At 71.3% G+C, this 52,778-nt stretch carries 63 protein-coding genes (1 of these 63 running past the window's edge); 37 read left to right on the forward strand and 26 right to left on the reverse strand.

Annotation, left to right across the window (positions count from 1 at the left end; translation table 11 throughout):
* A partial coding sequence (locus tag ABD120_RS31485; protein ID WP_343953844.1) for a 5'-nucleotidase C-terminal domain-containing protein occupies positions 1-455 on the forward strand: 455 nt, incomplete at its 5' end.
* A 106-nt stretch (positions 456-561) separates the two neighbouring features.
* Here ABD120_RS31485 and ABD120_RS31490 read toward each other — a convergent pair.
* Positions 562-1,251, reverse strand: a complete 690-nt coding sequence (locus tag ABD120_RS31490; RefSeq protein WP_343953845.1) for a response regulator transcription factor — start codon at positions 1,249-1,251, stop codon at positions 562-564.
* Between the two features lie 166 nt (positions 1,252-1,417).
* On the opposite strand from ABD120_RS31490, the gene ABD120_RS31495 reads away from it, so the two are divergent.
* From ABD120_RS31495 to ABD120_RS31535, 10 genes are all read left to right on the forward strand, one after another.
* Positions 1,418-1,669, forward strand: a complete 252-nt coding sequence (locus ABD120_RS31495; protein ID WP_343953846.1) for a MoaD/ThiS family protein — start codon at positions 1,418-1,420, stop codon at positions 1,667-1,669.
* A gap of 61 nt (positions 1,670-1,730) precedes the next feature.
* Positions 1,731-2,396: an LmeA family phospholipid-binding protein gene (locus tag ABD120_RS31500; RefSeq protein WP_343953847.1), complete on the forward strand. Its 666-nt coding sequence runs from the start codon at positions 1,731-1,733 to the stop codon at positions 2,394-2,396.
* 37 nt (positions 2,397-2,433) lie between these two features.
* Positions 2,434-2,946 carry a sigma-70 family RNA polymerase sigma factor gene (locus ABD120_RS31505; RefSeq protein ID WP_343953848.1) on the forward strand — a complete coding sequence of 171 codons (513 nt, stop codon included), beginning with the start codon at positions 2,434-2,436 and terminating at the stop codon, positions 2,944-2,946.
* On the forward strand, positions 2,946-3,788 hold the full coding sequence (locus tag ABD120_RS31510; RefSeq protein ID WP_343954038.1) for an anti-sigma factor family protein: 843 nt from the start codon (positions 2,946-2,948) through the stop codon (positions 3,786-3,788). Before ABD120_RS31505 ends, ABD120_RS31510 begins: the two co-directional genes overlap by 1 nt.
* 105 nt (positions 3,789-3,893) lie before the next feature.
* Positions 3,894-4,241: a TlpA family protein disulfide reductase gene (locus ABD120_RS31515; protein WP_425564076.1), complete on the forward strand. Its 348-nt coding sequence runs from the start codon at positions 3,894-3,896 to the stop codon at positions 4,239-4,241.
* Between the two features lie 32 nt (positions 4,242-4,273).
* The gene (locus ABD120_RS39915) at positions 4,274-4,357 is read left to right on the forward strand and encodes a putative leader peptide (protein ID WP_357918323.1); all 84 of its coding nucleotides are present in this window, start codon (positions 4,274-4,276) and stop codon (positions 4,355-4,357) included.
* A gap of 306 nt (positions 4,358-4,663) precedes the next feature.
* Positions 4,664-5,503 (forward strand): sulfurtransferase, encoded by an 840-nt coding sequence (locus ABD120_RS31520; RefSeq protein ID WP_343953850.1) that lies wholly within the window; start codon positions 4,664-4,666, stop codon positions 5,501-5,503.
* The gene (locus tag ABD120_RS31525; protein WP_425564074.1) at positions 5,503-5,808 is read left to right on the forward strand and encodes a DUF1416 domain-containing protein; all 306 of its coding nucleotides are present in this window, start codon (positions 5,503-5,505) and stop codon (positions 5,806-5,808) included. The genes ABD120_RS31520 and ABD120_RS31525 overlap by 1 nt, the downstream gene beginning before the upstream one ends.
* Before the next feature lie 184 nt (positions 5,809-5,992).
* A complete protein-coding gene (locus ABD120_RS31530) occupies positions 5,993-6,550 on the forward strand; it encodes an RNA polymerase sigma factor (protein ID WP_343953851.1) in 558 nt (185 codons plus the stop codon).
* On the forward strand, positions 6,547-7,281 hold the full coding sequence (locus ABD120_RS31535) for a methylated-DNA--[protein]-cysteine S-methyltransferase (protein WP_343953852.1): 735 nt from the start codon (positions 6,547-6,549) through the stop codon (positions 7,279-7,281). The genes ABD120_RS31530 and ABD120_RS31535 overlap by 4 nt, the downstream gene beginning before the upstream one ends.
* Here the strand turns inward: ABD120_RS31535 and ABD120_RS31540 are convergent.
* Together ABD120_RS31540 and ABD120_RS31545 are read right to left on the reverse strand one after the other, a co-directional pair.
* A complete protein-coding gene (locus ABD120_RS31540) occupies positions 7,278-7,856 on the reverse strand; it encodes a helix-turn-helix domain-containing protein (protein WP_343953853.1) in 579 nt (192 codons plus the stop codon). The two genes, ABD120_RS31535 and ABD120_RS31540, sit on opposite strands and share 4 nt — an antisense overlap.
* 58 nt (positions 7,857-7,914) lie before the next feature.
* Positions 7,915-8,283 carry a tetratricopeptide repeat protein gene (locus ABD120_RS31545; RefSeq protein ID WP_343953854.1) on the reverse strand — a complete coding sequence of 123 codons (369 nt, stop codon included), beginning with the start codon at positions 8,281-8,283 and terminating at the stop codon, positions 7,915-7,917.
* 82 nt (positions 8,284-8,365) lie between these two features.
* Between ABD120_RS31545 and ABD120_RS31550 the strand changes: the two genes are divergently transcribed.
* The gene (locus ABD120_RS31550; protein ID WP_343953855.1) at positions 8,366-9,652 is read left to right on the forward strand and encodes a hypothetical protein; all 1,287 of its coding nucleotides are present in this window, start codon (positions 8,366-8,368) and stop codon (positions 9,650-9,652) included.
* Here ABD120_RS31550 and ABD120_RS31555 read toward each other — a convergent pair.
* On the reverse strand, positions 9,642-10,181 hold the full coding sequence (locus ABD120_RS31555) for a hypothetical protein (protein WP_343953856.1): 540 nt from the start codon (positions 10,179-10,181) through the stop codon (positions 9,642-9,644). The two genes, ABD120_RS31550 and ABD120_RS31555, sit on opposite strands and share 11 nt — an antisense overlap.
* A 75-nt stretch (positions 10,182-10,256) precedes the next feature.
* Between ABD120_RS31555 and ABD120_RS31560 the strand changes: the two genes are divergently transcribed.
* A complete protein-coding gene (locus ABD120_RS31560) occupies positions 10,257-10,439 on the forward strand; it encodes a hypothetical protein (protein WP_343953857.1) in 183 nt (60 codons plus the stop codon).
* 359 nt (positions 10,440-10,798) lie between these two features.
* On the opposite strand, the gene ABD120_RS31565 is transcribed toward ABD120_RS31560, so the two are convergent.
* Entirely contained in the window at positions 10,799-11,368 is a 570-nt protein-coding gene (locus ABD120_RS31565) for a DUF4352 domain-containing protein (protein WP_343953858.1), read from the reverse strand.
* A gap of 65 nt (positions 11,369-11,433) precedes the next feature.
* Positions 11,434-12,096: a hypothetical protein gene (locus ABD120_RS31570; RefSeq protein ID WP_343953859.1), complete on the reverse strand. Its 663-nt coding sequence runs from the start codon at positions 12,094-12,096 to the stop codon at positions 11,434-11,436.
* A 168-nt stretch (positions 12,097-12,264) separates the two neighbouring features.
* Between ABD120_RS31570 and ABD120_RS31575 the strand changes: the two genes are divergently transcribed.
* The 4 genes from ABD120_RS31575 (at position 12,265) to ABD120_RS31590 (ending at position 19,237) form a co-directional block, all read left to right on the forward strand.
* Positions 12,265-14,211 carry a hypothetical protein gene (locus ABD120_RS31575; RefSeq protein WP_343953860.1) on the forward strand — a complete coding sequence of 649 codons (1,947 nt, stop codon included), beginning with the start codon at positions 12,265-12,267 and terminating at the stop codon, positions 14,209-14,211.
* Between the two features lie 182 nt (positions 14,212-14,393).
* Entirely contained in the window at positions 14,394-17,228 is a 2,835-nt protein-coding gene (locus ABD120_RS31580) for an ATP-binding protein (RefSeq protein ID WP_343953861.1), read from the forward strand.
* 70 nt (positions 17,229-17,298) lie between these two features.
* Positions 17,299-18,528 carry a MurT ligase domain-containing protein gene (locus ABD120_RS31585; protein ID WP_343953862.1) on the forward strand — a complete coding sequence of 410 codons (1,230 nt, stop codon included), beginning with the start codon at positions 17,299-17,301 and terminating at the stop codon, positions 18,526-18,528.
* Positions 18,518-19,237 (forward strand): type 1 glutamine amidotransferase, encoded by a 720-nt coding sequence (locus ABD120_RS31590; protein WP_343953863.1) that lies wholly within the window; start codon positions 18,518-18,520, stop codon positions 19,235-19,237. The genes ABD120_RS31585 and ABD120_RS31590 overlap by 11 nt, the downstream gene beginning before the upstream one ends.
* A 30-nt stretch (positions 19,238-19,267) precedes the next feature.
* Here the strand turns inward: ABD120_RS31590 and ABD120_RS31595 are convergent, their stop codons facing one another.
* Positions 19,268-19,630: a DsrE family protein gene (locus ABD120_RS31595; RefSeq protein WP_343953864.1), complete on the reverse strand. Its 363-nt coding sequence runs from the start codon at positions 19,628-19,630 to the stop codon at positions 19,268-19,270.
* 66 nt (positions 19,631-19,696) lie between these two features.
* On the opposite strand from ABD120_RS31595, the gene ABD120_RS31600 reads away from it, so the two are divergent.
* The 5 genes from ABD120_RS31600 (at position 19,697) to ABD120_RS31620 (ending at position 22,518) form a co-directional block, all read left to right on the forward strand.
* Entirely contained in the window at positions 19,697-20,182 is a 486-nt protein-coding gene (locus ABD120_RS31600; RefSeq protein ID WP_343953865.1) for a heme-binding beta-barrel domain-containing protein, read from the forward strand.
* Positions 20,179-20,475 (forward strand): DUF2470 domain-containing protein, encoded by a 297-nt coding sequence (locus ABD120_RS31605; protein WP_343953867.1) that lies wholly within the window; start codon positions 20,179-20,181, stop codon positions 20,473-20,475. Before ABD120_RS31600 ends, ABD120_RS31605 begins: the two co-directional genes overlap by 4 nt.
* A gap of 309 nt (positions 20,476-20,784) precedes the next feature.
* Positions 20,785-21,198 carry a Fur family transcriptional regulator gene (locus tag ABD120_RS31610; RefSeq protein ID WP_343953868.1) on the forward strand — a complete coding sequence of 138 codons (414 nt, stop codon included), beginning with the start codon at positions 20,785-20,787 and terminating at the stop codon, positions 21,196-21,198.
* A 10-nt stretch (positions 21,199-21,208) separates the two neighbouring features.
* A complete protein-coding gene (gene ygfZ / locus ABD120_RS31615) occupies positions 21,209-22,144 on the forward strand; it encodes a CAF17-like 4Fe-4S cluster assembly/insertion protein YgfZ (protein WP_343953869.1) in 936 nt (311 codons plus the stop codon).
* Positions 22,145-22,152: 8 nt separating this feature from the next.
* Positions 22,153-22,518: a cupin domain-containing protein gene (locus ABD120_RS31620; RefSeq protein WP_343953870.1), complete on the forward strand. Its 366-nt coding sequence runs from the start codon at positions 22,153-22,155 to the stop codon at positions 22,516-22,518.
* Between the two features lie 4 nt (positions 22,519-22,522).
* Here the strand turns inward: ABD120_RS31620 and ABD120_RS31625 are convergent, their stop codons facing one another.
* Together ABD120_RS31625 and dtd are read right to left on the reverse strand one after the other, a co-directional pair.
* A complete protein-coding gene (locus ABD120_RS31625) occupies positions 22,523-22,897 on the reverse strand; it encodes a hypothetical protein (RefSeq protein ID WP_343953872.1) in 375 nt (124 codons plus the stop codon).
* Positions 22,898-22,972: 75 nt separating this feature from the next.
* Positions 22,973-23,398: a D-aminoacyl-tRNA deacylase gene (dtd, locus tag ABD120_RS31630; protein WP_343953874.1), complete on the reverse strand. Its 426-nt coding sequence runs from the start codon at positions 23,396-23,398 to the stop codon at positions 22,973-22,975.
* A 59-nt stretch (positions 23,399-23,457) separates the two neighbouring features.
* Between dtd and ABD120_RS31635 the strand changes: the two genes are divergently transcribed.
* Positions 23,458-24,378, forward strand: coding sequence for an asparaginase (locus ABD120_RS31635; protein WP_343953875.1), 921 nt, complete (start codon positions 23,458-23,460; stop codon positions 24,376-24,378).
* Between the two features lie 7 nt (positions 24,379-24,385).
* Here the strand turns inward: ABD120_RS31635 and ABD120_RS31640 are convergent, their stop codons facing one another.
* On the reverse strand, positions 24,386-24,967 hold the full coding sequence (locus tag ABD120_RS31640) for an ankyrin repeat domain-containing protein (RefSeq protein ID WP_343953876.1): 582 nt from the start codon (positions 24,965-24,967) through the stop codon (positions 24,386-24,388).
* A gap of 278 nt (positions 24,968-25,245) precedes the next feature.
* A complete protein-coding gene (locus tag ABD120_RS31645) occupies positions 25,246-25,860 on the reverse strand; it encodes a GlcG/HbpS family heme-binding protein (protein ID WP_343953877.1) in 615 nt (204 codons plus the stop codon).
* 180 nt (positions 25,861-26,040) lie between these two features.
* On the opposite strand from ABD120_RS31645, the gene ABD120_RS31650 reads away from it, so the two are divergent.
* Both ABD120_RS31650 and ABD120_RS31655 read left to right on the forward strand, forming a co-directional pair.
* Positions 26,041-27,177: a sensor histidine kinase gene (locus ABD120_RS31650; protein ID WP_343953878.1), complete on the forward strand. Its 1,137-nt coding sequence runs from the start codon at positions 26,041-26,043 to the stop codon at positions 27,175-27,177.
* A complete protein-coding gene (locus tag ABD120_RS31655) occupies positions 27,174-27,794 on the forward strand; it encodes a response regulator (protein ID WP_343953879.1) in 621 nt (206 codons plus the stop codon). Before ABD120_RS31650 ends, ABD120_RS31655 begins: the two co-directional genes overlap by 4 nt.
* Here the strand turns inward: ABD120_RS31655 and ABD120_RS31660 are convergent.
* The 3 genes from ABD120_RS31660 to ABD120_RS31670 all read right to left on the reverse strand — a co-directional run bounded on the left by ABD120_RS31660 (position 27,789) and on the right by ABD120_RS31670 (position 32,161).
* Positions 27,789-28,886, reverse strand: coding sequence for a serine hydrolase domain-containing protein (locus ABD120_RS31660; protein WP_343953880.1), 1,098 nt, complete (start codon positions 28,884-28,886; stop codon positions 27,789-27,791). The genes ABD120_RS31655 and ABD120_RS31660 overlap by 6 nt on opposite strands.
* A gap of 54 nt (positions 28,887-28,940) precedes the next feature.
* Positions 28,941-30,584, reverse strand: a complete 1,644-nt coding sequence (locus tag ABD120_RS31665; protein ID WP_343953881.1) for a DUF2207 domain-containing protein — start codon at positions 30,582-30,584, stop codon at positions 28,941-28,943.
* Positions 30,585-30,670: 86 nt separating this feature from the next.
* A complete protein-coding gene (locus tag ABD120_RS31670; protein WP_343953882.1) occupies positions 30,671-32,161 on the reverse strand; it encodes a hypothetical protein in 1,491 nt (496 codons plus the stop codon).
* 503 nt (positions 32,162-32,664) lie between these two features.
* Between ABD120_RS31670 and ABD120_RS31675 the strand changes: the two genes are divergently transcribed.
* Positions 32,665-33,300 (forward strand): SGNH/GDSL hydrolase family protein, encoded by a 636-nt coding sequence (locus ABD120_RS31675; RefSeq protein WP_343954040.1) that lies wholly within the window; start codon positions 32,665-32,667, stop codon positions 33,298-33,300.
* On the opposite strand, the gene ABD120_RS31680 is transcribed toward ABD120_RS31675, so the two are convergent.
* The 7 genes from ABD120_RS31680 to ABD120_RS31710 all read right to left on the reverse strand — a co-directional run bounded on the left by ABD120_RS31680 (position 33,285) and on the right by ABD120_RS31710 (position 37,670).
* Complete coding sequence (locus ABD120_RS31680; RefSeq protein ID WP_343953884.1) at positions 33,285-33,662, reverse strand: DUF2516 family protein; 378 nt, start codon at positions 33,660-33,662, stop codon at positions 33,285-33,287. The two genes, ABD120_RS31675 and ABD120_RS31680, sit on opposite strands and share 16 nt — an antisense overlap.
* Positions 33,663-33,780: 118 nt before the next feature.
* A complete protein-coding gene (locus ABD120_RS31685; protein ID WP_343953886.1) occupies positions 33,781-34,164 on the reverse strand; it encodes a hypothetical protein in 384 nt (127 codons plus the stop codon).
* On the reverse strand, positions 34,161-34,646 hold the full coding sequence (locus ABD120_RS31690; protein WP_343953887.1) for a helix-turn-helix domain-containing protein: 486 nt from the start codon (positions 34,644-34,646) through the stop codon (positions 34,161-34,163). Before ABD120_RS31690 ends, ABD120_RS31685 begins: the two co-directional genes overlap by 4 nt.
* 60 nt (positions 34,647-34,706) lie before the next feature.
* Positions 34,707-35,612: a M56 family metallopeptidase gene (locus tag ABD120_RS31695; RefSeq protein WP_343953889.1), complete on the reverse strand. Its 906-nt coding sequence runs from the start codon at positions 35,610-35,612 to the stop codon at positions 34,707-34,709.
* Positions 35,609-35,965, reverse strand: a complete 357-nt coding sequence (locus ABD120_RS31700; protein ID WP_343953890.1) for a BlaI/MecI/CopY family transcriptional regulator — start codon at positions 35,963-35,965, stop codon at positions 35,609-35,611. Before ABD120_RS31700 ends, ABD120_RS31695 begins: the two co-directional genes overlap by 4 nt.
* Positions 35,966-36,148: 183 nt before the next feature.
* Entirely contained in the window at positions 36,149-36,934 is a 786-nt protein-coding gene (locus ABD120_RS31705; RefSeq protein ID WP_343953891.1) for a class I SAM-dependent methyltransferase, read from the reverse strand.
* Positions 36,927-37,670 carry an SDR family NAD(P)-dependent oxidoreductase gene (locus tag ABD120_RS31710; RefSeq protein ID WP_343953892.1) on the reverse strand — a complete coding sequence of 248 codons (744 nt, stop codon included), beginning with the start codon at positions 37,668-37,670 and terminating at the stop codon, positions 36,927-36,929. Before ABD120_RS31710 ends, ABD120_RS31705 begins: the two co-directional genes overlap by 8 nt.
* A 75-nt stretch (positions 37,671-37,745) precedes the next feature.
* On the opposite strand from ABD120_RS31710, the gene mshA reads away from it, so the two are divergent.
* Genes mshA through ABD120_RS31725 form a run of 3 tightly spaced genes read left to right on the forward strand, consistent with a single transcriptional unit; the run spans position 37,746 to position 40,306 of the window.
* Positions 37,746-39,038, forward strand: a complete 1,293-nt coding sequence (gene mshA / locus ABD120_RS31715) for a D-inositol-3-phosphate glycosyltransferase (RefSeq protein WP_343954041.1) — start codon at positions 37,746-37,748, stop codon at positions 39,036-39,038.
* A gap of 10 nt (positions 39,039-39,048) precedes the next feature.
* Positions 39,049-39,543: a type III secretion system chaperone family protein gene (locus ABD120_RS31720; protein ID WP_343953893.1), complete on the forward strand. Its 495-nt coding sequence runs from the start codon at positions 39,049-39,051 to the stop codon at positions 39,541-39,543.
* 25 nt (positions 39,544-39,568) lie between these two features.
* On the forward strand, positions 39,569-40,306 hold the full coding sequence (locus tag ABD120_RS31725) for a phosphoglyceromutase (RefSeq protein ID WP_343953895.1): 738 nt from the start codon (positions 39,569-39,571) through the stop codon (positions 40,304-40,306).
* Positions 40,307-40,310: 4 nt separating this feature from the next.
* On the opposite strand, the gene phoU is transcribed toward ABD120_RS31725, so the two are convergent.
* Positions 40,311-40,955: a phosphate signaling complex protein PhoU gene (phoU, locus tag ABD120_RS31730; protein WP_343953896.1), complete on the reverse strand. Its 645-nt coding sequence runs from the start codon at positions 40,953-40,955 to the stop codon at positions 40,311-40,313.
* A gap of 132 nt (positions 40,956-41,087) precedes the next feature.
* Here phoU and ABD120_RS31735 point away from each other — a divergent pair, with 132 nt between their 5' ends.
* On the forward strand, positions 41,088-42,257 hold the full coding sequence (locus ABD120_RS31735) for a sensor histidine kinase (protein WP_343954042.1): 1,170 nt from the start codon (positions 41,088-41,090) through the stop codon (positions 42,255-42,257).
* The gene (locus tag ABD120_RS31740) at positions 42,254-42,943 is read left to right on the forward strand and encodes a response regulator (RefSeq protein WP_343953897.1); all 690 of its coding nucleotides are present in this window, start codon (positions 42,254-42,256) and stop codon (positions 42,941-42,943) included. The genes ABD120_RS31735 and ABD120_RS31740 overlap by 4 nt, the downstream gene beginning before the upstream one ends.
* Before the next feature lie 358 nt (positions 42,944-43,301).
* Here ABD120_RS31740 and ABD120_RS31745 read toward each other — a convergent pair whose 3' ends face one another.
* The gene (locus tag ABD120_RS31745) at positions 43,302-43,874 is read right to left on the reverse strand and encodes a copper chaperone PCu(A)C domain-containing protein (protein ID WP_343953898.1); all 573 of its coding nucleotides are present in this window, start codon (positions 43,872-43,874) and stop codon (positions 43,302-43,304) included.
* 246 nt (positions 43,875-44,120) lie between these two features.
* On the opposite strand from ABD120_RS31745, the gene ABD120_RS31750 reads away from it, so the two are divergent.
* From ABD120_RS31750 to ABD120_RS31760, 3 genes are all read left to right on the forward strand, one after another.
* A complete protein-coding gene (locus tag ABD120_RS31750) occupies positions 44,121-44,603 on the forward strand; it encodes a CarD family transcriptional regulator (protein ID WP_030451583.1) in 483 nt (160 codons plus the stop codon).
* A 17-nt stretch (positions 44,604-44,620) separates the two neighbouring features.
* A complete protein-coding gene (ispF, locus tag ABD120_RS31755; RefSeq protein ID WP_343953899.1) occupies positions 44,621-45,082 on the forward strand; it encodes a 2-C-methyl-D-erythritol 2,4-cyclodiphosphate synthase in 462 nt (153 codons plus the stop codon).
* Positions 45,083-45,271: 189 nt separating this feature from the next.
* A complete protein-coding gene (locus tag ABD120_RS31760) occupies positions 45,272-45,565 on the forward strand; it encodes a GlsB/YeaQ/YmgE family stress response membrane protein (protein ID WP_343953900.1) in 294 nt (97 codons plus the stop codon).
* 68 nt (positions 45,566-45,633) lie between these two features.
* On the opposite strand, the gene ABD120_RS31765 is transcribed toward ABD120_RS31760, so the two are convergent.
* Both ABD120_RS31765 and ABD120_RS31770 read right to left on the reverse strand, forming a co-directional pair.
* Positions 45,634-46,821, reverse strand: a complete 1,188-nt coding sequence (locus ABD120_RS31765; protein ID WP_343953901.1) for a fumarylacetoacetate hydrolase family protein — start codon at positions 46,819-46,821, stop codon at positions 45,634-45,636.
* Between the two features lie 63 nt (positions 46,822-46,884).
* Positions 46,885-48,228, reverse strand: coding sequence for a hypothetical protein (locus ABD120_RS31770; protein WP_343953902.1), 1,344 nt, complete (start codon positions 48,226-48,228; stop codon positions 46,885-46,887).
* 54 nt (positions 48,229-48,282) lie between these two features.
* Here ABD120_RS31770 and ABD120_RS31775 point away from each other — a divergent pair, with 54 nt between their 5' ends.
* The 3 genes from ABD120_RS31775 to ABD120_RS31785 all read left to right on the forward strand — a co-directional run bounded on the left by ABD120_RS31775 (position 48,283) and on the right by ABD120_RS31785 (position 50,963).
* Positions 48,283-48,669, forward strand: a complete 387-nt coding sequence (locus tag ABD120_RS31775; RefSeq protein ID WP_343953903.1) for a PPOX class F420-dependent oxidoreductase — start codon at positions 48,283-48,285, stop codon at positions 48,667-48,669.
* 43 nt (positions 48,670-48,712) lie between these two features.
* Complete coding sequence (gene cysS / locus ABD120_RS31780) at positions 48,713-50,104, forward strand: cysteine--tRNA ligase (RefSeq protein ID WP_343953904.1); 1,392 nt, start codon at positions 48,713-48,715, stop codon at positions 50,102-50,104.
* Positions 50,105-50,186: 82 nt separating this feature from the next.
* Positions 50,187-50,963: an alpha/beta fold hydrolase gene (locus ABD120_RS31785; protein WP_343953905.1), complete on the forward strand. Its 777-nt coding sequence runs from the start codon at positions 50,187-50,189 to the stop codon at positions 50,961-50,963.
* Here the strand turns inward: ABD120_RS31785 and ABD120_RS31790 are convergent.
* A protein-coding gene (locus ABD120_RS31790; protein WP_343953907.1) for a sigma-70 family RNA polymerase sigma factor crosses the window boundary here: on the reverse strand, positions 50,944-52,778 show its 3' portion. The gene runs 145 nt beyond the window's last position; the window shows 1,835 of its 1,980 coding nt (coding positions 146-1,980); its start codon lies beyond the right edge, outside the window; it ends in the stop codon at positions 50,944-50,946. The two genes, ABD120_RS31785 and ABD120_RS31790, sit on opposite strands and share 20 nt — an antisense overlap.

Below are 52,778 nucleotides of genomic sequence, written 5' to 3' on the forward strand. Positions count from 1 at the left end.
AGTCTTGTTCCTCCTGGCCTGAACGGTGTGCCCCGCTATCGTACGGCGAGGCGTTCACGGTGCAGCCGTTCAACAACCTCACGCAGGTGGTGACGCTGACCGGCGCCCAGCTGAAGACGATCCTGGAGCAGCAGTTCGTGGGCGGGCCCAACGCCCAGCCGTTCCAGAAGATCCTGCAGCCGTCGGCGAACTTCACCTACACCTACAGCAAGAGCGCGCCGTGGGGCGGCAAGGTGCGGGACATGAAGCTCGACGGGGTGGCGGTCACGGACGGCCAGCAGATCCGGGTGTCGGCCAACAACTTCCTGGTGGGCGGAGGTGACGCGTTCGCGGGCTTCAAGGACGGCACCGACGTGTGGAGCGGCCCGCTGGACATCGACGCCTTCGTGGCCTACCTGGGGGCCAACCAGCCCACGTCGCCTCCCGCCGTAAACCGCATCACCGTGGTCGAGTAAAACCCCATAAATTACGGCAAAGCCCCCGAATCCGCCCCCCGCCGACGCGGGTTGCGGCCTCGGGGGCCCACGCCAAGCGGGAGGAGGGGCGGCCCGCCGTGACGACTCAGACGTGGGTGGCGTCGCGGTCGGGGACGAACCGGTATCCGACGTTGCGCACGGTGCCGATCAGCGATTCGTACTCGGTGCCGAGCTTGGCCCGCAGCCGCCGTACGTGCACGTCGACCGTGCGCGTACCCCCGAAGTAGTCGTAGCCCCACACCTCCTGCAGGAGCTGCGCCCGCGTGAACACCCGCCCCGGATGCTGGGCGAGATACTTCAGCAGCTCGAACTCCTTGAAGGTGAGGTCGAGCACCCGCCCGCGCAGCCGGGCGGTGTAGGTGGCCTCGTCGATGGACAGCTCGCCGCTGCGGATCTCGTCCGGCGTCTCCTCGGCGGCGGAGAGGGACAGCCGCCCGACCGCCATCCGCAGCCGTGCCTCGACCTCGGCCGGCCCGGCGGTGTCGAGGAGCACGTCGTCGACGCCCCATTCGGCGCTCATGGCCGCGAGCCCGCCCTCGGTGACGATCACCAGGAGGGGCACGTCGATCCCGGTCGTACGGATCAGCCGGCACAGCCCCTTGGCGTGCGCGAGCTCCTTGCGGGCGTCGACGAGCACGACGTCGGAGGGCGGGGCGTCGAGGAGGGCGGCGGCCTCGGCGGGCGCGACGCGGACGGAGTGAAGCAGCAGGCCGAGAGCGGGGAGCACTTCGGCGGACGGCTCAAGGGCGTTCGTCAGCAGGAGCAGGTTGCTCATCCGGGCCTCCTCGAAACGCGCAGGGACCCGGGGGCTACGTCGCCCAGGTCCCGTACGTGAGAATAACCCACGGCAATCGGGTGTTCGTTGAGCGCCCGCCCGCTGAACTGGCAACAGCCCTGTTACGCCGGATGCACAATGGTGCGGAGCCGATTGTGAGGAGCCTATGGCCACGGTAAAGGTCCGCTACTGGGCGGCGGCGAAGGAAGCCGCGGGCGTCGCGGAAGAACCCGTCGAGGCCGCGAATCTTGGCGAACTCATGACGAAAATCACAGCCGACCGCGAAACGCTGGCCGCGGTGATGAAGAGGGCTTCGTTCCTGGTCGACGGTCGCGCGGTGGGAAGGCGTGCGCACGCCGACGTCGAACTGGGTGAAGGGGCGGTCGTGGAGGTTCTGCCCGCCTTCGCCGGCGGGTGAAACCGGCCTTTTCCGGGGAATTGCTCGATAAGCTCAATTCCCCCGGCGCCGAAGGAGCCCGATGCGCAAGCTGATCGTTTTCCTGATCGTGCTGATCGTTCTCCTCATCGCCGTCGACCGGGTGGCGGTGGCGGGCGTCGAACGCGATCTCGGCAACCGGATCGCGGCCGCCGCCGACGTCGAGGGCACGCCGACGGTCACGATCGAGGGCATCCCGTTCCTGACCCAGGCGCTGTCCGGCAGCTACCCCGAGGTGCGCTTCGACCTCGGGACCGTCAGGTACGGCAAGGTGCAGGTGAGCGAACTGCGCGGAGCCGCCTACGACGTCACGGCGCCGCTGGCCGACGTGATCCAGAACACCGCCGACATCCGGGCCGGACGCCTGGCCGTGACCGGCGTGATCGACAACGCGACGCTGGCCCGCTTCGCGCCGAGCGGGATCAAGGTCTCCGCCCGGAACGGCAAACTGGCCGCAGCCGGTACGGTCGCCGTCGCCGGCCGTCAGGTGCAGTTCCGCGCCGACCTGCGGTTCGAGGCCGCCGACGGCGGAATCAGGGTGACCGCCGACAAGATCGAGGGAGTGCCGCAGGCGTTGGCCGGGTTCGCCGGGTTCACCGTCCCCATCAAGGGCAGGCTGCCCTTCGACGTCAAGGTGACCGACGTCAGGAGCGTGGCCGGGGGGCTGGAGATCTCGGCCGAGGGAAAGAACGTGCCGCTTCGTGGCTGAGCGTGAACCACCGCCTCCCGCCGTACGTGATGAGGGCGTGAGTCCAGCAGGCACCGCCGACGAGGAACTCGTCCGGACCCTCTTCGACGAGCATGCGGGCCCCCTCTACGGCTACGTGCTGCGGCTTACCGGAGATTCCGGTCGGGCGGAGGATGTCGTGCAGGAGACGCTGCTGAGAGCCTGGCGCCGTCCCGACGCCCTGTCCGGCCGCCCCATCCGCGCGTGGCTGTTCACGGTGGCCCGCAACCTCGTCGTCGACCAGCACCGAGCCCGTCGCGCCCGGCCGCCGGAGACGGGCGACGAGGCGCTGGCCGTGCTGCCCGCCGACGACGAGCTGGAGAAGGCCGTCGAGTCGTGGGCGGTGGCCGAGGCGCTGGCCGCGCTGCGGCCGGAGCACCGCGAGGTGCTCATGGAGGTGTACTACCGGGGAAAGTCGGTGAAGGAGGCGTCGGAGGCGCTCGGCATCCCGCCGGGCACGGTCAAGTCGCGCACGTACTACGCGCTGCGCGCGCTGAAACTGGCGCTGGAGGAGCGGGGGTTGGCGCCGTGATGACGTGCGAGGAGGTACGGCTGTCGCTGGGGGCGCACGCGCTCGGTGCGCTCGACCCGGAGGAGGCGCTGGAGGTCGACACGCACCTGGCCACCTGCGAGGCGTGCGGGGGCGAACTGGAGGAACTGGCCGGGGTCGCGGCCTTCCTCGGCAAGGTCGCCGAGCCCGACGTGGTCGTCGTGGAGCGCCCGCCGCGCGGGGTCCTCGACCGGCTGCTGGCCGACCGGGCCAGGCGGCGCAGGCGGGGACGGCTGTGGCTGGCCGTCGCGGCCTCCGTCGCGGTGCTCGGCACAGGCGGGGCGGTGTGGTCGGCGGTCCAGAGCGGCGGGGGGACGAGCGTGCAGACGGCGTCGGCGCCCGCGGCCGACGCGGCCCCGGAAGCGGGCACGGAAGCAGGCCCGGATGCGGCCTCGGCGAAGGCCGAGAACAGCGGCGAGGACAGTGCGGCGGTGGCGCCGAGGGCCGAGGACGTCCCGCAGACGATGAACTCGCCCCTGGACGCCGGGCCGAGCGCCCTCGACCGGACGGCCAAGGGCGGCGCGGGCGAGGCGTTCGTCGGGCAGGCGGGCCGGGTGTCGGTCACGATGACGGCCACGCCGGCGGGCAAGGGCAGCGAGGTGGCGGTGTCGGTGGCCGGGGTGCCGGAGGGGCGGACGCTCACCCTGGTGGTCCTCGGGCCCGGCGGGCGCAAGGAGCAGGCGGCGACCTGGGTGGTCGGGCCCGAGCAGTACACGGCCGCGGGGGAGGCCAAGCACGCGGTGCGGCTGCCGGTGAAGGAGATCAGCGGGTTCGAGGTCCTGGACGCCGAGGGCACGGTCGTCGTGCGGTCGAAGTCACGCTGACGGCTCCTGTGAGAGAAGCGGGGGAGAAGCCGGGTGGAACGAGGCCCGGGGAAGGAGTCCGATGGGAAGCGGGGTGGGAAGAAGACACGCCGCCTGCGGGTTCTGATGGGCGGGGTGATGCGGAGTATGACGGTCTCCGAGACTGAACTGGGCGCGGCGCTGGGCGAACGGGCGACGCTGGTGCAGTTCTCCACCGCGTTCTGCCAGCCGTGCCGGGCGACCAGGCGGGTGCTCGGCGACGTGGCCGCGTTGGTGCCGGGAGTGGCTCATGTGGAGGTCGACGCCGAGTCCCGGCTGGACCTTGTGCGGCGGTTGGAGATTGTGAGCACCCCCACAGTTCTGATCCTTGATAATTCAGGGAATATCGTCAAAAAGGCTTCTGGACAGCCGAGAAAGGCCGACGTCCTCGCCGCCCTCGGACAAGCGCTGTCTCAGGACACGGACGAGATGTGACAGAAGGCGAGACGACGGGTAGTGTTTTCGCCATGAACCCCACGACAGAGCTGCTGACGAAGCGGCGCGCGGTTGATTTCTGCCGCGTCGCCACTGCGCTCTGTCGCGCTGCCTGAGGACGGTCTCACGCGGATTCCGATATCCGTTTTCGTTCCGACCTTTCAGGAGCATCCGACGATGCGTGCCGACTTCGTAGCGCCGCACTTCGGTGCGGCGGTGACACCCCTGGTGACCGGTCTGCCATCGAAGTCCCGCGCCGTCGGGCTTGTCGGGCTTATCGGTTTCCCGGCCGGGACCATACCGCTCGCCCCCTGGGCGACGGCAGCGGCCCTCCTCGCCGCTTTCCTCATCGCAGCCTCGGGCTGCGCGATGTACATGCTCCTACGCCGTCTACCGCCCGCCGCCAAACTGGAGGTTCCCCAATGAGCCGCTCCGCCGTACTGGTGGATGCCGACTGGGTCGAGGCCAACCTCGACGCTCCCGGTGTCGTTCTCGTCGAGGTCGACGAAGACACCAGCGCCTACGACAAGGGCCACATCCGTGGCGCCGTGAAGATCGACTGGAAGACCGACCTACAGGACCCGGTGCGCCGCGACTTCGTGGACAAGGCGGGCTTCGAGGCCCTGCTGTCCGAGCGCGGCATCTCCAACGACGACCAGGTCGTTCTGTACGGCGGGAACAACAACTGGTTCGCCGCCTACGCCTACTGGTACTTCAAGCTGTACGGCCACCAGAACGTCCGCCTGCTCGACGGCGGCCGCAAGAAGTGGGAGCTCGACTCCCGCGAACTGGTCACCGAGACGGCCCCGCGCGAGCAGACCGCGTACGCGGCCAAGGACCAGGACACCGACATCCGCGCCTTCCGTGACGACGTGGTCAACGCCATCGGCAAGCTCAACCTGGTCGACGTGCGTTCACCCGACGAGTTCACGGGCAAGCTGCTCGCTCCCGCGCACCTTCCGCAGGAGCAGGCGCAGCGCGCGGGTCACGTGCCCACCGCCCGCAACATCCCGTGGTCGAAGTCGGCCAACGACGACGGCACCTTCAAGTCCGACGACGACCTGCGCAAGCTCTACGGCGAGGCCGGGGTCGACTTCGGCAAGGACACCATCGCCTACTGCCGCATCGGCGAGCGCTCGGCGCACACGTGGTTCGTGCTGCACGAGATCCTCGACCAGGCCAACGTGAAGAACTACGACGGTTCGTGGACCGAGTACGGCTCGCTCGTGGGCGTGCCGATCGAGCTGGGGGAGGCCCGCTGATGTCCGTGATCTCGCAGGGGTGCGCAGCGCCCGAGCAGACCGCCGCGCTGCCCGCCGGCATCGACCTTTCCACTCAGGCCGTCATCCAGGGTGTGGTGACGGGTGCGGGCACCGCCTACGCCCGCCTGCTCGACCACCAGGGCGAGTTCACGGGCGAGGTCGTGGTGTCCGACGAGGGCGTCTTCCGCTTCTTCGCGGCACCGGGCGACTGGACCGTCCGCATCATCGCCGGTGGCGGTGTGACGCGTGATGTCCAGGTGCAGGCCCGTCTCGGCGAGGTGTCGCAGCTCGCCGTCGCCGTCTGACCCGAAATCCCGATGAAAGGCCCGCGCCGGAAGGCGCGGGCCTTTCGTCATTCCCCCAGAATTCACGGCGAAGCCCGCTTGCCGCGCCCCGCCGACCCGCGCACCGGCCGCAGGGGCGCCGGCACTCGGCCGCGCGGCGACCCGACGCAACGCCGTACCGGCCTGCGGTGTTCTATGGACTGTGATGGAGACGGAATGCCCCGCCCCGGTGCGCAAAGCACTGCTCGCGAGCCTGGACGACGGGTTCGCCGAGCTCTACACGACCTACCGGGGCCTGGTGTTCTCGACCGCGCTGCGTCTGACCGGGCGCTGGGCGGACGCCGAGGACATGACCGCGGAGGCGTTCCTGCGCGCCTACCGGGCCCTGGCCGACTACGACGAGCAGCGGATCGGCGCGCTGGAGCCGAGGCCCTGGCTCGTCACGATCCTGATGAACATCTGGCGTAACTGCGCCCGCCACCGCTCCCGCAAGCCGCCGCCGCACCTGCTCGACGAGCCGCTTGAGGACACCGACCGGTCCGAGAGCGTGGAGGAGGCGGCGATGCGCCGCGAGACCGGCGACGAACTGGCCGTACTGCTCGCTCACCTGTCGGACGAGCAGCGGGCGGCCGTCGTGCTGAGACATGTGGTGGACCTGCCGGTCGGTGAGATCGCGACGGTGCTGAACCTGCCGGAGGGCACGGTCAAGTCCCATATCTCGCGCGGCCTGAAGCGGCTGCGGACACTCGGAGGTGCCCGATGACCCAGGACCCGCTCCTCGCCGGGCTGGCGGCGCTGGCCGCCGACGCGCCGGAGGGGCTGTACGACCGGATCGCCGCCCGCTGGATCCGGATGCCCAGCCGGGTCGGCGAGCTGACCGTGGCCTTCACCGACCACGGCGTCGCCTACGTGCACCACGGCGACGGGTTCGCCGCGACGTTCAGGAAGCGGTTCGGCCGCCCGCTCGTGGAGTCCGGCCGGCCGCCCTCGGGGCTGATGACCGCGTTGCGCACCGGCCGGGTCGGCGGGCTGCGGCTGGACCTGCGCGGGCTCAGCGACTTCCAGCGGGACGTGCTGACGGCCGCCGGGAGCATCCCGCGCGGCGAGGTCAGGCCGTACTCGTGGATCGCCGCCCGGATCGGGCGGCCCCGCGCGGTGCGGGCGGTCGGGACGGCGCTCGGCCACAATCCGGTGCCGCTGCTGATCCCGTGTCACCGGGTGACGCGCGCGGACGGCGACCCGGGGGGGTACGTGTTCGGCGCGCAGGCCAAGGAGCGGCTGCTGCTCGACGAGGGGGTGGACCTGGCGGGGACCCGGGAGCTGGCCGAGGCGAACGTGTTCTACCTGGCGAGCGACACCACCGGCATCGTGTGCTTCCCGACCTGCCACAACGCGCGGCGGATCACGGCGCGGCACCGGCGCGGCTTCCGCACGCTGGCCGACGCCGCGAAGGCGGGCTACCGGCCCTGCCGGGTGTGCCGTCCGGCCGCCTAGCGGGCTCGCGGGTAGCGGATCAGCAGCGACGCCTCGACGGTGTCCGGGCCCTCGGCCCGGTAGAGATGGGGGACGTCGGCGACCCACGTCAGGTGGTCGCCCGGCCCCGCCGTGAACGGTCCTGACACAGGGCCGGCCACCAGCCGGCCCCGGAAGACCGTGATGTGCTCGCTGACCCCGGCCCGGTGGGGCTGGGAGCGCTGGGTCGTGCCCGGCGGGATCAGCATCCGGAACAGCTCGATGACGGCGTCCGCCTCCTCGAACGTCTCCAGCAGCGTCGCCTCGACGGCGGTGCCGTGGACGACGGGGCCGTGGCTGATGGGCAGGCCGTCCTCGGGCTTCGGCGGCTCGTCGAGGATGGCCCCGATGGGCACGCCGAGCTGGGCGGTGATGGCCCACAGGGTTTCCAGCGTGGGGTTGCGGCGGCCGTTCTCGACGCCGGACAGGGTGGCCTTGCCGATGCCCGCGCGCTTGGCGAGCTGCGACAGCGACACCCCTTGGGCCTCGCGCAGGCCGCGAACTCTCCTGCCGACCTCGATGGGATCGCAGTCGGAGAGCGCGGGCCGGGAGTTCATGCCCCCATCTTGCCCGAGAGGGTGCCGCTTCCGGACCGGAAGCGGCACCCTCGGGCGGTCACCCGCCCAGCTTGCGCTCGACCCTGGCCACCGACTCGGTGTAGTCGGGCTCGGCGGCCATGGCGGCGGCCATCCGCAGGTGCGGCAGCGCGTCGGCGGGCCTGCTGGTCCGCTCCAGCGTCCGGCCGAGCAGGAAGCGCGCGTAGTGGTCGGCGGGGTCGCCGTCCACCAGCGCGAGCAGGGCCTCGCGCGCCTTGGCGAGCTGCGCGGAGTGGTAGTAGGCGCGTGCGGCCAGCAGCCGCACGCCCGGGTCGTCGCCGTGCTCGGTGAGCAGCGGCTCCAGCATGTACAGGGCTCCGAGCGCGTCCCGCTGGCCAAGCAGCCGCTCGGCGAAGCGGAAGCGCTCGATCTCGGTGAGATGCGTCATGGGTCGTTGAACACTCAACCACTTTCTCGCATTCCCGAGGTTGCCGCTGCGGCGGATGCGGCAGAACGCTACGATTCTGCAGATGTCCGGAACGCCAGGAGTGATGACGCCTCCCCGGCCTGAGCCCGCTCCGGCTCAGCGGATGCCGTCGCCGTACACACTGCCACTGCACACGCTGCGGCTGGCCGGGCGGTGCGCGCTGCCGCTGGTCACGTGGTTCGCCGCAGGAGAGGCGGTCAGGTACGGGCTCCTGTACGCGGGCACCGAGTTGTCCCACGGCGACTTCCGGCAGGCCCGGCTGGTCCTGTCCATCGTGGCGCTCACGCTCATCGTCATGGCCTCGATGGCCGTCGTCGTCGGCATGCTCTACTCGCTGCGCGCGGTCATGTGGGAGATCCGGGCCCGCGAGGACGACGAGCGCCTGTGGGTGGCGCTCAACCGCATCGCCCCCGTGTACGCCGCCCTTTACCTCACGTGGAGCTTCCACGTGGAGGACGCCCGCGACTTCGTCCAGATGGACTTCCTGCACAACGTGGACATCTTCCTTGAGGAGAGCCTGAGGGGGCAGGACAGCACCATCGGTCGCGCGCTCACCGACCTCGACTGGCGCATCTCCCTCGCACTCATGGCCGGGGCCATCGGGCTGCGCCTGCTGTTCACCAAATGGGTGGAGGCGGGCAGCAGGCAGTTCGCCGGCGTGCTCGCCGGGCTCGCCGAGTTCTCCGTCGTCTTCTTCGGGCTCAACGCGACCGTCGTGCTGGCCCGGCTGCGTGCCGAATGGGTCGATCACCGCTCGGTCGTCGCGGGCTCCAAGGACCTCGTCGAGCAGGCCAAGGAGAACGTGCCCTTCGCCGAGACCGTCATGAAGGCGGTGGGGGAGGTGTGGCCGTACGTCAACGACGCGCTCGTGGTCCCGCTCGCCTGGTTCACGGTCGCCGTCCTGGTGTTCGGCGCGTTCGCCGACGACGCCCGCTCAGCCGTACGGGGGACCAGGTTCGAGCGCGGGGTCGACCGATTGGAGGGCTCGCATGACCTGACCCAGCGCTCGTTCAACCGGGCCACCGGCGGTTTCCAGGAGCGCTGGGTGCCGCTCGCGAACTCCTTCCGCCTGATGATCAAGGGCGGGTTCCCGCTGTTCGGCATGATGTGCCTGAGTTATGTGGCCCTGAACGTGGGCGGCGAGTACGCGCTGCGCGGGGCCAGGACCCTCATCGGCTCGGCGGTCGAGTGGCGGTGGCTCGTGATCGGCTACCCGCTCGGCTTCCTGAAAGACCTGATCGTCACGAGCCTCACCATGTGCCTGCTGGCGGCCACCTTCGACATCGCGGCCACACGCGCCAGGCTCGGCGGCGAGGCGATCAGCGCCTGACCCGGATCACGTCGTCGTTCGGTTCGAGGTCGGCCGTGAAGAGCTTGTCCGTGGGGATGTCCGCGCGGTAGTTGCTCGGGCGCAGCAGCAGGTGCACCTCGTCGGTCTGCGCCTCCGGGATGCGGGCGTAGGCGGTCAGGCGGGACTCGGTGCCGACCGCGAGGCGTTCGGGGCGGGTCTCGCCGTCGTCCAGGACGGTCGCCCAGCGGCGGCCCCCGCGATCCTCCAGCAGGAGTTCGGACGGGTCGCCGGTCTTGGCCGTACCCCGCTCGTCGGCGGCGGTGCGGCGGAGGTCGATGCGCATCCAGACCGAGCCCCGCTCCGAGGTCTGGCCGCCGGGGAGTGACGGGACGCTCTCGAACGACGCGGTCCAGGTCACGTGGCCGACCGTGACCGCCTGGCCGGTGCGGACCTCGTAGATGCGGGCGGGTTTGTCCCACTCTGTGCGCTTGAGGTAGACGAGGTAGTGGTCGTAGGTGATGCCACCGATCGCGACGGCCGCCGCCGCGAGGACGGCCAGCATCCGCACCGACGTCCGCTTTCGCGCCGGGCGCCGCTCAGCGGGTCCGGGCGGGTCGTCCGCCTGCCCACGCCCGCCTTCTCCGTGCGCAACCCGCTCACCGGTGTCCTGCGCGGCTTCCGGGCGGTCGGTGTGCGGCGCCGCGTCGGCCGGCTGGCCGGGAGCAGCCGGCTCGTCGTCGGCGGGTGCGGGTGGGACGTGCGTGGGTGGCCCCTGGGCGAACGGCTGCGGGGGGTGCGGCTGCCGTGGCTGTGGCGGCCGCTGTGACGCCCCTGGCCGACGCCGGGGGAGCGGGTCGCCGGAGACCACGGGCAGCGGCTGTGTGCTGCTCCCCGGCGGGTCGGCGGACGGTGGCGGCCAGACCTGCACGTCGGGGCGAGCGGGACGCGGCGCCGCGGCGCCCGGTGCTCCCACGCCCCCCTGTGCGTCGGGGCGAGCGGGCCGCGGCGTCCCGCCCCGCCGTTCACGCGGCGGCCGTCCGGCAGGCGTCTGCCGTCCCTGCTGCCCGGCGCGCGGTCCTTTGCCCGGGTGGGCGTGCGGCGGGTTCCCGGCCGGAGGGGCGGGGGACGGCGGGGGCTGGGCGGGCTGGTTCTCGGGCGGGGCGAACCAGTCGCGGTCCTCGGTGCTCATCGCGTGCTTCCCGGCTTCCTCAGCGAGTACACGTCCTTGGGCTCGGCGGCCAGCCGCTTGGCGGCGGCCGCGTCGAGGCCCAGATCGATCTCGGCCTCCGGCGCGTACGGCTCGACGATCACCTGCGTCGGCAGCGACATCACGACCCGCGCACCGGACAGCGCGGAGGCGGGCACCTCGAACACGAAGTACCCGCTGGTCCACATCCCCGGCTGCACCCACGGCTCGTGCAGGTTGCGCGAGGACAGCACCTTGTCCGTGGCGTCGAAGATCTCCCCGCTCGCGGTGAGCAACCGGGCCTTGTCCAGGTGGACGGGCTCGGTGGCCGACGTCGCCGCCGCCGACACCACGAGGAAGAGCTGCCCGGCCGGAACCGTCTTGGTCTCGGTCTCGACGGCCTTGGCGGTCTCCACGGCGTCCACGCGCACGCTGAACCGCCCGGTGTCGACGACCTCCCCCATGCCGCCCACCGAGGTGACGGGCGCCGAGATCTCGTTCGGCGTCAGCCCGGTGGTCTGCAGCGCCACGGCCGCCCCGATGAGCACCATTCCGGTGACCACGGCCACCAGACGCGAACCGCCGCCGCGTCGCCGTGACCCGCTCCGCGATCGGCCACTCTCCTGTGGTCCCGTCACACGGGCTCCCGTACGGTCACCGGCAGCGTCACCTGCGCCTTGACCTCGGGCACGAAGGTGTTCTCCGCCTCCTCGGTGGAGACCATCCGCCAGTTCAGATCCGGATCCTGGAAGCCTGCGGTGTACTCGAAGCCCGCCACGTCGAAGACGATCTTGTCCGGCACCTTCACCTCGGGCTCCAGCCGGTAGCGGAGCACGACGGTGGTGGCCACGCCCGGGTGGAGCTGCCGCGACTCCACCCCTTCGCTGAGCGCGAAGACGAACGGCCCGCTCTCGGGCGCGAACCCGGGTGTGATCTTCACGAGCGACCCGGCGAAGGTGGTCCCGCTGAAAGCGCTCTCCGGCCGCTGCGGCGGTATCCCGACGGCGGCGGTCCGCTCGCCCTGGTTGGTGACGTCGAAGGTGACCTCCAGGAAGCGCCGGTCCGGCTCGGCGGGCTGGGGCGCCCGCTGGGTGGAGACGACCGCGTCCACGAACCGCGTCTTGAACTGCCCCTGGTCGAGCACCGCCCCCTTGGCGAGCTGGGGAGGGGCGTCGGGCACCTCGTTCAGTCCGCCGAGCAGCGCGGTGACGCCCGCGGCGGTCGCCAGCACCAGGCCGATCACGGGTACCACGACAGGGCGTTTGGGCCTGTCGTGCTCGCCGGAGGGTGCGGTCATGGGTATGGATGGTAATAGGTCACGCTCGCACCATCTGCCGCATTGATCCCATCGCTCCGACGGATTTGCCGGGAACCCTGCCCGAATAGGGGTTCTAACTCTTACTCTGTCGGGGGAGCGGCCACCCACAGGCCGCGGAGACAAGGACATATCGCGCCGGAGGGTCACGTGGCGGACGTGCATCCCGAGCATGCGCAGCTCCAGGCAGATCGCATCTACCTGGGCTGGCAGTACGTCCTGCTGTACCCTGACCCGGGCCCACCGCCCAAACGCCCCTCGCCGATCGACGAGCCCGGCGCGGCAGAGGAGCCCGCCCAGGCCCTCGACGCCGAGCTGCTGCGCCGCGAGAAGTTCCAGGAGGACCTGCTCAACCGGCCCGTACGGCTGTTTCGCGCGTTCATGGTCGTGCTGACCGTGCTCATCGTCGCGCTCGCCGTCGCCGGGTACCTCAACTGGTCGTTCGCGCTGCTCGGCCTGGTGGCGGCCGGAGGCGTGGCGGCCATCTGCGGCTACGCGCTGGCCCAGGGCGACAAGGCGGTCAGGCACCGGGTGCTCGAACAGCAGGCCAGGGACGACAGACTGCGCCAAGAGCGCGACCAGGAGCTCTACCGCGCCCAGGAGGAGCACGCCCAGCGCTACCGGGAGTGGCAGGAGGTCAAGGACCGGCACGACCGGCAGCTGAGCTGGTACGCGGTGACCGTACCCGACGAGATCGACCGCATCGACGTCGCGGGCGGCACCCTGCCCGGCTGGTCGGCGCTGGTCACCCTCATCGGCGCCACCCGCCTCTACAGCGGCGGCCACCTGACCGTGCTCGACCTGTCGGAGGGCGCCATCGCCAAGGACCTCATCGAACTGGCCCGGCGCGGCGGCGACGACCCGCTGGTGTGGGTGCTGCCCGTCGATCTGCCCAGGCTCGACCTCGGCGCGACGCTCAAGCCGGAGGCGTTCGCCGACGTCCTCGCGCACGTCGTCAGCGTCAGCGAGGAGCACCGCTCCACCCGCGACCTCAGCTTCGACAACGCGATCCTGGAGCGCGTGCTCGAAGTGCTCGGCGAGAACGCCACCATCAGCCAGGTCACGGCGGCGCTGCGGGCCCTCGCCCAGGTCGGCGACCCACGCGACGACCTGCGCTTCGGCCTGCTCACCGCCTCCCAGCTCGAACGCATCGGCACCCTGTTCGGACGCGGCGTCAGCGACCGGGTGGTCATCGAACGCGCCTGGGCCCTCGAATCGCAGCTGCGCAAACTGGAGACGCTGGGCACCGAGGCCGTCCGGCTGCCGCCCGCGCGGCTGCGCGTGGTCAGCATGGACCGGCAGGCGGGCGTGTTCGGCAACCGCGTCCTGGGCACGTACGTCGCGACCGCGCTCACGCACATCCTGCGCCAGTCGCTGGCCTCGGAGCGCCCCTGGTACCACACGATCATCGTGGCGGGCGCGGACAAGCTGCGCGGCGACGTCCTCGACCGGCTGATGGACGCCTGCGAGACCTCCCGCACCGGGCTGGTGCTGACCTACCGCGCCCTCACCCCGACCGTGCGCGAACGGCTCGGCCGAGGCCACGCCGCCGTGGCGTTCATGCGGCTCGGCAACGCCGAGGACGCCCGCGTCGCCAGCGAGCACGTCGGCACCGAGCACCGGCTGGAACTGGCCCAGCTCACCGAGGCGATCAGCGCCACCGTCCCGGGCCTCGACGGCGGCTACACCTCGACGATCGAGCAGGCGGGCGAGCCGGTGCCGCAGCCGGTGCCCGAGCACGGCGACCACCTGGCGGAGGACATCACCGAGTCCACCGAGTGGGGCCGCAGTGCCACCAAGATCGGCGAGAAGGAGCGGGTGCTGCAGCGCTCACGGGAGTTCCTGGTCGAACCGCACGAGCTCCAGCAACTGCCCACGACCTCGGTGATCGTCACCGACGCGACCTCCGAGGGCAGACGGGTACGGCTGGCCGACGCCAACCCGGCCATTCTCACCTTTCCGCGCACCACGCTGGGCGAACTCGAGGACGTGGGCGAGAGCGTGCTGTCGGCGAACGGCGCGGCGGAGACCGCCGAGGTGCCCCCGCCGAACCTCGGCCCACCGCCTCCACGCCTCGATTGGCGCAAAGACCGGTAAGAAGACAGGTAAGAACCTGGTCAACGCCGATGACGCGACCGGATCGGGGGCGGACGTTACTGAGAGTCGTCTTTGGGGGGGATGAGATGCAGCTGAGCGGACCCTGGTATCGGATCCAGTCGATTGCCGCACCCTCGCGAAGCTCTTCGTCTGAATGGGACTTCGTCACGATTCTTCCGGCTGTGCTCTCGGCGGCCCAGCGCGGCCGGCCGTTCGTGATCGGCTGGCTGTCGCGCGGCTCGGGCGCACCGCTCGAACTGATCACCAACGCGGGGCCGCTGTCGCCGCCCCGCCAGCCGCGCCGGGCGCCCGACCCGACCGGACCGCTGGGGCCGCAGCCGCTGCTGTTCCCCGGCGGGGCACGCGGGGTGCAACTCGGCGAGGAATACCTCGCCGACCTCGCCGACCTGGTCTGGACGCCCTGCCCCGGACGGCAGGCGCCGCCGCTCAACGGCCGCAGGGAGTTCGACCCCGACGAGCTGAAACGGCCGACCCTGTTCGAGGCGACGCTGGTCACGCTGATGTCGCGGCCGTTCGCCTGGCTGCTCGTGGCCGAGCCGACCGACCTGCTCGACGCCGAGGTCGCGCACCTGCGTACCCAGCTCAACGTGCTCCGCCAGTACGGCGACGCCTCCGAACGCTCCCGCTTCGACGCCGAACGCGCCGAACGCCGGATGCAGGAACTCGACGCCTTCCGCGAGGCCGGACTGTGGAACGTCCGGGTGCTGGCCGGAGCCGCCACCGCCGACGAGCTGCGCCAGATCGCCCCCGTGCTCGTCGGCTCGGTCGAGATCGGCCACCACCCGTACCGGCTGCGCAGCGCCGCAGGGGCCGTGTACGCGCTGTCCGAGGCGCTCGGCGTCGTCTCGCAGGACCCGGTCGACGGGGCCGCCTCGCCGTTCGCGGCGACGGCAGGGGCGCTGGCGGCGCTGGCCGGGCTGCCACGCCGCGAGGTGCCTGGACTTCGGGTGCTCGACGCCGGATTCTTCGACGTCACCTCCGAGACCTCCGACGCCGGAGAACTCGACCTCGGGGAGATCCTCGACGGCCAGGACCGGGGCGTCGGCAGCTTCCGGGTGCCGCTGGCCACGCTCAACAGGCACGCCTTCGTGACCGGGGCCACCGGCTCGGGCAAGTCGCAGACCGTGCGGCACCTGCTGGAGCAGCTCAGCCGCGCCCGCATCCCCTGGCTGGCCATCGAGCCCGCCAAGTCCGAGTACCCCGCCATGGCCGGGCGGCTCGACACCCCCGTCACCGTGATCAACCCGTCGGCGCCGGACAGCGTGCCGTTCAGCGTCAACCCGCTGGAGCCGGAGCCCGGCTACCCGGTGCAGGCGCACATCGACATGGTCAGGGCGCTGTTCATGGCCGCCTTCGACGCGGAGGAGCCGTTCCCGCAGATCATGTCGCTGGCGCTGCAGCGCGTGTACGAGGCCACCGGCTGGGACGTCGTCACCGGCGGCGCCGTACCCGGCTCGGAGGTACCGCCCACCGTGCCCACGCTGGAGCAGCTCCAGCAGCACGCCATGGACGTCATCAGGGAGATCGGCTACGGCCGCGAGGTGCAGGCGGACGTGGAGGGCTTCATCTCATTGCGGCTGCGCTCGCTGCGGGTCGGCTCGGCCGGGCGCTTCTTCGAGGGCGGCCACCCGGCCGACATCGGCGGGCTGCTGGAGCGCAACGTGGTCCTCGCCATCGAGGACGTGGCCAACGACGAGGACAAGGCGTTCCTGATGGGCACGCTGATCATCCGCATCGTCGAGCACCTGCGGATGCGCGCCCGCACCAGGAAGACCGCGAACCTCAGGCACGTGATCGTGATCGAGGAGGCCCACCGGCTGCTGCGCGACCGGGGCGCCGGACGCGCCTCCACCCACGCCGTCGAACTGCTCGCCGGGATGCTCGCCGAGATCAGAGCGTACGGCGAGGGCCTGGTCGTGGCCGAGCAGATCCCGACCAAGCTCGTCTCCGACGTGATCAAGAACACCGCGCTCAAGGTCGTCCACCGCCTGCCCGCCGAGGACGACAGGCAACTGGTCGGCGCCGCCATGAACCTCAGCGACGAGCAGTCCCGCCAGGTCGTCTCCCTGCCGCCCGGCGCCGCCGCCGTCTTCGCCGACGGCATGGACCGGCCGCTGCGCATCCGGGTACCGCTGGGCGAGTCGCGGGAGAAGACGCTGCCGGGGCCGCCGCCGCCCATAAGGGGACGGCGGTCGGCGGCGTGCGGGGCGCAGTGCCGTACCGGCCAGGCGTGCTCGCTCGTCGAACTGCGCGAGGCGGACGTGCTGGCCGACGCCCCCGCGTGGGCCTGGCTGCGCATCTGGTGCGACACGGTCGTCCTCGCCTACGTCAGCAACCGGCCGCTGCCCGGCGTGCCGCGCGTCCTCGCCGCCTCCTGGGCCGAACTGCCCGCGCGGCGCCGCGAGTGCCTGCTGGCCACCCTGGTCGAGCGGGCCGTCACCCGGCGGGCGTGGGCGCTGCGCAGCCTCTTCGACCCGGCGCTGCTCACCGCGAAGGCGGCGGAGAGCGCCGCCGCCCTGCTCGCCGCGAGCGAGAACGGCGGCGAGCGGCCGGGCGCCGCGTGGGTGATCCCGCAGGTGCGGTGGTTGCACGAGGTGGACAGGCTCTTCCCGTACGGTCACCCCGCCCCCGACCTGCACACCCCCGCCCCTGCCCTGGACTATCCGCTGTTCGGCGACGGCGGCCCCGCCGAACTCGTCCGTGCCGAACTGCTCGGCCACCGCGCCCGCGCCCTGCGCCACCACCCGCTGTCGATGGAGTTCCCGCACAACCGGGCGCTGGCCTGGCGGGTCATCCTCGGCGACGACGAGAACGAGGGCGTGCTGCGCGACATCCTCACCGTCGCCCTCGGCGTCGAGGCCGCCGCGCGGACCAGGCACGTCGGCCAGACGATGGGCGCCGGATGGCTGGAGAGCGTGCTGTCGTGGCCGCGCCGGTTCGTGATGCCCTTCGACGGAGGAGAGGCGCCGGAAATCACCTTCGCCGAGTCTGGGTAGAACGTCGGGTGTGTGCTCACGCACACCCGACCTTCGACGCCGCATGGCCAACCTTGACTAGGATCCACCTATGACCCAGCTTCCCCTGCGGGCGCAGCTCGCGAGCGCCCTGGGCCGCAGCGCCGCCACCCTGTCCAGAATGACCGGGCGCGGCGACGGATCTGTCATCGGCGGGCGCCTCGGCCTCATGCTGGAGCCCGACCTGCTGCGGCAGCTCGCGCGCGACCGCAGGCTGGCCCTGATCAGCGCGACCAACGGCAAGACGACCACCACCCGGCTGATCGCCTCCGCGCTGCTCGAACTCGGCGAGGTGGCCAGCAACGCCTTCGGTGCCAACATGCCTGCGGGCCACGTCGCGGCGCTGTCGCAGCAGAAGCACGCGCCCTTCGGCGTACTGGAGGTGGACGAGAAGTACCTCCCCGAGGTCCTCGACACCACGGGCGCGGGCGTCGTCTGCCTGATGAACCTCAGCCGCGACCAGATGGACCGCGCGGCCGAGATCTGGCTGCTGGCCCAGAAGTGGCGCAGGTCGCTGTCCGGCAAGCCCACGCACGTCGTCGCCAACTGCGACGACCCCCTCGTCACCTGGGGCGCCTCGACGGCCGCCAAGGTCACCTGGGTCTCCGGCGGGCAGCGCTGGAAGGAGGACAGCTGGTGCTGCCCCGAGTGCGGCGGCCCGCTCGACCGCAAGCACAACGACTGGGCCTGCCGCGAGTGCACCTTCCACCGGCCGGAGCCCCACTGGATCCTCGACGACGACGCGGTGATCGACCCGCGCGGCCGCCGCTGGGTCCTCGACATCCAGCTCCCCGGCCTCGCCAACCGCTCCAACGCGGCGATGGCGCTCGCCGTCGCCGAGGCGTTCGGGCTGCCCGTCGAGCGCGCGCTGCCGAGGCTGCGCGAGGTCTCCTCCGTCGCCGGGCGCTACACCACCGTCGAGCGCGACGGCCGCCACGCTCGCCTGCTGCTGGCCAAGAACCCGGCCGGGTGGCTGGAGGCGTTCGACGTGGCCGCCTCGCAGCTGCCGATCATCCTGTCGGTCAACGCCCAGGGCCCCGACGGGCGCGACACCTCCTGGCTGTGGGACGTCGACTACCGCATCCTGCGCGGCCGTCCCGTGTACGTCACCGGTGAGCGGCGCCTCGACCTCGCGTTGCGCCTCGACGTCGCCGACGTGCCGTTCACGGTGGTCAACACCTTCGCCGACGCCCTGGCCGCCCAGCCGCCCGGCCGGGTCGAGGTGATCGCGAACTACACCGCCTTCCAGCAGATCCGATCGGAGTTCGGCCGTGCCGTATGACAGCGCTCTGCGCATCGTCTGGATCTACCCCGACCTGCTGAGCACGTACGGTGACCAGGGCAACGCCCTGGTCCTCGAACAGCGCGCCCGGCGCCGGGGCATCCAGGCGGAGGTCGTCCACGTGCGCTCGGCCGACCCGGTGCCGGACAGCGGCGACATCTACCTGATCGGCGGCGGCGAGGACCGGCCGCAGATCCTGGCCGCCGAGCGCCTGCGCCGCGACGGCGGCCTCCACCGGGCCATCGGCAGAGGCGCGGCGATGCTGGCCGTCTGCGCGGGCTACCAGATCATGGGCTCGTCGTTCGGCGGCGAGGAGGGCCAGCCGGTCGGCGGTGTGGGCCTGCTCGACATCTCCAGCACCCGGGGTCCGGCCCGCGCGGTCGGCGAACTCGTGGCGGAGGTGGACAGCGCGCTCAACCTGCCGATGCTGAGCGGCTTCGAGAACCACATGGGCGTCACCCACCTCGGGCCCGGCGTCCGGCCGCTGTCGCGCACCGTGGTCGGCGTCGGCAACGGCGACGGCTACGAGGGCTGCTATGCCGGGCACGTGATCGGCACCTACCTGCACGGCCCCGCCCTGGCCCGCAACCCGGCGCTGGCCGACCTGCTGCTCCACTGGGCGGTCGGCGACCTGCCGGCGCTCGACGACCGGTGGTACGAGGCGCTGCGCAACGAGCGCCTGGAGGCGGTGCTACCCAGCCCCCAATAGCCTCCCATGTGGCGGCCCCGCGCGGAGCCGTCAGTAGACGAGGGCCTGTGCGCCCTCGCTGACGGCCTCCTCGACGAACGCCGGGGCGCCCGCGATGCGCACGCCCTCGATGAGGTCGTCGACCGTGATCTCGCGGCGGGCCGCACACTGCGTGCACACCGTGACCCGGCCCGCTGCCAGCACCGCGTCGAGCAGGTCGGTGAGGGGTGCCGCGTGGGGCAGGTCGAAGTCCTTGGCGCGGCCCGGCAGCGCGAACCACGAGGCCTCGCCGGTGAGCCACAGCGACACGGGAACACCGCTCGCCAGCGCGGCCGCGGCGACGGTGAAGGCCTGATTGCAGCGCTCGGGGGCGTCGGCCCCCGCAGTCACCTTGATCACCAGTGATCGTCCCATGGCCGCCACCCTACCGCCCCCCGTCCTGCGGGGTCCTGCGGGACGGGGACGGGATAGAGTCGGAGGATGGACGTTGAGGTGCATGAGAGCCTTGAGCACATTGCGTTCCTGCTGGGCAGGTGGGAAGGCGCCGGGGTCGGGGGATATCCGACGATCGACAGCTTCAATTTCGGGCAGGAGATCGAGTTCGGCCACAACGGCAAGCCGTTCCTGACCTACACCAGCCGCACCTGGCTCCTCGACGAGGCGGGCGGGCGCGTGCGCCCGCTGGCGACCGAGACCGGCTACTGGCGGGCCCAGCCCGACCGGCAACTGGAGGTCGTGCTCGCGCACCCGACGGGCATCGTCGAGATCTACGTCGGCGAGGTCGTCTTCCACAAGATCGAACTCCGCACCGACGTGGTGGCGCGCACGCAGAGCGCCAAGGAGTACACCGCGGGCCACCGCCTCTACGGCCTGGTCAACGGCAACCTGATGTGGGCCTACGACATGGCCGCCGAGGGCCACCCGCTGACCTCGCACATGTCCGCCGAGTTGAAGAAGGTCGCATGAGCGGGCCGTTCACGGCGGAGGCCGTCGAGGCGATCAAGCGCCACATGAACGACGACCACGCGGACGACGCGCTCATCATCGTCCGTGGGCTGGGCGGGCGTCCGGCCGCCACGTCGGCGCTGACCAGCGGGCTCGACGCGGAGGCGATCGAGTTCACGATCGACGGCGGCGAGACGGTGCGCGTGCCGTGGGGCGAGACGCTGACCGAGCGCCCGCAGGTGCGCAAGGCGGTCGTCATGCTCTACCGCCGTTCGTGCGAGTCCCTCGGCATCCCCTGGCGCTCCGAGCACTGACCGTCACGGCCCAGAGCCGTCGGAGGCGGCGGCTCGGCACGAGAAAGGCCCCGGACTGTTTTCCGCCTGGGGTCAGGCGGGCTGGATGGACCATGGTCGGGATGGACCTCCCGCCCTCCAGCAGTCTCGGGGCCTCGGTGGTTGCCTCGTATTTCGCCGAAACGGCGCGAGACGTGGAGTCCGCACCGTTAGCGGACAACCACCTCGCTAGTCCAACTATGAATCACCATTGCGTGGACCACCTCCTTTCTGCGTGGAGTTGACGTTATGCGAGCCCCCAGAACCCGGGCAAGCGATTATTCTCGGGGCATGACGGAGACGCAGTGGCACGAGGAACTCCGCGCCAAGGGCTATCGGGTGACGCCCCAGCGGCAGCTGGTGCTGGAGGCCGTCAAGGAGCTGGAACACGCCACGCCGGAGGACATCTGCGTCAAGGTCCGCCAGACGGCGCGCGGCGTCAACATCTCCACGGTCTACCGCACCCTGGAGTTGCTCGAAGAGCTCGGCATGGTCACCCACACCCATCTGGGTCATGGCGCCCCCAAATACCACCTGGCCGCCGAGGCGGACCACGTGCACCTGGTCTGCCGCGACTGCGGCGAGGTCGGCGAGGTGGGGCTCGACATGGCCGCCGGGCTGGTCAAGGGGCTGGAGGAGAAGCTCGGCTTCGCCGCGGACGCCAGGCACCTGACCGTCTTCGGCCGGTGCAGGAACTGCCGATAGTCTGGAGAGCATGCGTAGCCCTCTGCTCGACCTTCCCGGCGCCGTCGCGGCGGACGCCCCTGACGCCGACGTGGCGGCTCACTACGGCGACCTGTTCGCCGAGCAGCGCGCGTTCGTCAAAGGGGAGGCGGTCGTCGACCGCAGCAACCGCGAGATCGTCCGTGTCTCCGGGGCAGACCGGCTGAAATGGCTCAACGACCTCACCTCCAACAAACTCGACACGCTGCAGCCGGGGGAGTGGACCCAGACGCTCGTCCTCGACCTCCAGGGCCGCGTCGAACACCACCTGACGCTGGTCGACGACGGCGCCGCCGTACTCGCGCACGTCGAGCCCGGTACGTCCGGCGCGCTGATCGACTACCTCGACCGGATGCGGTTCATGCTGCGCGTCGAGGTGTCCCGCGTCGACGACCTCGCGGTGGTCTCGACCTCGCAGGGCGACGCGTTCATCCCGCGCGAGGAACTCAACGAGGGGCTCGGCAGGCCGGCCGGCCTGTGGGCGTACGAGGCGTGGCGCATCGAGCACCACCAGCCCCGGCTGGGCTTCGACACCGACCACAAGACGATCCCCCACGAGGTGGGGTGGATCGGTCAGGCCGTCCACCTGACGAAGGGGTGCTACCGGGGGCAGGAGACCGTCGCCCGCGTCCACAACCTGGGCCACCCGCCCAGGCGGCTGGTGTTCCTGCACCTCGACGGCAGCGTCGACACCCTGCCCGTGCACGGCGCCCCGGTGATCTTCGAGGACCAGGAGGTCGGCACCGTCGGCTCGGCCGCCCGCCACCACGAACTCGGCCCGATCGCCCTCGCGGTCGTCAAGCGCACGGTCTCCGTCGACGCGCCCCTGCTGGCCGGTGGCGTCGCCGCCGCCCAGGAGGTCATCGTGCCGCCGGACGCCGGCCGCAACGTCAGCATCGACCCGGCTCTGCGGCGCCGCGTCCGCTAGGGTCGCGCGTGGACGACGGCGTGGACGCCAGTGTGTACGTCGGCAACGCCGGCAAGGACGCTGCGCTCGACCGAGGCTGGCTGCTCGGGCACTTCAAGGACCCGGGCGACCCGCGCCACTGCGCTGACGTGGAGATCAAGTGGGGTCTGCACCCGCAGGGCGAGGCCCGCTCTCGCTGGGTCCGGGGCGAGGAGCGCACCGCGCTCCTGCTTCTCGTCAGCGGCCGCTTCCGCGTCGAACTGCCCGGCCGCAGCGTCCTGCTGGAGGAGCAGGGCGACTACGTGGTGTGGGGGCGGGGCGTCGATCACTCCTGGATCGCGGAGGAGACATCGGTCGTCCTGACCGTACGGTGGCCGTCCGTGCCCGGCTACTGACCGGTCACGACGGCTTGCCGTTGACGACGAGCCGGGTCGTCTGCGGGAGGCTCATCTCATAGGTGGCGGAGCAGGCGCGCTCGCAGTCGAAGGACACCGTCAGCCGGTTGTCCGACCACGACTCCGAGTGGTGGCGGTTGCCGGTCCAGCGTAGGGTGCGGATGATGTGGAGGCCCGTGCCGTCGCCGCGCTTCACCTTGACGTCGACCGCCCCGTTCGTCTCGACGTCCACCTGGTCGCCGTCGAGTTCGTAACGTGAGGAGGTCGTCTCGGCGCGCGCCTGGTCCGGCTCGTTGTTCAGGTAGATCGCCGCTCCCACCGTCAGCGCCAGGACGCTCAACGCGACCGGCACCGACAACCCGATGAGGATCGTTCGCATGACAGCACCCTAGATACGGCGGCGGATCGGCTCCATGGCCTTGGTAGCCCGATTCGCAGTAGGGCAAACCCCACCCTACAGGTCGATCACCAGCGTGATCGGGCCGTCGTTGACCAGGGCGACCTTCATGTCCGCGGCGAACCGGCCGGTCTCCACCCGGGCGCCCAGCGCCCGTAGTTCGGCGATGACGGCCTCGACCAAGGGCTCGGCCACCGGGCCGGGGGCGGCGGCCTGCCAGGTCGGGCGGCGGCCTTTGCGGGCGTCGCCGTACAGGGTGAACTGGCTGACCACCAGCAGCGGGGCGCCGAGGTCCGAGCAGGACTTCTCGCCGTCGAGGATGCGCAGCCCCCACAGCTTGGCGGCCAGTCTGGCGGCGTGGGACGGGGTGTCGGTGTGGGTGACGCCGACCAGGACCAGCAGGCCCGGCTCGTCGATCGCGCCCACCGTCCGGCCTTCGACCGTCACCGACGCCGAACTCACCCGCTGCACCACCGCTCGCATGACATTCCATTGTGGTCCATGCGCGGACCCTTCGTAGACTCATGGGGAAAGGGGTGGAAATGTCGCTGGTTGTGGAAGTTGTCCGTTCCGGGTTCGTGGAGTCCACTCACCTGGCCCGGATGCTCACGGTGAGCGCCGACGGGGCACCCGTCCAGGCGTACGGTGCGGTCCACGTGCCCGCCTCGCCGCGCTCGTCGCTGAAGCCGGTGCAGGCGGTCGGCATGCTCCGCAACGGGCTGGACCTCGACGGCGAGCTGCTCGCCCTCGCCGCCGCGTCGCACTCCGGCGAGCCGTTCCACGTGGCCGGCGTGCGCCGGATCCTCGCCGGCGCGGGGGCGGAGGAGTCCGCGCTACGGTGCCCGGAGGACTATCCGGAGGACCGTACGGTCACCGACCGCGCGCGCGTCCTCATGAACTGCTCGGGCAAGCACGCCGCGATGCTGGCCACCTGCCTCGTCAACGACTGGCCCACCGGGAACTACCTCGACCCCGTCCACCCGCTGCAGCGCGGCATCCGCGCCACCGTCGAGGAACTGACCGGCGAACGCGTCGCCGCCTCCGGTGTCGACGGCTGCGGCGCGCCCCTGTTCTTCGTCTCGATGCTGGGGGTGACGAAGGCGTTCCGCGCCCTCGCGCTCGCCGCGCCGGGCAGCCACGAGCGCCGGGTGTTCGACGCGATGCGCACCAACCCCGAATGGACCTCCGGCACGACCCGGCCCGAGGCCCGGCTGATGCGCGCGGTCCCCGGGCTGGTGGCGAAGGTGGGCGCCGAGGGCTTCGACGCGTTCGTCTTCGAGGACGGCCGGGCGGGAACCGTCAAGATCGAGGACGGCTCGCCGCGCGCCCGTACTCCCGTGACGGTCGCCGCCCTGCGCGGCCTCGGCCTGGACGCGCCCGAACTCGCCGGCCTCGCCACCACTCCGTTGTACGGCGGCGGCCGCCCGGTGGGCGAGATCCGGCTCCGCAGTATCGTGCCCTAGCGTTCGCTCACCCTCGGAGGATCGCGGCGACTTCCTTCTGGCCCTTTTCGACCGCGTGCTGGAGGGCCGTGACGCCGTCGCGGTCGGCGAGGTCGCGGTCGGCTCCGGCGGCCAGCAGCAGGCGGACGATCTCCTGGTACGCCGCCGAGCCGTCACCCAGGATCACCGCCTCAAGGAGGCCGGTCCAGCCGAGGTTGTTGACGTGGTCGACGGCGATGCCGGTCTTCAGCACCTCGCGGACGTAGTCCACGTGCCCGCGCTCGCAGGCCGGGATCAGCGAGATCCCGCCGTACCGGTTCCTGATCGTGAGATCGGGCCCGGCGGGCAGCAGCGCCCGCATCATGGCCACGCTGCCCGTGACGCCCGTCACCAGCCACGGGGTGTCGCTCTGGGCGTCCAGCGCGTTGGGGTCCGCGCCGGCGGCGACCAGGATCTGGGCGACCTCGACGTGGTCGGCGGCTGAGGCCAGCAGCAGCGCGGTGCGGCGCCGGGAGTCGCGCGCCTCCAGGTTCGCGCCTTCGGTGACGGCCTCGCGTACGGCCTCGGCGTCTCCTGCGGCGGCGGCTGTGAGCAGTTGTTCGTCAAGCACGTCTGATCCTTTCACGGTGCTCGGTGAGGTACGTCCGGGTTCGGGGGATTTCGCCCGTTCCGCCCCTCCTCCGCAGGCCACCACCACCATGCCGAATCCGGCAAGCAGCAGTCCACGCCTGGTCACCGCACCCATCTCACTCTCCAACCCTCTTCCACACAGCATCACCCGAACAATCCAGTGCTCTGACCGTCATCCGTGGCCAGACCCGGTGAGAGCGTCACCCACCGGGCAGAAGGTGCTCCTGAGACAGCCGGTACGCCGCTTCGGGGCTGCGGTCAGCCGAGTTGGCCTTCGACGGCCTTCAGCCCCGCGCGGGCGATGGCCTCGTCGATCTCGCCGCTGGGGGCGCCGCCGACGCCGATGCCCGCGATCGGCGCGCCGCCGGACGCCACGGGAATCCCGCCCGCCAGCAGCAGCGTGCCGGGGATCGCCGACAGCGCCGGGTTCTTGATCGCCGACGTCGGCTGGCCGAAGGACACGGACGTGAACGCCTTGCGGCGGGCGGACTCCTCGGTCTGGGGTCCGGCGCCGTCGCCCTTGACGATCAGGCGGGTGGCGCCGGAGCGGTCCACGATGGCCACGGTCACGCGCTGCTTCTGCTTGGCGGCCTCCTTCAGTGCCGCGTCCGCGATCTTCATGGCGGCGTCGGAGGAGAGGACGGGCTGCTGGACGACGGCCTGGTTCTTGGCGGTCGCAGCCGCTTCGACGGCGGCCGACGCGACAGTGGCCGCGGACGTCGGCGCGGCCTTTACGGCCGATGCGGCGGCGAGCGCCTGGGCAGGCGGCTGGGCCGAGACGGCCTGCGCGGATGCGGGTACGGCCTGAGCGGCGGCGAGGCCGCCGACGAGGGCGAGCCCGGCGAGTGAGCCGATCACCGTGCGCTTGTTCATGAGGTCTGCTCCCGTTCCGGTCGTTTGCGTTGTCACCAGCGTGCCGTCGGGGCACCGGCCCGCCATCGAGAGACCGATGGACCCGTGCGGGAGAATCGATGGAGGGCCAGGTCAATCGAATGGTTGATGTGCGAGGTCGAGACCGTGACTAGCGTCGGCCCTCTGGACGAGGAGGGCAGGATGGAACGGGTCTGGCTCAACCGGGCCATGCACGCCGGGTTCTTCCTGCTGCTCGCCGCCTCGGCGTCGCGCCTGGTGGTGCGGCACGCGATGGACACCAGGACGATCGTGTCGCTGGCCGTCGCCGCTCTGCTGGCCGTCGTGTACGCCGGAGGCGTCGCCCTGTGGGATCGCCTCGGCAGAGGCGGCAGGCTGGCCTGGCTGGCCGTGGTGCTGGCCTGCTGGCTGGTCGTGGCCGAGTTGGCCCCGTCGTTCGCCTGGTGCGCGATCCCGCTGCTGTACCTGTGCCTGCGACTGCTGTCGCTGCGCCTGACGCTGGTGGCGGCGGCGGTGCTCACGATCGCGGTGATCATCGCGCAGATCAGCCTGGCGGACCGGTTCGACCCGAGCCTGGTACTGGCGCCGATCGCGGTGGCGGCGATGACCATCGTGATCTTCTGGGAGCTGAGGAAGGCGGGAGTCATGCAGGAGCGCGAGCGGCTCTCGCGCGAGATCCACGACACGCTCGCCCAGGGGCTGACCAGCCAGCGGATGCTGCTGCAGGCCGCCGACCGGGTGTGGGAGTCCGATCCCGACCAGGCCAGGGTGTACGTCAGGACCGCGATCGACGCGGCGGGGGAGAACCTCGACGAGGCCCGCAGGTTCGTCCGCGACCTCGGCCCGGCGCCGCTGGCGCTGCGGTCTCTGCCCGACGCGATCCGGGCGCTCGGGGCGGAGTTCCGGCTGGAGGGTACGGAGTACCCACTGGACGACCGTACCCAGGCCGTGCTGTTGCGGGTGGCGCAGGGCGCGCTGGCCAACGCGCGCGAGCACGCGCACGCCGACCGGGTGATCGTCACCCTGTCCTATCTGGAGGGGGAGGTGACGCTCGACGTGTACGACGACGGTGTGGGTTTCGACCGGACCATGGCGGTCACGAGAGCGGGCCGAGGGTACGGCCTGCGGATGATGCGTGACCGGCTGAAGGAAGTGGGCGGCACGCTCACCGTGGAGAGCGCGCCCGGCGAGGGCACCGCCCTGGCGGCCCGGATCCCGGTGGGCGCCACCGGCGGGGAGACGGACCCGGGCGAGGAGGCGACACGCAGGCAGGAGGGCCCGGGTAGGAAGGGGTCCGGTGTGAGGAGGGGGCCGGAGTGAGGCTGTTCCTGGTTGACGATCACCCGGTGGTGCGGGCGGGGATCGCCGCGCTGGTCGGCGGCGAGTCCGACATGGAGATCGTGGGGGAGGCGGAGAACGCCGAGGACGCCCTGCGGCTGATCGCGTTGCGCGAGCCGGACGTCGTCCTCATGGATCTGCAGCTCGGCGACGGGCCGGACGGTGTCGAGGCCACCCGCAAGGTCCGCGCCCTGCCGACGGCGCCGCAGGTGCTGGTGCTGACGACGTACGAGACCGATTCCGACATCGTGCGGGCGATCGACGCCGGTGCGACCGGGTACGTCCTGAAAGCCTGCCCGCCCGACGAACTGTTCCAGGCGATCCGGGCGGCGGCCCGTGGGGAGACCGCGCTGTCGCCGAGGGTCGCGACCCGGATGATGCGCAGGATGCGCGATCCCGGCCCGGCCCTGACAGCGCGCGAGATCGAGATTCTCGAACTGCTGTCGAAGGGCGCGGGCAACAAGGAGATCGCCAGGGCGCTGTTCATCACGGAGGCGACGGTCAAGACCCACCTCAATCACGTGTACGGCAAACTCGGCGTGGACACGCGCACAGCCGCCGTCAGCAAAGCCGTCGAGCTGGGATATATCCGTCTATAGGATCACCTGGGCGATACGGTCCACCGTCTCGAACGGGTCCCCCATGCCCAGCCGGTTCTTGGTGATGCCGATCGACAGCCCGGAGGCCCGGTCGGCGAAACCGGCGGTGCCGCCGCTGCCGCCGTACCCGAAGACGGACTGGCTCGTGATCGTCTGCGTGAGCCCGACCGCGTAGCCGAGCCCCCAGGTCGCGGGCGCGCCGGTGGTCTCGTCCAGGCCGGAGACCTGCGGCGAGGTGGCCTCGGCCAGCCGCTCGGGCGAGATCAGCCGCCCGGCCAGCAGCGCGTCGTACATCGTGGCCAGCGCCCGCGCGGTGGCGGTCGCCCCGGCGTCGGAGGTCAGCACGTCGGCGCGGTTGCTGAAGGCTGCGTCCGGCAGGCCCTGGAGCGGCGCGGCGGTGTAGCCGTCCACGACCCTGAAGAACGGGATCTGGGCCATGACCTCGGGCGGCAGCTCCATGGCCGGGCCCTCCGGGTCCTCGATGACCGCGAGGCGGGGCAGCTCGGACTCGGGCAGCGCCAGGAACAGCTCGTTCGCGATGCCGAGCGGCTCGGCCACGGTCTCGCGCAGCAGCTCGGAGATCGTCTTGCCGGTGGCCCGGCGGGCGACCTCGCCGACGACGTACATGAACGTCTGCGGATGGTAGCCCATCTTCGTGCCCGGCTCCCACCAGGGGGTGGCGGCGGCGATGCGCTCGCACATGCCCTGCCAGTCGGCGATGTCGGCCGCCGTGGTGTCCAGCGGGACGCCGGGGACGCCGAGCCGGTAGGTGAGCGCGTGCCGCAGCGTGGCCTTGTCCTTGCCGTGGGCGCCGAACTCGGGCCACAGCTCGGCGATGGGGGCGTCGAAGTCGACCTGGCCCCGCTCGGCCAGGATGTGCGCGACCGTGGTGATCATGCCCTTGCCCGTCGAGGTGACGTACACGGGGGTGTCGGAGGTGAAGGGGCGGCCGGTCGCGGGGTCGGCGACGCCCGCGACCGCGTCCACGATCTGCTCGCCGCTCTTGAAGACGGCGACCTGGACGCCGCGCTCGGTGCCCGACTCGACGAGCTCGTCGATCACGGCCTGTACGTTCTTCTGCGTGTCAGTCATGCGGGTAAGACGGGGGCCTGGCCGAAAAGGAATCGGTCCGACCTGAAGATTTTCTCAGAGCGACCGGAGCTGCCTCGTGGCCGAGATCGCGCCCGACGTGGTCGTGGTGAAGGTGCGCATGGACCCGGCGAACTTCGACAGGTCCCACTCGGCCGGGCCGTGGTACCAGTACAGGTTGTCGGCCTGCTGCCCGTCGCCGGTCACCGAGGCGACCAGCCGCGACCAGTGCTCGACCCCGTCGAAGATCACCGCATAGGGCAGGTAGCGGGAGAAGAGCTCGACCCGGTGCTGCTCGGGCACGTCGCCGAGTTCGCCGGAGAACAGGTACTCCCGAAAACCCATGGTGTGCGCGAGCGCGGCCGAGCCCTTGGCGGTCTTGGCGGGCATGTACTGGCCGCCGACGGTCAGTGCGGCGCCGCCGATGACGACGGCCAGGCCGAGCAGGCCGTACGTGGTGAACCAGGCCAGCGCCGCCGTGGCCAGCAGCCCCGCCACGATCAGGACCGCGCCGATGACGGTCCAGCGGGTGCGCTCGCTGTCGGGGCGGCGGGCGAACCAGCCCTGGCGGACGACGTCCGCGTACAACTCGTCGCGGACCTTTCCGAGGTTCTGCGCGAACGACCCGGACAACTGCGACAGCAGTACGGCCTCGCGCCCGTCGAACACCGCGTCGTACAACGCCCTCTCGTACGGCAGCAGCGTGTCCATCGGCGCGGACGGCAGCCTGACCAGCATCCAGTCCGGCGCGTCGTAGACCTGCCTGGGCTGCTCGTCGATGCGCAGGAAGCCGCGTACGGCGAGGTCCACGATGGTCGCGGTGACGTCGACCACGTCGGCCTGCTCGTCCACCAGCGTGCCGATCTGGCCGGGGCGTACGCCGTCCGGCGGGGTGAAGTGCCCGTCGAGGACGGCTGCGACGCGGTGGTCCTGCCCGGCCGCGCGGGCGTCGCGGCCCCGCGTCCAGTAGAGGAGGGTGACGCCGCCGAGCATCAGCACCAGCAGCCCGGCGAGGGCGCCGCCGGTGACGGTGTTCAGCGTGAACGCGGCCGCCAGCGAGAAGCGGCGCTCCAGGATCGGGGCGCCGGACGTGGTGCCGCCGGGGTAGCCGACGACGACGGTCAGCGCCTGGCCGGAGGCGAGGTTCTCCTGCTCGAAGTCCGCCTGGGTGGCGCTGTGGTCCATGGAGGCGCTGGTGCAGCCGATCGCCGAGGTGAGCGCGCCGGCGAAGCAGGTCAGGTTCTGGACCATGCCGCCGGTGACCCTGACCGTGGCCTTGGAGACGGGGACGTTCCAGCCGCTGACGGCGAACCAGCGCAGCTCCTGTACGTCACCGGACGGCGTGACCGCCCCCGCCACCTCGTAGGTGACGGTGGCGGGCGCCCTGACCGTGAGCACGTCCCCGGTGAGGGTGCCGCCCTTGACGTTGGACAGGCGGTAGAGACGGTCGTGCTCGTCGTCGTAACGGGTCCTGGTGAGTACGGTGCGCCTGACCTCGCCGGGGGTCTGGCTGCCGATCTTCTCGCTGACCTGGAGGACGCCGTCCTTGCGGAGGTTGATGGTGGTTTCACTGGTGATGGTTCCGGGCGCGCTCCCGACGCCGGCGGGAACCGAGGTCACCGCCATCGCCGCGGCGGGCGTCGCACTCACCGCCATCGCCACGGCGCCCAGCGTGGCCAGCATCAGCCTGATTCCCGTCATGGCGGCACATCGTATCGGTTGCCCCTTGAGGGCAACTTTCAGCGTTGGACGGCAGATCTCCGGCCGGATATGCCGCATCTTCCCGTTCAGAGGGCGAACGGATCCGCCCGCCCCGTGTAGTGCTCCGGTAGGCGGACGTCGGTCAGGGGGATCACTTGGCCGGTGGGAGCTTTACCGCGCGAGGTGGTCTGCCGCAACCGCTTCTGGCAGAGTTCGGTCGGGGTCTGGCTCAGGACGAGGTTGGCGTAGCCCTCCTTCCGCAGCTCGAAGCAGAGCGCCTTGATCAACCGGGCGGACAGCTTCGGATGGCGGCGGGAGTCGACAAGGTGGAAGTAGCGGAGTTCGCAGGCGTCGGGGGTCGGATGCCCCAGAACCGCGCCGATGACACCGAGCAACTCACTCCGATGGTCCTGATCGAGTACCAGCAGAAGACGCTGCTCACCGGCGCCGGTGTCCTGGAAGATCTGACGGCGCAGTTCGGCGACGCTGCGCAAACCGGTCAGCTCGGTCACCAGCGGTTCGTCGTAGGGCTCGTAGTCGCGGACGCGGTCTGCGTAACCCAGCTTGAGGTCGAGATACTCCTCGTGCTCGCACGGCATCAGCCACCCGTGTTCACGCCCGCAGCCGGGATCCCAGTGGTAGGCGTAGTGGATGAGAGAGGCGGCCAGGTCCGGGTGGGCGCTGGCCCAGATGTCGTCGAAGACGAACCAGGGCCGAAGGCCGAAGATGTCCGTGTGCAAGGCCATCTGCGCCAGGTGTTCGCCGACCTGGACCAGGGTCCGCTCGGGCCGCCGACCGTCTTTCGGCGTGAAGGTGCGCAGGTGTTCCATCGCCGCCCGGTGCGCTTGGTCGTGTGGCTCGGGGAAATCTCTGGCGTCGCCCGCGAACCGGTTGAGACGATCGAGGGCGGATGCGATGCCGTCTTCGTCCGGGGCCACCAAAGCTCTGAGGTCGAGGAGATAGCCGGGCCAGTTGTCCGGATTCTCGATGGGCCGGCGAAGTGCGGCGCCGAACTGAGGCAGCCGCACACCGGGGAAGACACTGGTCTCATCCCAGCCGAGGGTGTCGTGCCTGTCCTCTAGGGAGAAGAACAGGAAGTAGGTGGCGCCGACGTCGCCGGTTGACGGTGCGGCGAGTTCCTCGCAGCGGAAGGGCGCGACGAACGGCGCCGGCCCGGGAGCGACGGCATCGGGCAGCGGCCAGGACGGATGGACGGCGTAGGCCCAGCGGTCCGGTTGTTCGGCGACGCGGGCGTCGTCGACGAAGTAGAACGCCTCCTCCAGATTCGTGCCCATGCTGCTGATGCGGATGCTGTGGGCATCGATGTGCAGCTCACTGTCGGCCCACAGCTGCATCCGAATCCGGCGGCGTAGTTCGACCAGGTCCTCCGGAGGGGTGTCGCCGCATTCCACGAGCCGCTCCAGCTCGTAGGGTGCATCGTCCAGGTCGGCGTGCGCGCGGTCGAGGCCGCCCGGCTCCCACAAGCCGCGAAACCAGTCCAGGACGGTGCGGCCAGGCACGTGCCGGACTCTTTTGCACAGCGGCCCGGCCTCCCAGTCGCGATGGATGAAGTACATCAGATGCGGACTCCTGAGGTGATGGTGGCTGACCGGCCAGGTCACCGACCCTTCGGTGCGTGATCGAGCGTCGGGTCAGCTGCGCGGCCCAGAACCCGTGACGACCCTTGTGTGGTTCTGTCCGGGTCCAGCGCCAGTCGACACGAGCCAGGTCTCATCCGAGCCGACTCTTCGTCACGAGTCGGGTTTCGGCCGGGGCGGAGGAGAACTCGGTGATCGCCGGTCGGCCGACTCCGCCCGGATTAGAATGCCGACCGGCTCAAGACGATCTCCTCGGGCGAGGAGCCGAGCACGGCGGCGGTTCCCGGCCGGCGTGCTCGGTGCGCCCGGGGGGTCGGAGCTCATGTCGGCAGCCTGGAGTGCCCGAGGTGGATATGCGCGGCCTGACGCGACCCCCGTTGATCGCCTCGGCCGCCCTTGCGGCGGCGATTTGCTCGGCTATTTCGGGATGCGCGAGTACGGACGCCGGCGCCCCGGCACCGTCTTCACCGGCGCCCGTGCTGATGTTCGTCGGCGACAGTTTCACGGTGGGCTCCGGCCCGGTGCCCACCGGGCGCGCCTACGCCGCCGAGACCGCCCGGCTGCTCGGCGCGCAGCCGGTGATCGCCGGGGCGGGTAGCACCGGCTACCTCAACCGGGGTCGCGTCGGCCGCGACTTCCTGACCTCCTTCGAGGTCGAGCTGTCGTGGCGCCCCGCCCCCGAGGTGCTGGTGATCTCCGGCGGCCACAACGACCGCCGCTGGGGCACGCCCGTGCTCAGGCAGGCGGCGAGCAGGCTGCTGTGGACGGTGAAGGCCCGCTGGCCGCGGACCCGGGTGGTGATGGTGGGGCCGATCTGGATCGACCGGGCGCCGCCCAAGGCGTACGCGGTGCGCGACGCGCTCGCCGAGGTGGCGGCGCAGGAGGGTGTGGCCTTCCTCGACCCGCTGCGTGAACGGTGGGTCACCGGCGACCGGGCGGAGGTGCTGCTACCCGACGGCGTGCACCCGACGCTCGCGGGTCACGCCCGCCTGGCCCGGTGGCTGTCCCGGCGGCTGGCCGACAGCGCGGCCCCGACGAACGGGCCGTCGGCGCGGCCCCGACAACCGGCGTCGGTCCAGGGGCCTGGTCGGTCGCTACCGGGTTACCAGGGGCCGTAGGGGCCGCTGTTGCCGCGTCCGCCCATGCCCTTCACGGCGGGCTTGACGTCGACGACGTACACCGTGGCGGCGATGATCGAGGCGATGATGAAGATGCCACCGCTGAACAGCGCGTTGAGCCCGATGAACGCCTGCCCGCCGACCATGAGGAACTGGTTGACGTAGGACCAGGCGACGGCGGCCGAGATGAGCGTGGCCACGCCGAGGATGAGCAGCCAGATGTTCTTCTTGAGCTTCCCGGCCGAGGTGAACGCGTCGGCGGGGACCCGCAGGGCATGGATCAGCGCGTAGGCCGACATGACCAGGATGCCGCCCGCCAGCACAAGGAAGAGAAGGTTGAGGACTGCGTTGATCAGACTCATGATGGCTCCGCCTCAGGCTGCGATGTCGGCCCCAGCCTAGTGCGCGAGCATGCCGGGCGGGGACCCGAAAAGGCCCGCCCCGAAGGAGCGGACCCGTCGGTCGGATCGGTGGCGGCCGTCAGGACTTGGCCTTGGTGGTGCGGGTGGGCTTCTTGGCCGGAGCGGACTCCTCCAGCTCCGGAGCGGCCTGGTGGTCGCCCTTGGTGACGACCTTGCGGCCGCGCGAGGCGAACTCCTCGTAGACCTCGGTGGCCTTGTGGCCGATCTCGTCGGCGTAGGCGCGGGCCTTGCCGGGGAAGTCCTTGGCGAAACCCTCGGCCTTGCCCGTGAGCGTACGGGCCTTCTCGGGCAGGTCCTTGGTGAGCTCCTGGCGGCGGGCCTGGAGCTTGTGGAGCTGCTCGGGCAGCTCGCGCAGCTTCTCGACGGCGTAGTCGCCGGCGCCCGCGACCGCGTAGAACGGCTTGGACTCGGTGAGCTTCTTGACCTCGGTGGCGAGCGTCATGGGTCGACCTTCCTTGGTTCCTGGGTGACTGTGCCGTTGCCGGAGGGCGCCGTCGCGTAAGGCGCGAGAGCGGCGAGAAACTCCTCGGGCAGCAGGTCGGCGTCCGGTGCGGAGCCGTGCTGGGCGGGCTGCGCCGCCTCGGCGTGGTTCTCCTTGCGGAACGACTCATAGATGTCGATCAGCACCTGGCGTTGCCGCTCGGTGATGTGGGTGTCGGCTCTGATCGCCGTCTCCACGTCGCTCGGCGGCTCTTTGTCCTCGATGAGGCCCGCCTGCACGTAGAGCGCCTGCGCCGAGATGTGGAGGCCCTTGGCGATCTGGTTGAGGATCTCCGCGCTCGGCTTGCGCAGGCCGCGCTCGATCTGGCTGAGGTAGGGGTTGGAGACCCCCGCCGCCGCCGCCAGCTGACGCAAGGAGATCTTGGCCTGCTGGCGCTGCTCGCGGATGTACTCGCCGATCGAGCCGACCTTGGGTAGTGCCATGTCTTCAGTGTGCCCCACGGTGCTTGCAATTGCAAACGCGGAGCTAGCAACTGCAAGCACCTAGAGCGGGATCACCCACAGAGCGGCCGCCGACACCAGCAGTCCGGCCGCCAGGGTCAGCAGTGCGTAGCGGGTCCGGGCCGACAGTTCGGGGGCGGGCTTGACCAGGCGATCGACTCTTGCCATGACGCTCTGCGCCCCCACGCCGAGCATGCCGTGGGGGGCGGGCAGGGCGCCCGCCGTACCGAAGCGGAGCAGTGCGGTGGCCAGCCGGCGGGGCGAGCAGTAGCGGCGGGCCCGGTCGTCGGCGGCCATCTCGATGAGCAGCTCGACCTGGGCCTGGGCCTCGCGCACGGTCTTCGACCAGGGCAGCGCCCGGCCCAGCGCACCGAACGGCAGCAGCACCAGGTCGTGGCGCTCGGCCACGTGGGCGGCCTCGTGGGCGAGCACGGCGGTCAGTTCGTCCTCGGACAGCAGTTCCATCGCGCCCGCGCTGATCACCACCTGCGAGCGCAGGCCGGGCACGCAGTACGCGGCGGCGCCCGGATGGTCGAGCACCCGCACGCCGGGCATGAAGGGGTCGTCGCGGGCGATCAGCGCCAGCACCATGCGATGGCGGTGGCGGGCCCGCAGCACCTGCACACCGGCGGCGATCAGCACCACGACCAGCGCGGCCAGCGCGGTGAGCCCGGCGGCCATGGCGAAGGCGTGGGGAAGGTCCCACGGCTCGGCGGGGGTCTGGCCCTCGGCGAAGGCGAACAGCCCGTGGAGCAGCCCCTGGTGGTAGGGCTCGACGCCGTAGGCGAGCATGGCCCCCGTGGTGGCGAGGCCCCACGCCACTCCGACGGCCTGCCAGAGGATGATGGCCGTCTTGGGCGCGCGGTAGGTCCACCGGGCCGAGGTGAAGCGCCAGGCGCCGAGCGCGCACGCGGACGCGAGCAGAGCAAGCGCCGCCGCGGTGATCACTCGTCCTCCAGCTCCGTGAGTGCTTTGCGCAGGATCTCCGCCTCAGGCCCCGAGACGGCCTGGGCGAAGCGGGTCAGGGCGGCCGATCGGTCGCCCGTCATCTCCAGAGCCTCAAGCATAAGCTCGGCGATGTAGCTGTCGCGGCTTTCCGCCGGTTCGTAGCGCCAAGCCCGGCCGTCGCGGGTGCGGTCGAGGAAGCCCTTGCGGGTCAACCGGTCGAGTACGGTCATCACCGTCGTGGGGGCGAGGTCGCGGTCCTCGATGAGGCGGCCCACCTCGCGGGCTGTCTGCGGGCTGCTCTGCGCCCAGAGGATGTCCATGATGCTGCGCTCAAGCTCGCCAAGACCCTTCACACGCTCCAGCGTAGTACTACAGGCTGTCGAGCAGCCATCCGGGACACGGGTGAGACGGACGTCACCTTGGTGCACGGGGATATCACCCCCCAAGGGATGGACCCCGTGGTCAGGGGCCGCCACGAGATCCTCGCCGCCTGCGAAGCGCCGCCACTCCCGAGTACGACGGCGTCCTGGAGGCGTTCACCCGAGCGCGTCCCACGGCAGGGTGAGCTCGCCGAGCCGCCACCGCGCCCGCCCGCCGAGGGGCGGGGTGCGCGGCACCGGCCACCTCGCCGACAGCACCCCGACCGAGGCCAGCCAGCGCTGCCGCAGCCCGTGGGCGCCGTAGGGGGCGCTGACCGCCCACGCGTGGTCGAAATCCTTCAGGAAGGCGTGGACGCGCTCGCCCGGCACGTTGCGGTGGATGAGCGTCTTCGGCAGCCGGTCGGCCAGGTCGGAGGGTCGCTCGAAGGCGTCGAAGCGGGCGGAGAACGTCAGCGTGCGCGGCCCGCTCCCGTCGAGGCCGACCCAGACCGCACGGTGTCCGGTCTCCGAGCAGGTGCCCTCGACCAGGACGCCGCCCGGGGCCAGCCGCCCGGTCAGCAGGTCCCAGTAGTGCCAGGCGTCGGCCTCGCCGTACTGGCGCAGGACGTTGAAGGCGCGCACGACGTCCGGCGGGCGCGCGACGGGCAGCTCGAAGCCGCCCAGCCGGAACGACAACCCCTCCCGCTCGTACGGCCGGGCCAGCGCCACCCGCGCCGGGTCGATCTCGATGCCGACCACCTCGACGTCCGGCCGGATCGCCCGCAGCCGCTCGAACAGCTCCAGCGTCGTGGTGTGCGAGGCGCCGTAGCCGAGGTCGACGACCAGCGGGCGGTCGGCGGCGCGCAGCACCCGCCCGTGCACGGCGGCGAGCCAGCGGTCGGCCCGCCGCAGCCGGTTGGCCCCCGTGGTGCCCCGGGTGATCGCCCCGACGGGCTTAGGCACCGACCCGGTGCACCTTGTGCTGGGCCGCCTGGGCGCGCGGCCTGATGACCATGCGGTCGACGTTGAAATGCGCGGGCCTGGTGACGCACCAGGCGATGGCGTCGGCGACGTCGTCCGAGGTGAGCGGGTCCGGCACGCCCGCGTAGACGCGCTCGGCCGCCGCCGCGTCGCCTCGGAACCTGGTGACCGCGAAGCCCTCGCTCTTGACCATGCCCGGCGCGATCTCGACCACGCGCACCGGCTGTCCGACGAGTTCGAGGCGCAGGGTCTCGACCATGGAGGTCTGCGCGTGCTTGGCGGCGCAGTAGCCGCCGCCGCCCTCGTAGGAGACGAGCCCGGCGGTCGAGGTCAGCATGACCAGCACGCCGTCGCCGGACTCGATCAGACGCGGCAGGAGGGCCTGCGTGACGCGCAGGGACCCGAGGACGTTCACGTCGTACATGCGCTGCCAGTCGTCGAGGCGGCCCTCGGCGACGCTGTCGGCGCCGAGCGCGCCCCCGGCGTTGTTGACCAGCACATGGCAGCCGTCCACCTGCTCGGCGAAGGCCGCGACCGACGACTCCGAGGTGACGTCGAGGAGCACGGGGACCACACCCGGCGCCTGCGCCGCGAGCTTCTCCAGACGGTCGAGGCGGCGCGCTCCCGCCACGACCCGGTAGCCCTCCGCGGCCAGCCGCCGCGCGGTCGCCGCCCCGATGCCGCCGCTCGCACCGGTCACCACTGCCGTCTTCGTCATGGGGGACATCCTTTCATGGGAGATTTCGGGGGGAATGCGAAGAAGATCGGGTCCGTTGTACGGTGGTTGGAGGTGGTGTGGGTGAAGCGGCGACGGGTGAACCGGGTCGCGACCATCAGCATGCACACGTCCCCCTTGGACCAGCCGGGGACGGGCGACGCGGGTGGCATGAACGTGTACATCGTCGAGACCGCCCGGCGGCTCGCCCAGCTCGGCGTCGAGGTGGAGGTCTTCACCAGGCAGACCTCCCGCGACCTGCCGCCGGTCGTGGAACTCGCCCCAGGGGTCTCGGTCAGGCACGTGCACGCCGGGCCGTACGAGGGGCTGGACCGGGCCGACCTGCCCAGCCAGCTCTGCGCGTTCGCCTCCGGCGTGCTGCGCACCGAGGCCATGTACGAGCCGGGCCGCTACGACCTCGTCCACTCCCACTACTGGCTGTCCGGTCACGTCGGCTGGCTGGCCAAGGAACGCTGGGGCGTGCCGCTCGTGCACACCATGCACACCATGGCCAAGGTCAAGAACCTCCTGCTCGCCGCAGGGGACCGGCCCGAGCCCACCTCCCGCGTCCTCGGCGAGGAGCAACTCGTCGAGGTCGCCGACCGTCTCGTCGCCAACACCTCGGACGAGGCCGACGAACTCAGGAACCTGTACGGTGCCCCCGACGAGCGCGTCTCCGTCGTCAACCCCGGCGTGGACCTCCAGATCTTCCACCCCGGCGGCCGGGACTCCCGGGCCGCCGCCAGGGACCGGCTCGGACTGCCGCAGGACGCCCACGTGCTGCTGTTCGTCGGCCGCGTCCAGCCGCTGAAGGCCCCTGACGTGCTCCTGAAGGCCGCCAGTCGGATGCTCGTCGAGGAACCGGCACTGCGCGGGCGCCTGACCGTCGTCTGCGTCGGCAGCCCGTCGGGCAACGGCATGGCCCGCCCGAACGTGCTGGGCGACCTCGCCGCCGAACTCGGCATCGCGGACGTCGTCCGGCTGGTGCCCGCCGCGCCGCAGCACGAGCTGGCCGACTGGTACCGGGCCGCCGACGTCACCGCCGTCCCCTCCTACAGCGAGTCGTTCGGGCTCGTCGCCCTGGAGTCGCAGGCGTGCGGCACCCCCGTGGCCGCGGCGGCGGTGGGCGGGTTGCGCACCGCCGTACGGGACGGGGTGTCCGGTGTGCTCGTGGACGGCCACGACCCGCACCAGTGGGCGCGGGCACTGCGCCGCTTCACGGGCTCCCCACGCTGGGCGCGGGGCCTGTCGGACGGCGCCCGCGCGCACGCGGCCGCCTTCGGCTGGCAGAACACCGCCGCCCGGCTCCTGGACGTCTACACGGGCGCCGTCGCCCACCTGCACCGTGTACCCGCCGGGCTGAACTCCTAGGGTGGACGGCGTGAGCACACGTGAGACGGTGGCGGCCGCGCTGAAGGCGGCGGAGGTGCCGTTCGAGGAGCCGAGGCCGGGCGCGTTCCTCGCCACCCTGCCGGGCAGGCGCAAGCTCGACACGATGACCTGGCTCGTCGTGGGCGAGCAGGCCCTGCTCGTCGAGGCGTTCTTCTGCCGGCAGCCGGACGAGAACCACGCCGAGTTCTACCGCTTCCTCCTCGGCAAGAACGGCGGCATGTACGGCGTGCACTTCTGCCTCGACGCCGTCGGCGACGTCCACCTCGTGGGCCGCATCCCGCTCGCCGCGGTCTCGGAGCAGGAGGTCGACAGGGTGCTCGGGTGCGTGCTCACCTACTCCGACGACTGGTTCAACACCGCCCTCGAACTCGGCTTCGCCGGGGCCATCAGGCGCGAGTGGGCCTGGCGGGCCAAGCACGGCCAGCCGCTCAAGAACCTCCAGGCGTTCGCCCACTTCGCCGATCCGGCCCGCGCGGAGGGTTGAGAGGGCTCGCCCTAAGATTGGGCGCATGGCGACTTTGGTGCTACTTCGACACGGCGAGAGCGACTGGAACGCGAAGGGCCTGTTCACGGGCTGGGTGGACGTGAGCCTGTCCGCCAAGGGCGAGGAGGAGGCCCGGCGCGGCGGACGGTTGCTCACCGAGGCCGGTGTCCTGCCCGACGTCGTGCACACCAGCCTGCTGACCAGGGCGATCCAGACGGCCCAGCTCGCGCTCGGCGAGGCGGGCAGGGGCTGGCTGCCCGTCCGGCGCTCGTGGCGGCTCAACGAGCGCCACTACGGCGCCCTCCAGGGCAAGAACAAGGCGCAGACCAGGGAGGAGTTCGGCGACGAGCAGTTCAAGCTGTGGCGCCGCTCCTACGACACCCCGCCGCCGCCCATCGCGGACGACGACGAGTTCTCGCAGGCCGGCGACCCCAGGTACGCGCACCTGCCGAGCGAGCTGCAGCCGCGCACCGAGTGCCTGAAGGACGTCGTGGCGCGCATGCTGCCCTACTGGTACGACGCGATCGTGCCCGACCTCGCGGCCGGTCGCACGGTGCTCGTGGCCGCGCACGGCAACTCGCTGCGCGCCCTGGTCAAGCACCTCGACGGCATCGGCGACGCGGACATCGCCGAGCTGAACATCCCGACCGGCATCCCGCTGGTGTACGAACTCGACGCCGACGGCAAGCCGCTGTCCAGCTCCTACCTCGACCCCGAGGCCGCCACGGCCGCGATCGCGGCCGTGGCCAACCAGGGCCGCTGAGGGCTCAGGCCGGGCGGGAGCCGGTGACGAGGTAGACGACGTCGCGGGCCACGCGCACCGCGTGGTCGGCGTAGCGCTCGTAGTAGCGCCCGATCAGCGTGATGTCGATCGCCGGCTCCACCCCGTGCGCCCACTCCTTGTCGAGGATCTTCCTGAACAGGCGGCGGTGCAGCTTGTCCATCGCGTCGTCGTCCTGTTCGAGTTCCAGCGCCGACTCGACGTCGCGCGTGGCGACGCTGCTGCCCGCCTTGGTGACGAGGTTCTCGGCGATCTGCCCCATCTCCAGGATGGTGGCCCGCACCTCCGGCGGGATCGCCGAATCGGGGTGGCGCAGCCGCGCGACCTTGGCGACATGAACCGCGAGGTCGCCCATCCGCTCCAGGTCGGTGCCCATCCGCAACGCCGTGATGATCATGCGCAGGTCGATGGCGACCGGCTGCTGGCGGGCCATCAGCTCGAAGATGGAGGTCTCGATCTCGGCGAAGACCCGGTTGACCTCCTCGTCCCTGGAGATCACGCTCTCGGCGAGCTGCAGGTCGGAGTCGAGCAGTGCGGTGGTCGCCCGCGAGATCGCGGAGCGGACCAGCCGGGTCATCTCCACCAGCTTGTGCGTCAGGGAATCCAGTTCCTCATGGTATGCGTCGCGCATGCCGACACCGTACGCGCGCGTTGATGAACGAACCCCGACCGGCGCGTGAACTTTCCGGGAAAGGACCGTTCGTCCGCAGGTGAGGGGTCTGCACGCCGGAAATCGTTGCCTACCATCGGGGTTATGAGTGAGATGGCCCTGAGCTTGGCGGCACTGGCCGGGTTCATCGTGGGCGCGGTGGCGGTCCTCTACTACCGCCACCAGATCGAGCCGCCCCGCCGGGTCGAGGACGACGGCGACGCGGAGGCCGGGGCGCTGCCGCACGGGGTGGCCTCCGTCCTCGCCGTGCTGCCGTCCTCCGCCGTGGTGCTCGACGCGCGCGACAGAGTGCTGCGGGCCAGTTCGGCCGCCCGCGCCTTCGGCCTGGTCAAGGGCGAACGGCTCATGGCGGCCGAGCTCCTGGCGCTGGCCAGGCAGGTGCGCCGCGACGGCGAGATCCGCGAGAGCGAGATCGACGTCGCCGGGCACAAGTTCGGCCAGGAGAGCACCTCCTTCGCGGTCCGGGTGGCGCCGCTCGGCTCCCACGGCCAGGTGCTGGTGCTCGCCGAGGACCAGACCGAGCACCGGCGCGTCGAGGCGGTCCGCCGTGACTTCGTCGCCAACGTCAGCCACGAGCTGAAGACCCCGGTGGGCGCGCTCAGCCTGCTGGCGGAGACCATCCAGGACGCCTCGGACGACCCGGAGGCCGTCGACCGCTTCGCCAGCCGCATGCAGCACGAGGCGGCCAGGCTCACCTACCTGGTCCAGGACCTCATCACGCTCAGCCGGATCCAGGGCGCCGAACCCATCCCCACCCCCGGTCAGGTCAGCATCGACGAGGCCGTCGGCGACGCCATCGACCACTGCAACACCAAGGCGGTGGCCAAGGACATCGTCCTGGTCACCGGGGGCACGGAGGGCCTCCGCGCGTGGGGCGACGACGAATTGCTCGTCACCGCGCTGCGCAACCTCATCTCCAACGCCATCGCCTACAGCCCCGAGCACACCAGGGTCGTCGTCAGCGTCAGACCGGCGGGCGACTCCGTCGAGATCAGCGTCAGCGACCAGGGCATCGGCATCCCCGAGGACGCGCTGGAGCGCATCTTCGAGCGGTTCTTCCGCGTCGACGCCGCCCGCTCGCGCGCCACCGGCGGCACCGGCCTCGGCCTGGCCATCGTCAAGCACGTCGCCAACGCCCACGCGGGCGAGGTGTCGGTGTGGAGCAAGGAGGGATCCGGCTCCACGTTCACGCTCCGCCTGCCCGCCTTCGGCGGCACGGCGGTCGCAGTACCACCCCCGAGCCCCTTGGAGGCTGTGAAATGACCCGAGTTCTCGTGGTCGAGGATGAGGAGTCGTTCTCCGACGCACTGTCGTACATGTTGCGCAAGGAGGGCTTCGAGGTGTCCATCGCGGCCACCGGGCCCGATGCGCTGGACACCTTCGACCGCCACGGCGCCGACCTGGTGCTGCTCGACCTCATGCTGCCCGGTCTGTCCGGGACCGAGGTCTGCCGTTCGCTGCGGCAGCGTTCCAAGGTGCCGGTCATCATGCTCACGGCCAAGGACAGCGAGATCGACAAGGTCGTCGGGCTGGAGCTCGGCGCCGACGACTACGTGACCAAGCCGTTCTCCTCGCGCGAACTGGTCGCGCGCATCCGCGCGGTACTGCGGCGGCAGGGCGACGCGGGGGAGGAGCCGGGGAGCGCGATCCTCGCGGCCGGGCCGGTGCGCATGGACGTCGACCGGCACGTGGTGGCGGTGCGGGGCGAGCGGGTGCAGCTGCCGCTGAAGGAGTTCGAGCTGCTGGAGGTGCTGCTGCGCAACGCGGGGCGGGTGCTGACGCGCGGGCAGCTCATCGACCGGGTGTGGGGGGCGGACTACGTGGGCGACACGAAGACGCTCGACGTGCACGTCAAACGCCTGCGCGCGAAGATCGAGGCCGACCCGGGGAACCCGCGCTGCATCCTGACGGTCCGCGGCCTGGGCTACAAGTTCGACGCGTCGGAGTAGCCGCCTTCAGGTCCTGCTCGGCGATCCGTCAGAACACCCTCATCTGTTACGGCCGAGCCGTGGCCACCCCCACCCGCCGCACCTCGCTGAGGGCCTCCAGGGTCACGCTCCTCGCCCCTGTCCGCATTCCCGCCGTGACGCCGCCCTGTGGGCCCTGTAGCGGCTTCAGGGCGCCTCCGGCCCCCGCCGCCTACCGCGTGGCCTTCCTGTGCCCTCTCGGGGCTTACGGGGCGGCGTCGCGGCGGGGAGGCCCTCCGGGGAGGAGCGTGACCCTGGAGGCCCTCGGCGGGCGGCGGTGGGTGGTGGGGTGGGGGCTTTGCCGTGAAGGCGGGAGCCCTGGGTTTTCGCTTTTACGGCGTCAGTGGCCCGAGGAGGACTCGGAGGACGACGGCGTGGGCGTCGGGGTCGGGGCGGGCGTGGCGCCGGGAGCGGGCGGGTACGTCGCGAACTCGCGGCTGCGGGTGACCACCGGGACGGTCATGTCGATCGCGCCCGCGTTCGCGAACTGGATCGACAGCTGCACCCCTTCACCGCCCGCCAGCGGCTTCGACAGGCCCTCGATCATGATCTGCGGCGTCGGCTTGCCCGTGCTGATCAGTTCGCCCGCCGGGACCGTGATCGGCGCCGTCACCTTGACCGTGCCGACGTTGGACGTGACGGCCTGGATCGTGTCGCCGCCCTTGCTGAGCACGTTCAGGTAGATCGGCGCGCTGCCGCCCTGGGCGAGTTTCGCGCCCGAGTCGGGGCCCAGCACGAACGCCTGCGGGATGCTGAGGCCACGGCTGCCGTAGGAGCCCTTGTCGATGAGCGCGGCCCCCTCGACGGGCGCGTACGCCTTGTTGGTGGCGGCGTCGAACCCGGCCGCGCAGCCTGCCAGTACGGGGGCGGCCAGGAACGCGGCGGCGGCGACAATCCAGCGACGGCTGCTCACGGGGGATACTCCTATGGTGGTCTCGCGCGTGCGTGTGTAGAGCAGCGCCCACCTTATCCGTCCCATTCCATGGTCATATCCGCACCCCCCGCAGGTCATTCGGTATGTCTACATTTGCGATTCACAGACATGAAGCGATGTCAAGCCCCAATATGTCGCTTTGACCTGCAGTTATGAGGATTTCACTGTTCCGGGAGGCTGTGGATGCGTGGTACCCTGGAGTACAGCGGAAGGGGTACTTGTCACATGACTTTCCAGGTCGGCGACACTGTCGTCTACCCCCACCATGGGGCTGCTCGGATCGAAGCAATCACGACCCGAACCATCAAGGGTGAGGAAAAGACCTACCTGGTGCTCAAGGTCGACAAGGGCGACCTTACCGTCCAGGTGCCAGCGGAAAACGCAGAACTCGTAGGCGTTCGGGATGTTGTCGGCCAGGAAGGGCTTGAGCGGGTTTTCGACGTTCTTCGGATGCCCCACACCGAGGAGCCGACCAACTGGTCTCGCCGTTACAAGGCCAATCTCGAAAAGCTCGCCTCTGGCGATGTCAACAAGGTCGCCGAGGTGGTTCGCGACCTCTGGCGGAGAGACCGCGAGCGCGGCTTGTCCGCAGGTGAGAAGCGCATGCTCGCCAAGGCCAGGCAGATCCTCGTGAGCGAGCTCGCGCTCGCCGAGAAGACCAACGAGGACAAGGCCGAGGCCCTTCTCGACGAGGTTCTCAACTCCTGAACACGCAGCTTCCCCGGGTGGGCGTCGGTGTCGACGTCCACCCGTTCGCATCAGGGCGCGAACTCCACCTCGCGGGCCTGCACTGGCCCGGCGAAACCGGCCTCGACGGCCACTCCGACGCCGACGCGGCCGCCCATGCGGCCTGCAACGCGCTGCTGTCCGCCGCCGGTCTCGGCGACCTCGGCGCCGTCTTCGGCACCTCGGACCCGCGCTGGGCCGGTGCCTCCGGCGCCGACCTGCTCGCGGAGACCTGCCGCAGGGTGCGTGAGGCCGGATTCACGATCGGCAACGTGGCCATCCAGATCATCGGCAACCGGCCCAAACTGGCCCCGCGCCGGGCCGAGGCGGAGAAGGTTCTCGGCGACCTGGTCGGCGCGCCCGTCAGCATCAGCGCCGCCACCACCGACGGTCTCGGCTTTCCCGGCCGGGGCGAGGGCATCACCGCCATCGCCACCGCGCTGGTCGTGAACTTTTCGTAACTCCGAAGCGTCATATGTCGGGATGCGTCCTGCGTGTCCTCGGCGGGTCGGCGCTCACAGTCCCCGCCATGCCACTGGAGGTGGCGGTCCGTCACTGGCGCGGTACGGACCGCCACCTTCCAGGCGTAGATCGAAGCCGGGCCGGGTAGTCCCCATATGACCGACAAGTGTCATCGGGGGGAGCTTGTCATGATCGGTTCGATCATTTCGGCGGTGATCATCGGCGCCATCATCGGCTTCCTGGCACGGCTGATCGTGCCAGGGAAGCAGAACATGTCCATCTGGCTGACGGTCGGCGTCGGCATCGTGGCCGCGCTGATCGGCACCTGGATCGCCTCGCTGCTGGGCGTGGCCCACACGCGGGGCATCAACTGGATCGAACATCTCATCCAGCTCGTCCTCGCCGTCATCGGCGTCCTCATCGTGGTCCGGGTCCAGGCCACCAGGTCGGGCGGGTCGAGCGGGACTCCTACCCAGCCGTAGGAATAATCCCCCCCACCGGGGTAGCGGGACGGTGTGGAGGGCGCGTCCCCCGGCCCTCCACAACGCCGTCAGCTTTCGACGGCGGCGTACACCGTCCCCGCGACCTCACCGAATCCCAGGCGGGCCCCATCGGTCGCGGGGACGTTCGCGGTGATCCGTACGGTGTCGCCGTCCTCCAGGAACGTCCGCTCGCCGCCGGACAGCTTGAGGGGATCCCTGCCGTTCCACGTCAGGTCCAGCAGCGTCCCTCCGTCGCCGACCGGGCCGGTGGCCAGCAGGTCGCCCGTCCGCACCGGCGAGCCCGTGACCGACGACTGCGCCAGCAGCTGCGGGCCCGTCCAGTACTGCCCGGCGAACTCCGGCCGTGAGACGGTCGTGCCGTTCAGGGAGACGTCCAGCGTGACGCCGATGCCCGTCACGTCCTGCTCCAGGAGGTAGCCGGGCGGCGGCGGGTCCTGCGCGGGCTGCTTGATCCTGGCGTGGTTCAGCGCCGACAGCGGCACCACCCACGGCGACACGGACACCAGGAACGCCTGCCCCAGGAACGGGCCCATCGGGCGGGCCTCCCAGGCCATCAGATCCCAGGCCCGCCAGGCGTTCACCAGCACCATGCCGAAGACGTGGTCGGGGAAGGCCGAGGTGCCCAGCGGGTACGGCGGCGACGACGGCACGCCGACCACGTAGCCGAGCTCGGCTGACAGGTCCAGCCGTTCCGTCGGGCCCACCTCACCGCCGCGCAACTGGCCGGACGGGCGCACCACCGGAGTGCCGGAGACCGCCACCGCCGAGGCTCTGCCGTACTGGCCGACGGGCATGTGCCGCCAGATGCGCGGCAGCGGCTCGCGCTCCGGCTCCGGCGGCAGGAACATGCGGCCCACGTTGGTCGCGTGTTCGAGCGAGGTCTGGAACAGCAGCAGGTCCGCCACGTTGAACGGCAGGTGCAGCCGTACCTCCTTGAGCGGTACCAGCGCGGGCAGCACTTTCGCGCGCTCGCGCTCCTCCGTGAGCAGCCGCGTCAGGTCGCCGCGCACGCTGTGCCACACGCGCGGGCCCGCCTGGAGGAAGGAGTTGAGCGTGCCGGAGGCGAACCAGTACGCCGGAGGCAGCGCGCCGTTGGTCGTCAGCAGGTGCAGGTCGAGCACATGTTCGCCGATGGCCACACCGACGCGCGGGAGCTCGCCTCGGCGCGAGAACACGCCGAACGGCAGGTTCTGGATGGGGAAGTCGCTCCCCTCGGGAACCGGGACCCAGGACATGATCGCCACGGCTGGCCCATTCCCCCGTTCGGGTCAGCAGGCCGTGGTGATCAGGTCAAGCTTTCATTCCTCGGGCGGGAGCGGGGTGCTGCGCATGCGCTGCGACGGGGCTTCGCCGGGCTCGGCGGCGAACTCGGCGTCGTCCGCCGCGTCACGGCCGTGGCCGGGGTCGGCGGCCGGGATCACCCGTACCGGCTGGGTGTCCACGTCGCGTTCGGTGACCCTTTCGGTGGCCTTGGGGTGGACGAGCACGTCGGTCGGCTTCACCCGGTCGCCCCAGCGCACGGGCCGCCGGACAGGGTTCGGTGCGGGCTCCACCGGGATCACGGGCAGATCGGGCTGGGTGTCCGGGCCGTCGTCCGCGTCATCGCCACGTCCACGCGGACCGTCGCCCACAGCCTCACTGCCCGCCACTTCACGGCTTGTGGCCTCGCGGCCCGCGACGGCCTGGCCCGCCACCTCAAGGCCCGCAGTCTCACGGTCCACGGTCTCGGGGTTTGCGGTCTCACGGTCCTCGACGATACGGCCCTCGACGGTGCGGCTCTTGACGGCGTGGTCGCCGGTGTCGGCCTCCTCGGCCTTCGGCGCCGCACGGTTGTCTCCGGGGTCCTGGGCGAGGTCGCGGCTCGCGGTGACCCGGTCGTCCGACGGGTGTCTCGCGGTGTCGTCCTCGGTCGCGGGTCCGGTGTTTCCGACGTCCGGGGTGGCGTGCGTTCCGTCGGCTCCCGCGACGGGGCCGGGGTCCGGGGCGGTGGGTGCCGGGGTCCGGGTGCTCGGGACCACAGCGGGCTCCGGGGCCTTGCGGGGCGGCGGGACGGGCTCCCGGCGTACGGCGGGGAACATCTGGCGCTCGGTGGCGGGCGGCGCGGCCTCCCACCGGGTCACCCGCTCGGACAGCGGCGCCGTCACAGCGGGCTCCTGGACCCGGTCGTCCTCGAACGGGACCAGACCGGGCTCGGCCGGGGCCGCAGGCCGATCCGCCGCGCGGCGGGCCTGCACGTGGTTGATCAGCAGCAGCCACAACCACAGCCCCACCGCCACCATCACCCAGGGTGCCAGGGCCACGCCGAGCGCCGCCGCGCGGGCGTCGACGGTGAGGCGCAGCGCCGTCGCCACGTTGGCGCTCGCGGCCGCCACGATCAGCAGCACCAGCACCAGCGCCGCCTGCGCGCGCACCAGTGCCCGCGCGGAGCGCAGCAGCAACACGCCGAGCAGCGCCACTCCGAGCACGGCGTCGAAGGCGGCGGGGTACAGATAGGCCAGATCGGGATCCGACTCGCCGAGGACGGCGAGTGCGCGCAGGTCGTCGAAGGAGAGAACACACGCGGCCCCGGTCAGGGCGGCGACGGCGACCCCGGCGAGCGCGAGGCCGAACCGGCGTAGTGCGGAGGGGGGAGTCACGTCCATGGCGTTTCGAGACTACAGAAGAATGACCTTCAGGACGCGACCAAGGGAGATTCCATGGCAGAGCTGAGCGAGCCGGTGCGCAACCTGTTCGACGGCGTCAACTACGCCACCGTGACCAGCCTCAACCCGGACGGCGGCCCGCAGTCGAGCGTGGTGTGGGTGCGGACGGACGGCGACGACATCCTGTTCTCGACGGTGAAGGGACGCCGCAAGCCGGTGAACTTCGCCCGCGACCCCCGGGTGAGCATCCTGGTCATCGACGCGGGCAATCCGTTCAGGTACGCCGAGGTGCGCGGCAGCGTGACCATGCAGGACGACCCGTCCGGCACCCTGATCGAGGAACTGTCGCAGAAGTACAACGGGCGCTCGTGGGAGGAGCCGCCGGGCAACGAGCGGTTGATCGTCCGCATCAGTCCTGAAAAGGTGTTCATGCGCGGGTGACTCTTCGCCATGTTATGGCGGCCGAGGCGTTAGCCTTGCCTCTGTGAGCCTGCACCTTTACGACACCAGCACGCGCGCCATCCGTGAATTCGTTCCGGTCGAAGCCGGCCGGGCGTCGATTTACCTGTGTGGGGCCACCGTGCAGGCGCCGCCGCATATCGGGCACATCCGCTCGGGTGTCAGTTTCGACGTGCTGCGGCGCTGGCTGACTCGCTCCGGTTACGACGTGGCCTTCTGCCGCAACGTCACCGACATCGACGACAAGATCATCAAGACGTCCGCCGCAGAGGGCGTGCCATGGTTCGTGGTGGCCGAGCGCAACCAGCGCGCCTTCACCTGGGCGTACGAGACGCTCGGCTGCCTGCCGCCGACGGTCGAGCCGCGCGCGACCGGGCACGTGCCCGAGATGATCACGCTGATGCAGCGCCTCATCGAGCGCGGCCACGCCTACGCGGGCGGTGGCGACGTCTACTTCGACGTGCGCTCCTACGCGAGCCGCTACGGCGCGCTGTCCAACCAGCGGCTTGAGAACATGCGGCCGGCCTTCGACTGCGACGACGACTCCCACAAGCGCGACCCGCGCGACTTCGCGCTGTGGAAGGGCGAGAAGCCCGGCGAGCCGACCTGGCCCGCGCCGTGGGGGCCCGGCCGTCCCGGCTGGCACCTGGAGTGCTCCGCCATGGCCACCAAGTACCTCGGGTCGACCTTCGACATCCACGGCGGCGGCCTCGACCTGATCTTCCCGCACCACGAGAACGAGATCGCGCAGTCGCAGGCGGCCGGTGACGGCTTCGCCCGCCACTGGCTGCACAACGGCCTGGTCAAGATCGGCGCCGAGAAGATGGGCAAGTCGCTCGGCAACTCGCTGCTGATCCCCGAGATCGTGCAGAAGGTCCGGCCGGTCGAGCTGCGCTACTACCTCGCCGTCCCCCACTACCGCTCGTCGATCGACTACTCGGAGGAGGCGCTGCGCGAGGCGGCCGCCGCCTACCAGCGCATCGAGGGGTTCGTCACCCGCGCCGCCGAGGTCATCCACGACGTCGACGCCCACGCGCCGCTGCCGCAGGCGTTCGTCGAGGCGATGGACGACGACCTCGCCACCCCGCAGGCGATCGCGGTCGTCCACGAGGTCGTCCGCGAGGGCAACGTGGCGCTGTCGCGCGGCGACAAGGAGGCCGTCGCGCGGCTGCTGGCCGAGACGCAGAACATGCTCGACGTGTTCGGCCTCGACCCGCGTGCCCCGCAGTGGCGTGATGCGGGCTCCGACCTCAAGCCGGTCGTCGACGCACTCGTGTCGGTGGCGCTGGAGCAGCGCAAGGCGGCGCGCGAGCGCAGGGACTTCGCGGCCGCCGACGCGATCCGTGATCAGTTGACCGCTCTGGGTATCCTCGTCGAGGACACCCCGCACGGGCCGCGCTGGGAGATCTCTCGCTGATTTCGCGTCCGGGTGTCGAAGTCCGGAGAGCTGGTCCGACCACAGGGTGCCGGACCACTTCTCCATAACAGGACAGGACACCATGACCGAGACACTTCGCTCCGCCGACGGCACCGTCATCGCCTACGAGCACACCGGCTCAGGGCCCGCCGTCGTGCTCGTCGGCGGCGCGTTCAACGACAGGTCCACGACGACGGCGCTGGCCGACGCGCTCGCGCCCGCTTTCACGGCCTACCGCTACGACCGCAGAGGCCGTGGTGACAGCGGCGACACCGGCCCGTTCTCGCCCGAGCGCGAGATCGAGGACCTGGCCGCCGTCATCGCCGCCGCCGGTGGGCGGGCGCACGTGTTCGGCCACTCCTCCGGGGCGGTGCTCTCGCTGGAGGCCGCCGCGCGCGGCGTGCCGATGACGAGCCTGGCCGTCTACGAGCCGCCCTTCCGCGCCGGGGACGCCCCGCGGCCCGGCGCCGACCTGTTGGCGCGGCTGGAGAAGGCGGGCGACCCCGACGAGGCCGCCGCGCTGTTCCTGACGGAGGCGGCGGACGTGCCCGCCGCCGTGGTGGAGCAGATGCGGCAGTCGCCGGTGTGGCCCTACCTTCGGGCGCAGGCGCACACGCTGCGCCACGACGTTGCGCTGTTCGAGCCGGACTTCGCCGTCCCCGCCGAGCGTTACCGGGGTGTCGGGGCGCCCGTGCTGGTCATGGACGGGGGCGAGAGCCCCGGCTGGTTCCACGGCGCGGCCGATGCCGTGGCCGCCGCCGTACCCGGGGCGCGGCGGGTCACCCTGGCCGGGCAGGATCACGACGTGCTCGGGCGGCCCGAGGTGCTGCTGCCCGAACTCACCGCGTTCTGGTCCTGAGCAGCCGCAGGGTGTGGCCGCCGCTGGCGCGCTTGAACAGGTACTCGGCGCGTTCGTAGGACAGCCTGCGGCGACCGGTCAGCGGGCAGAGGTCGGTGCTCGCCGGGGTGCGCGCGGGAGCCGGCCGCCGTTCCGAGAGGAACACCGGGCCACTCGTACGGTCTCCCACCAGCTCCCGCAGAAGCGCGGCGGTGTCGTCGCGCCAGGACGCCGCGTGGCGCGGGGCACCCGTCCGGCGTTCGTCGAGGTCTTCGAGGTCCAGCGACAGGATGGTGCGCACCGGGGACTGTGACTCGTGCAGGACACGCCACAGGACCCGCTCGCGCAGGGCCACGTCCGGGCCGCCCCACAGGACGTCGAGGCGTGGACGGGGGAGCGCGGCGGCGGGGGTACGGGCTTCGGCCCTGCGCTCAAGCCCGGCCGCGAGGTCGATCGGGGGGACAGCGGTCGGCCCGATCACGGGATCGGCGGTGAGGACGTTCCCGGCGGCCCAGGCGGCCCAGGCGGCGAAGGAGCGGACGGCGGCGCGGTGCCGGTTCCACGTACTGGCGGCGGCCTGCCCCCACGTGGTGGTGAACACCTGCGCGATCTGCTCGGCGGTCAGCGCGCGCACCGGCACCCGGTCGCCGAGGCTGCGGCGCAGCCGCCGCAGGGTCTGGCCGTAGGAGCGGAGGGTCTGGGAGTCGAGGTCGTCGCGGGCGAGAAACGCGTCGGCGGCCTGCCCGAGCGTGCCAAGTTCCGCGCCGGAGCCGGAGGGTGTGGAGGCGGGGCCGAGGTCAGGGCCGGAAGGGGCGGCGGTCTCCCGGGCGCGGCGGAGGAGGAAGGCGCGTTCGGCGGCGTTGGCGGTGAGTACGGCGGCGCGTTCGAACTCGGTGCGGGCCTCGGCACGGCGTCCGAGGCGGGCCAGCAGGTCGCCGCGCACGCCCGGTAGCAGGTGGTAGTCGCGCAGCGCCGGGTCGGTCAGCAGGGTGTCGGCCAGGTCGAGGCCGGCCTGCGGGCCTCGGGCGTAGCCGACGGCGACGGCCCGGTTGAGCCGGACGACCGGCGTCGGCAGCAGCTCCACCAGCGCGTCGTACAGCGCGGCGAGCTGCGCCCAGTCGGTCTCCTCCGCCGTGCCGGCCTGGGCGTGGACGGTGGCGATGGCGGCCTGGAGCAGGTACGGTCCGGGCGGGCCGCCGAGTGCGCGGGCTCTGAGCATCGCGGTGAAGCCTCGGCGCACGCCGTCCGGGTCCCACAGGGTCCTGTCCTGGTCGCGGAGGGGCACGGGGGCGCCGTCGGGTCCGGTGCGCGCGGCCGTACGGGAGGACTGGATCTCCATGAGCGCCAGCAGGCCGTGCACCTCGGGCTCGCGGGGGGCGAGGTCGGCGAGGAGCCGGCCGAGCCGCAGCGCCTCGTCGGCGAGCGCCGGGCGGGTGAGGTCGGTGCCGGAGGTCGCGGAGTAGCCCTCGTTGAAGATCAGGTAGACGACCTCCAGCACGGAGGCGAGCCGTTCGGTGCCCTCGGGGGCCACGAAGCCGACGGTGGCGAGCCGGCGTTTGGCCGCCGCGATCCGCTGGCTGACCTGCTGGTCGGTGATCAGGAAGGCGCGGGCGATCTCCTCGGTGGTGAGTCCGCCGAGCAGCCGGAGCGTCAGGGCGACGCGCTCCTCCGTCGGCAGTACCGGGTGGGCGGAGACGAACATGAGCCTGAGCACGTCGTCCGGCTCCGGCTGGGTCCTGCGGGCCAGTTCCTCCTGGCCGTGCTCCTGCCGCCGGGTGCGGCGGACGTGGTCGATCGCGCGGCGTTTGGCCACGGTCATCAGCCATGCGCCGGGAT

It is taken from the genome of Nonomuraea longicatena (genome assembly GCF_039525605.1).
Lineage (GTDB): Bacteria > Actinomycetota > Actinomycetes > Streptosporangiales > Streptosporangiaceae > Nonomuraea > Nonomuraea longicatena.

What these genes read in the sequence shown, in the direction of transcription:
- ABD120_RS31490 (WP_343953845.1), bottom strand. Translation starts at nt 1,251, where the DNA reads ATGAGCAACCTGCTCCTGCTGACGAACGCCCTTGAGCCGTCCGCCGAA.
- ABD120_RS31495 (WP_343953846.1), top strand. Translation starts at nt 1,418, where the DNA reads ATGGCCACGGTAAAGGTCCGCTACTGGGCGGCGGCGAAGGAAGCCGCG.
- ABD120_RS31500 (WP_343953847.1), top strand. Translation starts at nt 1,731, where the DNA reads ATGCGCAAGCTGATCGTTTTCCTGATCGTGCTGATCGTTCTCCTCATC.
- ABD120_RS31510 (WP_343954038.1), top strand. Translation starts at nt 2,946, where the DNA reads ATGACGTGCGAGGAGGTACGGCTGTCGCTGGGGGCGCACGCGCTCGGT.
- ABD120_RS31515 (WP_425564076.1), top strand. Translation starts at nt 3,894, where the DNA reads ATGGGCGGGGTGATGCGGAGTATGACGGTCTCCGAGACTGAACTGGGC.
- ABD120_RS39915 (WP_357918323.1), top strand. Translation starts at nt 4,274, where the DNA reads ATGAACCCCACGACAGAGCTGCTGACGAAGCGGCGCGCGGTTGATTTC.
- ABD120_RS31520 (WP_343953850.1), top strand. Translation starts at nt 4,664, where the DNA reads ATGAGCCGCTCCGCCGTACTGGTGGATGCCGACTGGGTCGAGGCCAAC.
- ABD120_RS31525 (WP_425564074.1), top strand. Translation starts at nt 5,503, where the DNA reads ATGTCCGTGATCTCGCAGGGGTGCGCAGCGCCCGAGCAGACCGCCGCG.
- ABD120_RS31530 (WP_343953851.1), top strand. Translation starts at nt 5,993, where the DNA reads ATGGAGACGGAATGCCCCGCCCCGGTGCGCAAAGCACTGCTCGCGAGC.
- ABD120_RS31535 (WP_343953852.1), top strand. Translation starts at nt 6,547, where the DNA reads ATGACCCAGGACCCGCTCCTCGCCGGGCTGGCGGCGCTGGCCGCCGAC.
- ABD120_RS31540 (WP_343953853.1), bottom strand. Translation starts at nt 7,856, where the DNA reads ATGAACTCCCGGCCCGCGCTCTCCGACTGCGATCCCATCGAGGTCGGC.
- ABD120_RS31545 (WP_343953854.1), bottom strand. Translation starts at nt 8,283, where the DNA reads ATGACGCATCTCACCGAGATCGAGCGCTTCCGCTTCGCCGAGCGGCTG.
- ABD120_RS31550 (WP_343953855.1), top strand. Translation starts at nt 8,366, where the DNA reads ATGTCCGGAACGCCAGGAGTGATGACGCCTCCCCGGCCTGAGCCCGCT.
- ABD120_RS31570 (WP_343953859.1), bottom strand. Translation starts at nt 12,096, where the DNA reads ATGACCGCACCCTCCGGCGAGCACGACAGGCCCAAACGCCCTGTCGTG.
- ABD120_RS31585 (WP_343953862.1), top strand. Translation starts at nt 17,299, where the DNA reads ATGACCCAGCTTCCCCTGCGGGCGCAGCTCGCGAGCGCCCTGGGCCGC.
- ABD120_RS31595 (WP_343953864.1), bottom strand. Translation starts at nt 19,630, where the DNA reads ATGGGACGATCACTGGTGATCAAGGTGACTGCGGGGGCCGACGCCCCC.
- ABD120_RS31600 (WP_343953865.1), top strand. Translation starts at nt 19,697, where the DNA reads ATGGACGTTGAGGTGCATGAGAGCCTTGAGCACATTGCGTTCCTGCTG.
- ABD120_RS31605 (WP_343953867.1), top strand. Translation starts at nt 20,179, where the DNA reads ATGAGCGGGCCGTTCACGGCGGAGGCCGTCGAGGCGATCAAGCGCCAC.
- ABD120_RS31610 (WP_343953868.1), top strand. Translation starts at nt 20,785, where the DNA reads ATGACGGAGACGCAGTGGCACGAGGAACTCCGCGCCAAGGGCTATCGG.
- ygfZ (WP_343953869.1), top strand. Translation starts at nt 21,209, where the DNA reads ATGCGTAGCCCTCTGCTCGACCTTCCCGGCGCCGTCGCGGCGGACGCC.
- ABD120_RS31625 (WP_343953872.1), bottom strand. Translation starts at nt 22,897, where the DNA reads ATGCGAACGATCCTCATCGGGTTGTCGGTGCCGGTCGCGTTGAGCGTC.
- dtd (WP_343953874.1), bottom strand. Translation starts at nt 23,398, where the DNA reads ATGCGAGCGGTGGTGCAGCGGGTGAGTTCGGCGTCGGTGACGGTCGAA.
- ABD120_RS31635 (WP_343953875.1), top strand. Translation starts at nt 23,458, where the DNA reads ATGTCGCTGGTTGTGGAAGTTGTCCGTTCCGGGTTCGTGGAGTCCACT.
- ABD120_RS31645 (WP_343953877.1), bottom strand. Translation starts at nt 25,860, where the DNA reads ATGAACAAGCGCACGGTGATCGGCTCACTCGCCGGGCTCGCCCTCGTC.
- ABD120_RS31650 (WP_343953878.1), top strand. Translation starts at nt 26,041, where the DNA reads ATGGAACGGGTCTGGCTCAACCGGGCCATGCACGCCGGGTTCTTCCTG.
- ABD120_RS31660 (WP_343953880.1), bottom strand. Translation starts at nt 28,886, where the DNA reads ATGACTGACACGCAGAAGAACGTACAGGCCGTGATCGACGAGCTCGTC.
- ABD120_RS31665 (WP_343953881.1), bottom strand. Translation starts at nt 30,584, where the DNA reads ATGACGGGAATCAGGCTGATGCTGGCCACGCTGGGCGCCGTGGCGATG.
- ABD120_RS31670 (WP_343953882.1), bottom strand. Translation starts at nt 32,161, where the DNA reads ATGTACTTCATCCATCGCGACTGGGAGGCCGGGCCGCTGTGCAAAAGA.
- ABD120_RS31675 (WP_343954040.1), top strand. Translation starts at nt 32,665, where the DNA reads ATGTTCGTCGGCGACAGTTTCACGGTGGGCTCCGGCCCGGTGCCCACC.
- ABD120_RS31680 (WP_343953884.1), bottom strand. Translation starts at nt 33,662, where the DNA reads ATGAGTCTGATCAACGCAGTCCTCAACCTTCTCTTCCTTGTGCTGGCG.
- ABD120_RS31685 (WP_343953886.1), bottom strand. Translation starts at nt 34,164, where the DNA reads ATGACGCTCGCCACCGAGGTCAAGAAGCTCACCGAGTCCAAGCCGTTC.
- ABD120_RS31690 (WP_343953887.1), bottom strand. Translation starts at nt 34,646, where the DNA reads ATGGCACTACCCAAGGTCGGCTCGATCGGCGAGTACATCCGCGAGCAG.
- ABD120_RS31710 (WP_343953892.1), bottom strand. Translation starts at nt 37,670, where the DNA reads ATGACGAAGACGGCAGTGGTGACCGGTGCGAGCGGCGGCATCGGGGCG.
- ABD120_RS31725 (WP_343953895.1), top strand. Translation starts at nt 39,569, where the DNA reads ATGGCGACTTTGGTGCTACTTCGACACGGCGAGAGCGACTGGAACGCG.
- phoU (WP_343953896.1), bottom strand. Translation starts at nt 40,955, where the DNA reads ATGCGCGACGCATACCATGAGGAACTGGATTCCCTGACGCACAAGCTG.
- ABD120_RS31735 (WP_343954042.1), top strand. Translation starts at nt 41,088, where the DNA reads ATGGCCCTGAGCTTGGCGGCACTGGCCGGGTTCATCGTGGGCGCGGTG.
- ABD120_RS31740 (WP_343953897.1), top strand. Translation starts at nt 42,254, where the DNA reads ATGACCCGAGTTCTCGTGGTCGAGGATGAGGAGTCGTTCTCCGACGCA.
- ABD120_RS31750 (WP_030451583.1), top strand. Translation starts at nt 44,121, where the DNA reads ATGACTTTCCAGGTCGGCGACACTGTCGTCTACCCCCACCATGGGGCT.
- ABD120_RS31760 (WP_343953900.1), top strand. Translation starts at nt 45,272, where the DNA reads ATGATCGGTTCGATCATTTCGGCGGTGATCATCGGCGCCATCATCGGC.
- ABD120_RS31765 (WP_343953901.1), bottom strand. Translation starts at nt 46,821, where the DNA reads ATGTCCTGGGTCCCGGTTCCCGAGGGGAGCGACTTCCCCATCCAGAAC.
- ABD120_RS31770 (WP_343953902.1), bottom strand. Translation starts at nt 48,228, where the DNA reads ATGGACGTGACTCCCCCCTCCGCACTACGCCGGTTCGGCCTCGCGCTC.
- ABD120_RS31775 (WP_343953903.1), top strand. Translation starts at nt 48,283, where the DNA reads ATGGCAGAGCTGAGCGAGCCGGTGCGCAACCTGTTCGACGGCGTCAAC.
- ABD120_RS31785 (WP_343953905.1), top strand. Translation starts at nt 50,187, where the DNA reads ATGACCGAGACACTTCGCTCCGCCGACGGCACCGTCATCGCCTACGAG.